Origin of the sequence: Streptomyces sp. NPDC007901, from assembly GCF_042959465.1 — a bacterium.
Classification (GTDB): domain Bacteria; phylum Actinomycetota; class Actinomycetes; order Streptomycetales; family Streptomycetaceae; genus Streptomyces.
This window is the reverse complement of the sequence record NZ_JBIBKW010000003.1, coordinates 641,840-697,069: the sequence shown is the minus strand read 5'-3', so window position 1 is coordinate 697,069 and position 55,230 is coordinate 641,840. Positions and strand designations below refer to the sequence as shown.

The 55,230-nt window shown below is 71.8% G+C and carries 53 protein-coding genes and 2 pseudogenes (1 of these 55 running past the window's edge); 27 read left to right on the top strand and 28 right to left on the bottom strand.

Features of this window, described 5'->3' with window-relative positions:
• Positions 1 to 298: the 5' end (the start) of a YncE family protein gene (locus ACFZDK_RS13430; RefSeq protein WP_390972142.1), read on the bottom strand. It extends 1,697 nt beyond the left edge of the window; the window shows 298 of its 1,995 coding nt (coding positions 1–298); it begins with the start codon at positions 296 to 298; its stop codon lies off the left edge, out of view.
• 149 nt (positions 299 to 447) lie between these two features.
• Positions 448 to 1,140, bottom strand: coding sequence for a GNAT family N-acetyltransferase (locus tag ACFZDK_RS13425; protein ID WP_390972141.1), 693 nt, complete (start codon positions 1,138 to 1,140; stop codon positions 448 to 450).
• Positions 1,141 to 1,279: 139 nt separating this feature from the next.
• Between ACFZDK_RS13425 and ACFZDK_RS13420 the strand changes: the two genes are divergently transcribed.
• From ACFZDK_RS13420 to ACFZDK_RS13410, 3 genes are all read left to right on the top strand, one after another.
• Complete coding sequence (locus ACFZDK_RS13420) at positions 1,280 to 2,101, top strand: methyltransferase domain-containing protein (protein WP_390972140.1); 822 nt, start codon at positions 1,280 to 1,282, stop codon at positions 2,099 to 2,101.
• 89 nt (positions 2,102 to 2,190) lie between these two features.
• Positions 2,191 to 3,882: an adenosine deaminase gene (locus ACFZDK_RS13415; RefSeq protein WP_390972139.1), complete on the top strand. Its 1,692-nt coding sequence runs from the start codon at positions 2,191 to 2,193 to the stop codon at positions 3,880 to 3,882.
• Between the two features lie 101 nt (positions 3,883 to 3,983).
• Positions 3,984 to 7,178, top strand: a complete 3,195-nt coding sequence (locus ACFZDK_RS13410) for a BTAD domain-containing putative transcriptional regulator (RefSeq protein WP_390972138.1) — start codon at positions 3,984 to 3,986, stop codon at positions 7,176 to 7,178.
• On the opposite strand, the gene ACFZDK_RS13405 is transcribed toward ACFZDK_RS13410, so the two are convergent.
• Both ACFZDK_RS13405 and ACFZDK_RS13400 read right to left on the bottom strand, forming a co-directional pair.
• Positions 7,156 to 7,950, bottom strand: coding sequence for an ABC transporter permease (locus ACFZDK_RS13405; protein ID WP_390972137.1), 795 nt, complete (start codon positions 7,948 to 7,950; stop codon positions 7,156 to 7,158). The genes ACFZDK_RS13410 and ACFZDK_RS13405 overlap by 23 nt on opposite strands.
• Positions 7,947 to 8,957, bottom strand: coding sequence for an ATP-binding cassette domain-containing protein (locus tag ACFZDK_RS13400; RefSeq protein WP_390972136.1), 1,011 nt, complete (start codon positions 8,955 to 8,957; stop codon positions 7,947 to 7,949). Before ACFZDK_RS13400 ends, ACFZDK_RS13405 begins: the two co-directional genes overlap by 4 nt.
• Before the next feature lie 162 nt (positions 8,958 to 9,119).
• On the opposite strand from ACFZDK_RS13400, the gene ACFZDK_RS13395 reads away from it, so the two are divergent.
• The 5 genes and pseudogenes from ACFZDK_RS13395 to ACFZDK_RS13375 all read left to right on the top strand — a co-directional run bounded on the left by ACFZDK_RS13395 (position 9,120) and on the right by ACFZDK_RS13375 (position 12,635).
• Entirely contained in the window at positions 9,120 to 10,061 is a 942-nt protein-coding gene (locus ACFZDK_RS13395) for a TSUP family transporter (protein ID WP_390972135.1), read from the top strand.
• Between the two features lie 43 nt (positions 10,062 to 10,104).
• Positions 10,105 to 10,278, top strand: a pseudogene (locus tag ACFZDK_RS13390) (alkaline phosphatase); the annotation flags it as partial.
• Positions 10,279 to 10,392: 114 nt separating this feature from the next.
• Positions 10,393 to 10,764: a peptidoglycan-binding protein gene (locus ACFZDK_RS13385; protein ID WP_390972134.1), complete on the top strand. Its 372-nt coding sequence runs from the start codon at positions 10,393 to 10,395 to the stop codon at positions 10,762 to 10,764.
• Between the two features lie 128 nt (positions 10,765 to 10,892).
• Positions 10,893 to 11,378 carry a TrkA C-terminal domain-containing protein gene (locus tag ACFZDK_RS13380; protein WP_365679661.1) on the top strand — a complete coding sequence of 162 codons (486 nt, stop codon included), beginning with the start codon at positions 10,893 to 10,895 and terminating at the stop codon, positions 11,376 to 11,378.
• A gap of 6 nt (positions 11,379 to 11,384) precedes the next feature.
• Entirely contained in the window at positions 11,385 to 12,635 is a 1,251-nt protein-coding gene (locus tag ACFZDK_RS13375; protein ID WP_390972133.1) for a cation:proton antiporter, read from the top strand.
• Positions 12,636 to 12,718: 83 nt separating this feature from the next.
• Here ACFZDK_RS13375 and ACFZDK_RS13370 read toward each other — a convergent pair whose 3' ends face one another.
• Both ACFZDK_RS13370 and ACFZDK_RS13365 read right to left on the bottom strand, forming a co-directional pair.
• On the bottom strand, positions 12,719 to 13,453 hold the full coding sequence (locus ACFZDK_RS13370; protein WP_390972132.1) for a TIGR03943 family putative permease subunit: 735 nt from the start codon (positions 13,451 to 13,453) through the stop codon (positions 12,719 to 12,721).
• On the bottom strand, positions 13,450 to 14,493 hold the full coding sequence (locus ACFZDK_RS13365) for a permease (RefSeq protein ID WP_355712616.1): 1,044 nt from the start codon (positions 14,491 to 14,493) through the stop codon (positions 13,450 to 13,452). The genes ACFZDK_RS13370 and ACFZDK_RS13365 overlap by 4 nt, the downstream gene beginning before the upstream one ends.
• 171 nt (positions 14,494 to 14,664) lie before the next feature.
• On the opposite strand from ACFZDK_RS13365, the gene ACFZDK_RS13360 reads away from it, so the two are divergent.
• Positions 14,665 to 16,551, top strand: a complete 1,887-nt coding sequence (locus tag ACFZDK_RS13360; RefSeq protein ID WP_390972131.1) for an NAD-binding protein — start codon at positions 14,665 to 14,667, stop codon at positions 16,549 to 16,551.
• 158 nt (positions 16,552 to 16,709) lie between these two features.
• Here the strand turns inward: ACFZDK_RS13360 and ACFZDK_RS13355 are convergent, their stop codons facing one another.
• Complete coding sequence (locus tag ACFZDK_RS13355) at positions 16,710 to 18,518, bottom strand: prolyl oligopeptidase family serine peptidase (RefSeq protein ID WP_390972130.1); 1,809 nt, start codon at positions 18,516 to 18,518, stop codon at positions 16,710 to 16,712.
• A 148-nt stretch (positions 18,519 to 18,666) separates the two neighbouring features.
• On the opposite strand from ACFZDK_RS13355, the gene ACFZDK_RS13350 reads away from it, so the two are divergent.
• The gene (locus ACFZDK_RS13350; protein ID WP_390972129.1) at positions 18,667 to 19,452 is read left to right on the top strand and encodes an SURF1 family cytochrome oxidase biogenesis protein; all 786 of its coding nucleotides are present in this window, start codon (positions 18,667 to 18,669) and stop codon (positions 19,450 to 19,452) included.
• Positions 19,453 to 19,546: 94 nt separating this feature from the next.
• Here the strand turns inward: ACFZDK_RS13350 and ACFZDK_RS13345 are convergent, their stop codons facing one another.
• The 4 genes from ACFZDK_RS13345 to ACFZDK_RS13330 form a co-directional block, all read right to left on the bottom strand.
• Positions 19,547 to 20,680, bottom strand: a complete 1,134-nt coding sequence (locus ACFZDK_RS13345) for a hypothetical protein (RefSeq protein WP_390972128.1) — start codon at positions 20,678 to 20,680, stop codon at positions 19,547 to 19,549.
• A 275-nt stretch (positions 20,681 to 20,955) separates the two neighbouring features.
• On the bottom strand, positions 20,956 to 21,630 hold the full coding sequence (locus ACFZDK_RS13340; protein ID WP_390972127.1) for a SigE family RNA polymerase sigma factor: 675 nt from the start codon (positions 21,628 to 21,630) through the stop codon (positions 20,956 to 20,958).
• A gap of 489 nt (positions 21,631 to 22,119) precedes the next feature.
• Positions 22,120 to 23,199 (bottom strand): aspartate-semialdehyde dehydrogenase, encoded by a 1,080-nt coding sequence (locus ACFZDK_RS13335; RefSeq protein WP_390972126.1) that lies wholly within the window; start codon positions 23,197 to 23,199, stop codon positions 22,120 to 22,122.
• Positions 23,196 to 24,467 (bottom strand): aspartate kinase, encoded by a 1,272-nt coding sequence (locus tag ACFZDK_RS13330; RefSeq protein WP_390972125.1) that lies wholly within the window; start codon positions 24,465 to 24,467, stop codon positions 23,196 to 23,198. The genes ACFZDK_RS13335 and ACFZDK_RS13330 overlap by 4 nt, the downstream gene beginning before the upstream one ends.
• Before the next feature lie 204 nt (positions 24,468 to 24,671).
• Between ACFZDK_RS13330 and ACFZDK_RS13325 the strand changes: the two genes are divergently transcribed.
• Together ACFZDK_RS13325 and ACFZDK_RS13320 are read left to right on the top strand one after the other, a co-directional pair.
• Positions 24,672 to 25,349 (top strand): response regulator, encoded by a 678-nt coding sequence (locus ACFZDK_RS13325; protein ID WP_390972124.1) that lies wholly within the window; start codon positions 24,672 to 24,674, stop codon positions 25,347 to 25,349.
• Positions 25,346 to 26,698, top strand: a complete 1,353-nt coding sequence (locus ACFZDK_RS13320; RefSeq protein WP_390972123.1) for an ATP-binding protein — start codon at positions 25,346 to 25,348, stop codon at positions 26,696 to 26,698. The genes ACFZDK_RS13325 and ACFZDK_RS13320 overlap by 4 nt, the downstream gene beginning before the upstream one ends.
• On the opposite strand, the gene ACFZDK_RS13315 is transcribed toward ACFZDK_RS13320, so the two are convergent.
• Together ACFZDK_RS13315 and ACFZDK_RS13310 are read right to left on the bottom strand one after the other, a co-directional pair.
• Entirely contained in the window at positions 26,664 to 27,173 is a 510-nt protein-coding gene (locus ACFZDK_RS13315) for an SgcJ/EcaC family oxidoreductase (RefSeq protein ID WP_390972122.1), read from the bottom strand. The genes ACFZDK_RS13320 and ACFZDK_RS13315 overlap by 35 nt on opposite strands.
• Positions 27,174 to 27,237: 64 nt before the next feature.
• Positions 27,238 to 27,423: a hypothetical protein gene (locus tag ACFZDK_RS13310; protein ID WP_390972121.1), complete on the bottom strand. Its 186-nt coding sequence runs from the start codon at positions 27,421 to 27,423 to the stop codon at positions 27,238 to 27,240.
• Positions 27,424 to 27,542: 119 nt separating this feature from the next.
• On the opposite strand from ACFZDK_RS13310, the pseudogene ACFZDK_RS13305 reads away from it, so the two are divergent.
• A pseudogene (locus tag ACFZDK_RS13305) lies at positions 27,543 to 28,288 on the top strand (TSUP family transporter).
• On the opposite strand, the gene ACFZDK_RS13300 reads toward ACFZDK_RS13305, so the two are convergent.
• The 4 genes from ACFZDK_RS13300 to ACFZDK_RS13285 form a co-directional block, all read right to left on the bottom strand.
• On the bottom strand, positions 28,289 to 28,822 hold the full coding sequence (locus ACFZDK_RS13300; RefSeq protein ID WP_390972120.1) for a VOC family protein: 534 nt from the start codon (positions 28,820 to 28,822) through the stop codon (positions 28,289 to 28,291).
• An 87-nt stretch (positions 28,823 to 28,909) separates the two neighbouring features.
• Entirely contained in the window at positions 28,910 to 29,572 is a 663-nt protein-coding gene (locus tag ACFZDK_RS13295; protein ID WP_390972119.1) for a DUF5063 domain-containing protein, read from the bottom strand.
• Positions 29,565 to 30,164: a recombination mediator RecR gene (gene recR, locus ACFZDK_RS13290; RefSeq protein WP_046732256.1), complete on the bottom strand. Its 600-nt coding sequence runs from the start codon at positions 30,162 to 30,164 to the stop codon at positions 29,565 to 29,567. Before recR ends, ACFZDK_RS13295 begins: the two co-directional genes overlap by 8 nt.
• Positions 30,165 to 30,291: 127 nt before the next feature.
• Entirely contained in the window at positions 30,292 to 30,636 is a 345-nt protein-coding gene (locus tag ACFZDK_RS13285; protein WP_390972118.1) for a YbaB/EbfC family nucleoid-associated protein, read from the bottom strand.
• Between the two features lie 282 nt (positions 30,637 to 30,918).
• Here ACFZDK_RS13285 and ACFZDK_RS13280 point away from each other — a divergent pair, with 282 nt between their 5' ends.
• Positions 30,919 to 31,674, top strand: coding sequence for an SLATT domain-containing protein (locus tag ACFZDK_RS13280; protein ID WP_390972117.1), 756 nt, complete (start codon positions 30,919 to 30,921; stop codon positions 31,672 to 31,674).
• Positions 31,675 to 31,770: 96 nt separating this feature from the next.
• Here ACFZDK_RS13280 and ACFZDK_RS13275 read toward each other — a convergent pair whose 3' ends face one another.
• Positions 31,771 to 32,775 (bottom strand): substrate-binding domain-containing protein, encoded by a 1,005-nt coding sequence (locus tag ACFZDK_RS13275; RefSeq protein ID WP_390972116.1) that lies wholly within the window; start codon positions 32,773 to 32,775, stop codon positions 31,771 to 31,773.
• Positions 32,776 to 32,896: 121 nt separating this feature from the next.
• Between ACFZDK_RS13275 and ACFZDK_RS13270 the strand changes: the two genes are divergently transcribed.
• The 3 genes from ACFZDK_RS13270 to ACFZDK_RS13260 are packed head-to-tail and all read left to right on the top strand — an operon-like array spanning position 32,897 to position 36,117.
• Positions 32,897 to 34,051, top strand: coding sequence for a Gfo/Idh/MocA family oxidoreductase (locus ACFZDK_RS13270; RefSeq protein ID WP_390972115.1), 1,155 nt, complete (start codon positions 32,897 to 32,899; stop codon positions 34,049 to 34,051).
• A complete protein-coding gene (locus ACFZDK_RS13265; protein ID WP_390972114.1) occupies positions 34,048 to 35,043 on the top strand; it encodes a Gfo/Idh/MocA family oxidoreductase in 996 nt (331 codons plus the stop codon). The genes ACFZDK_RS13270 and ACFZDK_RS13265 overlap by 4 nt, the downstream gene beginning before the upstream one ends.
• Positions 35,044 to 35,091: 48 nt before the next feature.
• Positions 35,092 to 36,117: a Gfo/Idh/MocA family oxidoreductase gene (locus ACFZDK_RS13260; protein ID WP_390972113.1), complete on the top strand. Its 1,026-nt coding sequence runs from the start codon at positions 35,092 to 35,094 to the stop codon at positions 36,115 to 36,117.
• A gap of 4 nt (positions 36,118 to 36,121) precedes the next feature.
• On the opposite strand, the gene ACFZDK_RS13255 is transcribed toward ACFZDK_RS13260, so the two are convergent.
• Positions 36,122 to 37,651, bottom strand: coding sequence for a substrate-binding domain-containing protein (locus ACFZDK_RS13255; RefSeq protein WP_390972112.1), 1,530 nt, complete (start codon positions 37,649 to 37,651; stop codon positions 36,122 to 36,124).
• Between the two features lie 134 nt (positions 37,652 to 37,785).
• The gene (locus ACFZDK_RS13250; protein ID WP_390972111.1) at positions 37,786 to 39,576 is read right to left on the bottom strand and encodes a protein kinase; all 1,791 of its coding nucleotides are present in this window, start codon (positions 39,574 to 39,576) and stop codon (positions 37,786 to 37,788) included.
• Positions 39,577 to 39,800: 224 nt separating this feature from the next.
• Between ACFZDK_RS13250 and ACFZDK_RS13245 the strand changes: the two genes are divergently transcribed.
• From ACFZDK_RS13245 to ACFZDK_RS13230, 4 genes are all read left to right on the top strand, one after another.
• Positions 39,801 to 41,156 (top strand): aminotransferase class III-fold pyridoxal phosphate-dependent enzyme, encoded by a 1,356-nt coding sequence (locus tag ACFZDK_RS13245; RefSeq protein WP_390972110.1) that lies wholly within the window; start codon positions 39,801 to 39,803, stop codon positions 41,154 to 41,156.
• Between the two features lie 165 nt (positions 41,157 to 41,321).
• Complete coding sequence (locus ACFZDK_RS13240; RefSeq protein ID WP_390972109.1) at positions 41,322 to 42,023, top strand: GntR family transcriptional regulator; 702 nt, start codon at positions 41,322 to 41,324, stop codon at positions 42,021 to 42,023.
• Entirely contained in the window at positions 42,020 to 44,488 is a 2,469-nt protein-coding gene (locus ACFZDK_RS13235) for a glycosyltransferase (protein ID WP_390972108.1), read from the top strand. The genes ACFZDK_RS13240 and ACFZDK_RS13235 overlap by 4 nt, the downstream gene beginning before the upstream one ends.
• A gap of 76 nt (positions 44,489 to 44,564) precedes the next feature.
• Complete coding sequence (locus ACFZDK_RS13230) at positions 44,565 to 45,215, top strand: hypothetical protein (RefSeq protein ID WP_390972107.1); 651 nt, start codon at positions 44,565 to 44,567, stop codon at positions 45,213 to 45,215.
• 9 nt (positions 45,216 to 45,224) lie between these two features.
• On the opposite strand, the gene ACFZDK_RS13225 is transcribed toward ACFZDK_RS13230, so the two are convergent.
• The 4 genes from ACFZDK_RS13225 to ACFZDK_RS13210 form a co-directional block, all read right to left on the bottom strand.
• Positions 45,225 to 45,677, bottom strand: coding sequence for a hypothetical protein (locus tag ACFZDK_RS13225; RefSeq protein WP_390972106.1), 453 nt, complete (start codon positions 45,675 to 45,677; stop codon positions 45,225 to 45,227).
• On the bottom strand, positions 45,674 to 45,940 hold the full coding sequence (locus tag ACFZDK_RS13220; RefSeq protein WP_351956492.1) for a hypothetical protein: 267 nt from the start codon (positions 45,938 to 45,940) through the stop codon (positions 45,674 to 45,676). The genes ACFZDK_RS13225 and ACFZDK_RS13220 overlap by 4 nt, the downstream gene beginning before the upstream one ends.
• A 75-nt stretch (positions 45,941 to 46,015) precedes the next feature.
• Positions 46,016 to 46,189, bottom strand: coding sequence for a hypothetical protein (locus tag ACFZDK_RS13215; protein WP_390972105.1), 174 nt, complete (start codon positions 46,187 to 46,189; stop codon positions 46,016 to 46,018).
• Between the two features lie 311 nt (positions 46,190 to 46,500).
• Entirely contained in the window at positions 46,501 to 46,908 is a 408-nt protein-coding gene (locus ACFZDK_RS13210; protein WP_390972104.1) for a hypothetical protein, read from the bottom strand.
• A gap of 115 nt (positions 46,909 to 47,023) precedes the next feature.
• On the opposite strand from ACFZDK_RS13210, the gene ACFZDK_RS13205 reads away from it, so the two are divergent.
• Together ACFZDK_RS13205 and ACFZDK_RS13200 are read left to right on the top strand one after the other, a co-directional pair.
• On the top strand, positions 47,024 to 47,869 hold the full coding sequence (locus ACFZDK_RS13205; RefSeq protein WP_390972103.1) for a Scr1 family TA system antitoxin-like transcriptional regulator: 846 nt from the start codon (positions 47,024 to 47,026) through the stop codon (positions 47,867 to 47,869).
• The gene (locus ACFZDK_RS13200; RefSeq protein ID WP_390972102.1) at positions 47,866 to 48,111 is read left to right on the top strand and encodes a DUF397 domain-containing protein; all 246 of its coding nucleotides are present in this window, start codon (positions 47,866 to 47,868) and stop codon (positions 48,109 to 48,111) included. The genes ACFZDK_RS13205 and ACFZDK_RS13200 overlap by 4 nt, the downstream gene beginning before the upstream one ends.
• Here the strand turns inward: ACFZDK_RS13200 and ACFZDK_RS13195 are convergent.
• Complete coding sequence (locus ACFZDK_RS13195) at positions 48,108 to 48,479, bottom strand: hypothetical protein (protein ID WP_390972101.1); 372 nt, start codon at positions 48,477 to 48,479, stop codon at positions 48,108 to 48,110. The two genes, ACFZDK_RS13200 and ACFZDK_RS13195, sit on opposite strands and share 4 nt — an antisense overlap.
• Before the next feature lie 207 nt (positions 48,480 to 48,686).
• Between ACFZDK_RS13195 and ACFZDK_RS13190 the strand changes: the two genes are divergently transcribed.
• From ACFZDK_RS13190 to ACFZDK_RS13180, 3 genes are all read left to right on the top strand, one after another.
• Entirely contained in the window at positions 48,687 to 48,893 is a 207-nt protein-coding gene (locus tag ACFZDK_RS13190; RefSeq protein WP_390972100.1) for a hypothetical protein, read from the top strand.
• 67 nt (positions 48,894 to 48,960) lie between these two features.
• Complete coding sequence (locus ACFZDK_RS13185; protein ID WP_390972099.1) at positions 48,961 to 49,626, top strand: helix-turn-helix domain-containing protein; 666 nt, start codon at positions 48,961 to 48,963, stop codon at positions 49,624 to 49,626.
• A gap of 31 nt (positions 49,627 to 49,657) precedes the next feature.
• A complete protein-coding gene (locus ACFZDK_RS13180) occupies positions 49,658 to 50,161 on the top strand; it encodes a DUF3291 domain-containing protein (protein ID WP_390972098.1) in 504 nt (167 codons plus the stop codon).
• Between the two features lies 1 nt (position 50,162).
• Here ACFZDK_RS13180 and ACFZDK_RS13175 read toward each other — a convergent pair whose 3' ends face one another.
• Positions 50,163 to 50,888 (bottom strand): SDR family NAD(P)-dependent oxidoreductase, encoded by a 726-nt coding sequence (locus ACFZDK_RS13175; RefSeq protein WP_390972097.1) that lies wholly within the window; start codon positions 50,886 to 50,888, stop codon positions 50,163 to 50,165.
• 104 nt (positions 50,889 to 50,992) lie between these two features.
• Here ACFZDK_RS13175 and ACFZDK_RS13170 point away from each other — a divergent pair, with 104 nt between their 5' ends.
• Positions 50,993 to 51,850 carry a LysR family transcriptional regulator gene (locus ACFZDK_RS13170; RefSeq protein WP_390972096.1) on the top strand — a complete coding sequence of 286 codons (858 nt, stop codon included), beginning with the start codon at positions 50,993 to 50,995 and terminating at the stop codon, positions 51,848 to 51,850.
• 481 nt (positions 51,851 to 52,331) lie between these two features.
• Here the strand turns inward: ACFZDK_RS13170 and ACFZDK_RS13165 are convergent, their stop codons facing one another.
• Together ACFZDK_RS13165 and ACFZDK_RS13160 are read right to left on the bottom strand one after the other, a co-directional pair.
• Positions 52,332 to 54,134: a 5'-nucleotidase C-terminal domain-containing protein gene (locus tag ACFZDK_RS13165; RefSeq protein ID WP_390972095.1), complete on the bottom strand. Its 1,803-nt coding sequence runs from the start codon at positions 54,132 to 54,134 to the stop codon at positions 52,332 to 52,334.
• A 159-nt stretch (positions 54,135 to 54,293) separates the two neighbouring features.
• Positions 54,294 to 55,230 (bottom strand): tetratricopeptide repeat protein (locus tag ACFZDK_RS13160; protein ID WP_390972094.1); only part of this gene is annotated, 937 nt, incomplete at its 5' end.

Below are 55,230 nucleotides of genomic sequence, written 5' to 3'. Positions count from 1 at the left end.
CGACGGCCGCGTACAGCGTGCCGGAGTCGGCGGACAGTTCCAGGCCGCGGACGCCGGGCAGCGAGTCGACGGTGCCGACGACCGTGCCGCTGTAGTCGGTCGCGACGACCTTTCCGCTGGTCGGGTCGCTGATGAAGACCCGCTGGTGGACGCCGTCCACGACGACGTCGCCGGTCGATGTGACCGGCAGGACGGTGCTGGAGTCGGCCAGTGCGGGCGCGGCCGAGGTGACGGCGAGCGCGGCCGAGCCGAAGAGGACCGCGAGTGCTGTCGCGGCCGGAAGAGTGCGTATGCGCACGGTGTTTTCGAACCCCCCGGAACGAAAAGAGCCCCTGTTGTTGCACTGGGGAAGCAGGCGGAGCCTAGGTCACGCCAGTGACAGCAGAGGCAAACGAGGGTCAACGATGATCAAAGAAGTGGGCGGGATCCGGCGCCCGGCACCGTGAGTCAGGGTTTCGGGGTGGCCGGGCCGTGGGTGGGTGGGGTGGGGGACGTGTGGGTCAGCCAGGTGGCGGCTATCTCGCGGCCGTCGGGGAGGGTGTGGTGGGGCGGGCCGGGAGTGAGGGTGGGGAGGAAGCCGGCGGCGGTGAGGGCTCGGGCGCTGGCGGTGTTGGTGGGTTCGTGGCCGGCGTTGACCGTCGGGAGGCCCAGGTGGGCGTGGCCGAGGTGGAGGGCGGCGCGGAAGAGTTCCGTGCCGAGGCCCTGGCCGCGGGAGTGGGGGGCCAGCCAGCCGCCTACCTGGCCGGTGTCGAGGTGGAGGGTCGTGGCTCCCGCGTATCTGCCGTCGTCGAGGCGTACGGCGACCAGCGCCTCGCCCTCGTCGGGGCGGGGGGTGAAGGGGCGGGACAGGAGGAGCTGGGCGACTCGGGAGGAGCTGAGGGCGTCGGGGTCGCCGGGGCGCAGGGCGAGGACGGCTTCGCGGACGCGGTCGTCGAGGACGGTGTCCTCGGTCCTGCCGAGCCAGTGCTGGGCCTCGGGGTCCGAGCCGGCGGCCATGGCCGCGATGACGTCCAGCTCGGTCTCGGGGGTGTAGAGCAGGAGGCGCTGCGTGCGCAGGGAGTGCCGCCGGGCCCAGCAGGGGCCGGGGAGGGGGAGCTTGGGCGTCCGCCGCTCGCGGCGCAGCAGCCGTGACCAGACCATGTGTTCTCCCCCTGGGTCCTTCTTCCCTGGCGGCGGCGCGCGTCGTCGGGCGGAGTCTAGTGCGGGTGGTGGGAGCAGGGGCGGGGGCGGGTAGGAGGGCGGTGTGGTGGTGGAGGGAGACGGGGAGTGCGGGGAACGTATGCGTGATGACGTGGTGCCGGCCGTGCGTGCGGTGTACGGGGCCCAGGATCTGAGTTCCGCACCGGCGTTCGGGGGCGGGTTCATCAACTTCGGGCACTGGGAGGGGATTTCGCTCGATCGGCCGCTGACCGCCGAGGATCGGGTGCGGAGTCAGCGGGATCTGTACCGGTGTGTGCTGGGGGCGCTCGACGGGGCGGGTGCGCGGGGTGTCGAGGTCGGGTGCGGGCTGGGGGTGGGGGCCGTGCTGGCGGTGGAGGAGTTCGGGTTCGCCTCGGTGACCGGGCTGGACATCCACCCCGAGCAGGTGGAGCGGGCCCGCCGGGCCAACGCCGGGCTGCTCGCCCGGGCGCCGGAGCGGCTCGGGTTCGCTTGTGGGGCGGCGGAGCGGATGCCGTTCGGGGACGGTGAGTTCGACCGGTTGTACTCGGTCGAGGCCGCGCAGCACTTCCGTGATCTGGCCGCGTTCGTCCGGGAGGCCGCGCGTGTGCTGCGGCCCGGCGGGCGGCTGGCCGTCACCAGCTTCTTCGTGCCGGTCGGCGCCGAGGACGCGGGCGGGGAACTGGCCGCGCGGCTGGACAGCTTCGCGTCGGGGCTCGATGTGGCGCACCCGGTGGCGTCACTGACGGGAGCTCTCGACGCCGTGGGCCTGAGCGACATACGGGCCGAGTCGATCGGCGAGCATGTCTGGCCGGGGCTGGATCACTTCCTCGCCGGTATCGACCAGCCCGTGCGGTGGCCGCGTAATTTCCTGCCGGCCTATCGCGACGGCCTGCTGGACTACTACGTCGTCACCGCGTGCCGTCCGGTGGACGGTGGGTGAGGTCCGCGCTGCGCCCGCTCGGGTGGCGTCGGCGGGTGTGCCGCGTGGCTGTGCGGTCGTAGCCGAATCGGACTGATGATCATCCTTGTGTGACGATCCACGACGCCACCCCGCGCACGCGTACCGGCAACCCCCCGCGTCGCGCAGCCCTCGCCGTCCTGGCGCTGATGTGCCTCGTGCTCCTGTCGACCGCCGCGCCCGTCGCGGGTGCGGCCACCGCGGGTGCGGCCGGTGCGGGTGCGGCCGGTGCAGGTGCGCGCGCCGGCGGAGAGCCTCGGCCGCCGGCGACGGCCGGTGAGGCCCGTACGGCCGCGTATCTCGACTCGATCCATGATGATCCGGAGCTGCTTCGGCGCTTCTTTTTGCGGCTGCCCAAAGGGGGTGACCTGCACAATCATCTCTTCGGTGCGGTGCGGACCGAGTATCTGATCGAGCTGGCCGGTGAGGACGGACTGTGTATCGACACGGCGACGCTGACCGCGGTCGTACCGCCGTGCGGGGGTAGTAGCCGTCCGGCGGCCGATGCCCGGACCGACCGGGACTTCCGGGAGGCGATCCTGCGTGCCTGGTCGATGCAGGACTTTCCGCCGGACCGGCTCGGGCACGACCACTTCTTCGCCACGTTCGACAAGTTCGGTCTCGTGGCCGCGCGGCATCCGGGCAAGGTGCTCGCCGAGGTCGCCGACTCGGTCGCGGCACAGCACCAGCTCTATCTGGAGACCATGGTCAATCCGGGCTCCGACGAGGCCGCGCGGCTGGCGGAGCAGGTCGGCTGGGATCCGGACCTTCCCGCGTTGCACGCCAGGCTGGTGGCGGACGGCGGGCTCGACCGGGTGGTCGCCGACGCGCGGGCACAGACCGACGCCAGCGACGCCGAGTTCCGGGCCGCCGCCCGCTGCGACACCGGCCGGCCCCGCCCCGGCTGCCGGCTGACCGTGCGCTTCGTCTACCAGGCCTTCCGCGGCGGTTCCCCCGAGAGCGTCTTCGCGCAACTGGCCCTCGGCATGCGGCTGGCCGAGCGCGACCCCCGGTTCGTCGCCGTCAACCTCGTCCAGCCGGAGGACGGGGACAGCGCGCTGCGGAACTACAGCCTGCAGATACGGATGGTGGACTATCTGCGCACCGTGTACCCGAAGGCCCATGTCACCCTGCATGCCGGTGAGTTGTGGCCGGGGCTGGTCAAGCCGGAGGACCTGAGGTTCCACATCCGGGAGGCCGTGGACGTCGCCGGTGCCGAGCGTGTCGGGCACGGCGTCGACCTCCGGTTCGAGGACGACTGGCAGCGGACGGCCAGCGTGATGGCCGACCGACAGGTGGCCGTCGAGGTGCCGTTCACCAGCAACGCGCAGATCCTCGGCGTGCGCGGGGCCGAGCATCCCTTCGACACCTACCGGGCCTTCGGCGTACCGGTCGTCCTCGCCACCGACGACCCGGGCGTCTCCCGCATCGACATCAGCCACGAGTACCGGTACGCCGCGGAGACGTACGGACTGACGTACCCGGAGCTGAAGGACCTGGCCCGCGCCTCCCTGCAGTACGCCTTCCTGCCGGGGCGGAGCCTGTGGTGGGGCAACCCGACCCGCGACGGCTACCGGCCGGTGTCCGTCTGCGCCGGACAGCTCCCCGACGGCGACGCCGACGGCGACGGCAGACCGCGACCGCCGGGTGCGGAGTGCCGGCGGCTCATCGCCGCCAGCCCGAAGGCCGCCGTCCAGTGGCGACAGGAGGCCGCCTTCGCGGGGTTCGAGGGTTCCGGCCACCCTGTTCACCCCGCTCTCTGAAGCCAGGAGGCTGCCGCCTCCGCACGCTTCGGAAACTCCGGTTGCTCCAGTGGGGCTCCGGCGCCGGCCCGTTCGCCCCGGTCCCTGGCTACGCTGCACGGGTGACCACCGAGCTGACCCTGCTGCCCCGAGTCGCCTGTCGTGGACGGGAGATCACCGCGCCCCGGCTGCGCGGGCTGCTGGCACTGCTCGCGGAGGACCTGCGGGCCGGCTGCAGCACGGGGCGGCTGGTGGAGGGGCTGTGGACGGAGGAGCTGCCGGAGCGGCCGGGCAAGGCCGTGCAGATCCTGGTGTCGCGGCTGCGGGCGCAGGTGGGGGCCGACCTGGTCGTGAGTACGCCGACGGGGTACCGGCTGGCCCTGGACGAGACGCGGGTCGACAGTTCCGCGCTGCTGCTGCACGAGGCGGCCGGCGCCGAGCGGGCGCGGGCGGGGGACCACGAGGGCGCGCTGGCGCGGGCCGAGGCGGGGCTGGCGCTGTGGGACGGGAGCGTGGGCGCCGGGGCGGGCGAGGATCTGCACGATCCGGTGGTGGCGCTGCGCGCCGACCGGGTGCGGGTCTTCCGTGCGCTGGTCCGGTCGCGGGCGCTGGCGCTCGCGCGGGTGGGGCGGCGGGAGGAGGCCGCCGCGCCCCTGGCCGAGCTGAGCCGGGCGCTGCCGCGGGACGAGGAGGTGCTGGCGGAGCTGCTGCGCTGCGAGGCCGCCACCGCAGGCCGGGCCGCGGCGCTGACCCGGTACGACGGCTACCGGCGGCGGCTCCGCGACGAGCTGGGAACCGATCCGGGGCCGCAGCTCAAGGCCGTCCACCGGGAGTTGCTGAGCGCGGACACGGCGCCGGTGCGCCACGGTGTGCCGCACGAGCCGAACCCGCTGCTGGGGCGGGACACCGATGTCGCCGCCGTGGCCGGGTTGCTGCGCGAGACCCGGGTGGTCACCGTGGTGGGGCCGGGCGGGCTGGGCAAGACCCGGCTGTCGCACGCGGTGAGCCGGGCGGCCGCACAGCCGGTGGTGCACTACGTCACCCTGGCCGGTGTCACCGCCGACGACGACGTGGCCGGCGAGGTGGCCTCGGCCGTCGGGGGCGGGGACGGACGCCAGCTGCCGGGCGCCGGCGCGGACGTGGCGAGCGGGATCGTCGCCGCGCTGGGGCCGGGTTCCGCGCTGCTGGTCCTGGACAACTGCGAGCATGTGGTCGCCGGCGCCTCCGCGCTCGTACAGGCGCTGGTGTCGCGGTCGAAGGAGCTGCGCGTCCTGGCCACCAGCCGGGCTCCGCTGGGGCTGACCTCGGAGTCCGTGTACGCGCTGCCGGAGCTGTCGCTGGCGACCTCGGTCGAGCTGTTCGAGCAGCGGGCGCGGGCCGCGCGGCCCGGGGTGGACCTGCCGGCCGACCGGGTCGCCGAGATCTGCCGGCATCTGGACGGGCTGCCGCTGGCCGTGGAACTGGCCGCGGCCCGGGTACGGGTGCTCTCCGTGGCCGACATCGCCCGCCGTCTGCAGGACCGTTTCGCGCTGCTGCGCGGCGGGGCCCGGGACGCCCCGGAGCGGCATCGCACGCTGCGGGCCGTGGTCGAGTGGAGCTGGAACCTGCTGGAGCCGGAGGGACGAGCGGCGCTCCGGGCGCTGTCCGTCTTCCCGGGGGGCTTCACCGAGGACGCGGCCGAGTGCCTCATCGGGGACGGCGGGGGCGGGGGCGCGCTGGATCTGCTGGAGCAGCTGGCCGATCAGTCCCTGGTCAAGGTCGGGGAAGGCCCTTCCGGGGTCCGGTTCCACATGCTGGAGACGCTGCGGGAGTTCGGTGCCGCGCGACGCGAGGAGGCCGGTGAGAGCGCGGCGGTGACGGACCGGTTCCTGTCCTGGGCGCGGGACTTCGGCCGGGCCCACCACGACGCGCTGTTCGGCGACGAGGCGGTGGCCTCCTTCGACCGGGTCCGCGCCGAGCAGGACAACCTCGTCCTCGCGCTGCGGTACGCCGTGGCCCGGGCCGACGGGCCGGCCATCGCCGCGCTCACCGCCGTACTGGCCTCCCTGTGGTCCGTCGGCAACAGCTACCTGCGGTTCGTCACGCTCGCCGCCGAGACCGGCGGGCCGCTGTCCCGGTTCCGCCCGGGACCGGAGCACCCGGAGGACGTGGAGACGCTGCGGAGCGCGGCGGCGATCTGCACGGCCGCGCTCTTCATGGGCTACGGCCCGCACGCCGTGCGCCAGTTGGTCACGCTGCGCCGGCTGCCGCCCGCGCCGCCGGACACCGTGCTGCGGGCGCTGGCCGTCGTACTGTCCGCCGTCCCGGACATGCACCCGCCGGACTGGGCCCGGCTGCAGGAGCTGTGCGACGCCGACGAACCGCTGCTGGCGGGCCTCGCCGCGGGCGTCGCCAGCTACCTGTGGGAGGCCGCGTACGAGACGGAGCGCGCGCTCGACCACGCCCGGCGGATGCTCGCCGCGGTGCGACCGCTCGGCAATCCGATCACCATGCTGCTCAGCCACGGACGGATCAGCGAGCTGTGCCTCAAGACGGAGCGCGGCGCGGAGGCGTACGACCATCTGCGCGCCGCGGACGCGATCGGCGAGGTCGGCGGCTGGTCGGACGCGATCGGCGTCCGCTACGGACTGGTCTCCGCCTGTCTGCAGCGGGGGGACGTCGAGGAGGCGGAGTACTGGCTGGGTCTGGCCGCCCCGGACCGGCAGCCGGAGTCCCCGCAGGCCTTCACGCCCGAACTGCTGCAGGCCCGGGCGGAGATCGCGCTGGCCCGGGGGCTGACCGAGGTCGGTCTCGGCCTGTGGCGGCAGGCGGCGGGCGGGATCCGGGAGGCCAGTCTGCTGGCCACGGACGATCCCTTCCTGGACTCGTGGTCGCTCCAGGTGCAGGCGGCCGCGCTCGCGGCGCACGCGCAGCACGGCCGGCTGGAGCCGGTCGCCCGGCTCGCCGAGGAGCTGCGGGTACGGCTGCTCGGGATGCTGTCCGGTTCCGGCCCGGGGACGCCCGGCACCGGCTCGGGTTCCGACGCGCCCGGTGCCGGGGATCTGCTGGAACTGCCGGTGTACGGCTCGGTGTTGCTGGCGCTCGGCTACGTCGGGGTGGCCCGTGGCGAGACGGCGGCCGTACGGCTGCTGGCGCTGGCGGAGCTGATGCCCGTGATGCGGGACCTGCCCACCATGTCCTCGGCCCGGTCGCGGGCGGCCGCCGAGAACGCGGATCGGGCCGCGTACGCCGACGCGAGGTCGGAGTACGCGGCCCTGGGGCGGGATCAGCTGCGGGTCGCGGCCCGGCACGAGCTCACTGCCGCGGCTCACGGCTGAACATCGCCTTGGACCACAGGTAGCCGACGACGATCAGCGCCAGGCACCAGCCGAGCGCCAGCACCGCGTTCCTGGTGCCGATCCCGCTGCCCAGCAGCAGTCCGCGCAGGGTCTCGATGAAGGGCGAGAAGGGCTGGTACTCGGCGAACCAGCGGAACCAGCCCGGCATGGCGTCCACCGGCACGAACGCGCTGGACAGGAAGGGCAGCATCACCAGCGGCGTCCCGATGTTGCTGGCGCCCTCGGCGTTGGGGCTGATCAGGCCGATGCCGACCGCGAGCCAGGTGACCGCGACGCTGACCAGGGCCATCAGGCCGGCCGCCGCGATCCACTCCACCGGCGAGGCGTCGGGCCGGAACCCGATGGCCAGTCCGATGCCCAGGACCAGCACCAGGGCCATCAGCGTCTGGATCACGCTGCCGACGACGTGGCCGATCAGCACGGAGGCGCGGGAGATCGCCATGGTGCGGAACCGGGCCATGATGCCCTCGGTCATGTCGGTGGCCACGGACACCGCGGTGCCGAGCGAGGTCATGGCCACGGTGAGGAAGAGGATGCCGGGGACGAGGTAGTTGACGTACTGGGAGCGGTCGGCGTGGCCGCCGGTGATGCCCGCGCTCATCACGTTGCCGAAGACGTAGACGAACAGCAGCAGCAGGATGACCGGGGTGAGCAGGAGGTTCAGGGTGAGGGAGGGGTAGCGGCGGGCGTGCAGGAGGTTGCGCCGCAGCATGGTCATGTTGTCGCGGAAGGCGTAGCCGGCGGTGCTCATCGGACGGTCTCCTTGGCAGTGGAAGTGGTGGGCTGAGCGGGTACGGAACCGCCGGTCAGGGCGAAGAACACGTCGTCCAGGTCGGGGGTGTGCACGGACAGTTCGTCGGCCTCGATGCCGGCCGCGTCCAGCCAGTCGAGGATGGCGCGCAGCTCGCGCTGGCTGCCGCCGCTGGGGATCTGCAGGGTGAGCGCCTCGTCGTCGCGGGTGGTCTCGCGCAGGGTGGTGGCCGCGCGTTCGTACGCCTCCGGGTCGGAGAACCGCAGCCGTACGTGGCCGCCCGGCACGAGTCGCTTGAGCTCCTCGGCGCTGCCCTCGGCGACGATCCGGCCGCCGTTGAGGACCGCGATACGGTCGGCGAGCTGGTCGGCCTCCTCCAGGTACTGGGTGGTGAGGAAGACCGTCGTGCCGCCGGAGACCAGCTCGCGGATGATCTGCCACATGGTGTGGCGGCTGCGCGGGTCGAGGCCGGTGGTGGGCTCGTCGAGGAAGATGATCCGCGGGCTGCCGACCAGGGTCATGGCGATGTCGAGGCGGCGCTTCATGCCGCCGGAGTAGGTGGCGGCGGGCTTCTTCGCGGCCTCGGTGAGGTCGAAGCGCTCCAGCAGCTCGGCGACCACCCGCCGGCCCTCCGCGCGGGGGAGGTGGTGCAGGTCGGCCATCAGGAGCATGTTCTCCTCGCCGGTGATCAGTCCGTCCACGGCGGAGAACTGGCCGGTGACGCCGATGGCGGCCCGTACCGCCTGAGCCTCGGCGCTGAGGTCGTGCCCGGCGGTGCGGGCGTCGCCGCCGTCGGCGGAGATCAGGGTGGACAGGATGTTCACCACCGTGGTCTTGCCCGCGCCGTTCGGCCCGAGGAGGGAGAAGATCGTGCCGGCCGGCACCCGGATGTCGATGCCGTCCAGGACGGTCTTGTCCCCGTAGGACTTGCGCAGCCCGGTGGCCGCGATCGCGAGTTCCTGCTCTGTCGATGTCGAGGTCGGTGTGGAGGTCGATGTCGAGGTCATGCCGCAGAGCGTGCCGCCGCAGCGGTTCAGAACGGCTTCAGCGCGGTTTCAGGCCGCCGGGGGCGGTTTCAGGTGGGGTGAAACCGCAGGTGGGCGGGGGGATGCAGGACCGCGGAGGTCGTTCCATACATTTCCCATAGGAAAGGTGGCTAAGGTCCCCGCATGGTTTCCACTGGCCCGATCATCATCGCGGGAGCCCTGGTCGGCTTCGCCGTAGGACTCACCGGCATGGGCGGCGGAGCCCTGATGACGCCGATCATGGTCATGGTGTTCGGGGTGAACCCGACGGCGGCGATCGGCAGCGACCTGGCCGCGTCCGTGTTCATGAAGCCGTTCGGCGCGCTGGTGCACCAGCGGGCGGGCACGGTGCGCTGGGACATCGTGCGCTGGCTGCTGCCCACCGCCGTCCCGGCCGCCTTCGGTGGCGTGTTCCTGCTCCGCGCCCTCGGCGACGGCGACGACCTGCAGCAACGCGTCAAGTACGTCGTCGGTACGGCGCTGATGCTCGCGGTCGTCGGCATGCTCACCCGCCTGTGGCTGGACCGCCGCCGCGCCGCGACGGCCGACGAGGACGCCCATGTCCCGGTACGGCCCGTGGCCACGCTGCTCATCGGGCTGGTGGGTGGGGTGATCGTCGGGATGACCTCGGTCGGCTCGGGTTCCCTGATCATCGTGATGCTGATGCTGGCCCACCCGCGCCTGAAGGCCAACCACCTCGTCGGTACGGACCTGGTGCAGGCCATCCCGATGGTGGCCGCCGCCGCCCTGGGGCACCTGCTCGTCGGCGACGCCGACCTGGGCCTCGCGGCGACGCTGCTGATCGGCGCCATCCCCGGCGTCCTGGCCGGCTCCGTCATCTCCAGCCGGGTCTCGGGGTCCGCGGTGCGCTGGGCCCTGGTCGTCCTGCTCACCGGGTCCGGGCTGTCGATGCTGAAGGCGTCGTCCACCGCCATCGTGCTGGGATGCCTGGGCATGGCGCTCCTCGGCACCGTGGTCAGCCTGCGTGACCGGCGCTTCGCCGCCCGCCACCCCGAGGGCTCCGCGCCGGTGTCGGAGGCGCCCGCGGGGGCCGAGACGGCGGGCGTCACGGGCGGCTCCGGCTGACCACCGGTGCCGCCGGGCCCCGGGTGGCCCGGACTCCACCTTCGAGGGCCGGCAGCTGAAGGTCAACTACTCGACCAACACCCCGGCCCTGTCCCAGGAGCACACCGGCACGGAGGTCCGGATCGCGGCCCAGGGCCCGCAGGCCTACCGCGTCCTCGGGGTCACCAACCAGACGGACCTGTTCACGACGATCCGCGAGGCCCTGCGCCTGCGCTGACCGGCGCACCCGAGTCGGACGGGCGGCCGCCACCGTCCGCCCGACTCGCGGGTCCCGCCTCCTGCGCGCGACCATGGGCGTACGTCGACCCCGGGCGCCCCAGAAGGAGCGGGCATGAGACGGAACCGACTGCTCACCTCGGCCGCGGCGCTGACCACGGCCGCCGCACTGGGCCTGGCGGTGCCCCGTACCGCCGTGGCCGCCGCCGATCACCAGGGCTGCGCGTACGTGTCCTCGGACTACCGGCCGACCCTCGGGTACGGCGCCACCGGGGCCGCGGTCAGCCAGGCCCAGTGCCTCAGCAACGCGTGGGGCGGACAGCCGCCCGAACTCGCCCCGGACGGGGTCTACGGCACGGCCCTGCAGAAGAAGATCGAGTGGATCCAGGTCTGCCACGGCCTGCCGGAGAGCGGCGTCATCGAGGGCCGCACCTGGCACGCGCTGTACCACCCGGCGCTGGACTGCTACGTGCCGTACCCGAGCTGAGAACCGCCGCTGTCCCGCCCCTGTCCCCCGCTTCTGTCCACAGGCTCGCAACCGCTTTCCGGCCGCGCCGGTTAGGGTGTGGTTAAAGAAATCGCAAAGGACGAGCCGGACGAGACAGGGAGACAGCCTTGGGGGCGCCACGCCTGAGCAGGACACCGTTGCCGGGAATCGGGGTCCGTTACGACCTCACGACACGGGAACAGCGCAAACTGTCCGTGGTGGCCCACCGGGACGGCTCACGGATTCTGAGCGCCTACCACCAGGACGATCCCGACGCCTGCGCGCTGTCGATGCGGCTGTCCTCGGGGGAGACGGCGGCGCTCATCGACGCGCTGATGCCGACGCACCACAGCCCGAACCTGCTGTCCACCACCGACCTGGGGCTGGTGGCCGAGCGGATCGAGCTCACCGCCACCTCGTACTGGAACGGCCGGCTCCTGGGCGAGACCCGGATGCGGACCGAGACGGGCGTCTCCATCGTGGCCGTGCTGCGCCGCGCCGACGCGGTCCCCTCCCCCACACCCGACTTCCGGCTCGCCGGCGGGGACACGCTCATCGTCATCGGCACCCGCGAGGGCGTCGACGCGGCCGCCGCGATACTCGGGCGGGAGTGAGCCGTCGTGCACGACTCCTCCGTGTTCCTGATCGAGTTCGGGGCGATCATCCTCGGCCTGGGCCTGCTCGGCCGGCTCGCCGGACGCTTCCGGTTCTCGCCCATACCCCTCTATCTGCTGGCCGGTCTCGCCTTCGGCAAGGGCGGGCTCTACCCGCTCGGCACCAGCGAGGAGTTCGTGGCGATCGGCGCCGAGATCGGCGTCGTCCTGCTGCTGCTCATGCTCGGCCTGGAGTACACCGCCAGCGATCTCGTCTCCAACCTCAAGACCCAGTACCCGGCGGGCCTGGTCGACGCCGCGCTCAACGCGGTGCCCGGCGCCGCCATGGCCCTCCTGCTGGGCTGGGGCCCGGTGGCGGCGGTGGTGCTGGCCGGTGTCACCTGGATCTCCTCCTCCGGCGTCATAGCCAAGGTCCTCGGCGACCTGGGACGGCTCGGCAACCGGGAGACCCCGGTGATCCTGAGCATCCTGGTCCTCGAGGACCTCTCCATGGCCGTCTACCTGCCGATCCTCACCGCCCTGCTGGCCGGCGCGGGCCTCGCGGCGGGCAGCCTCACCCTCGCCATCGCGCTCGGCGTCGCCGGGCTGGTCCTGGTGGTCGCCGTCCGCTACGGCCGGCACATCTCCCGCTTCGTCTCCAGCGACGACTCCGAGAAACTCCTCCTGGTGGTCCTCGGCCTGACCCTCCTCGTCGCGGGCATCGCGCAGAAACTCCAGGTCTCCGCCGCCGTGGGCGCGTTCCTCGTCGGCATAGCGCTCTCCGGCGAGGTGGCGGAGGGCGCCCACCATCTGCTCGCGCCCCTGCGTGACCTCTTCGCCGCCGTCTTCTTCGTCTTCTTCGGCCTGCACACCGACCCGGCGAGCATTCCGCCCGTCCTCGTGCCCGCGCTCGCCCTGGCGGTCGTCACCGCGCTGACGAAGATCGCGACCGGCTACTGGGCCGCGCAACGCGCCGGCATCTCGGCGAAGGGCCGCTGGCGGGCCGGCGGCACCCTCGTCGCCCGCGGCGAGTTCTCCATCGTCATCGCGGGCCTCGCCGTCACCGCCGGCATCGAACCCGACCTGGGCCCCCTGGCCACGGCCTACGTCCTCATCCTCGTCATCCTCGGCCCCCTCACCGCCCGCTACACCGAACCGCTGGCCCGCCGCCTCACCCGCCGCTCCGGCACAGCGGAGCCTCTCGCGGCCGGGGTCACGATCCCGCACCCGGCCACCGAGGCCACGGCGGAGGACCAGGACACGGTGGGCCGGACGTGATCAGGTGCGGAGCTGATCAGGACCGGCCCGCGACGGGGTGGTGGTAGGTCTTCGTCAGCCGGCCGGCCTCTCCCTGTGATCCGTCAGTTGTTCCAGGTCTCGTCGTACGGGTCGGCCGGGGTCGGGATCGGTGTGGCCTCGGTGACCTTGAGGAACGGGATCGGGCCGTTGTTGACCGGGTCGTGGGTCTCGCGGGCGATGTACGTGCCCGTCACCTGGAGCCAGGAGTCCGGCTGGAGGACCGGGGGGATCGTGCCGGTCAGGGCCACCTTCACCGGCTGGGCGTCCGCCGCACAGCAGTTGAGGGCCATGCGGACCAGGTAGGGGGTGCCCTTCGAGTCGAGGGCCACGAAGCCCGTGATGCGGACGCTGCGGCCGTCGAGCGAGCGGCCGTGGTCGTACACCGCGCGGCCCGCGTAGTCGACCAGGTTGAGGGGGATCGGGTCGCTCTTCGGCAACTTCATGTAGCCGTACGGGTGTTGCAGGGCCGTGCCGGTGCGCATCGCGCTGTAGGAGCCGAGCGCGGGCGGCGCGACGAGGATCAGGGCGAGGAGGGGGAGGACCAGGAGCCAGGAGATACGGGGTTCGGGGTGGGTATGGGCGGGGGCCTCGGCGCGCGAGGCCTTGTCACGGCTACGGCTGCGCCGCCACTCATACCACGCCGTCGCCAGCGCCGAGATGATCAGGACCACGCCCGCCGCCAGGACCAGCGGGCGCAGGCCCGCCTTGACGTACCGCAGGTAGAGGTCGGTGCCGCCCGCGTGCAGCAGGGCCGCGCCCACCAGGAACATCACCGCCGCCTGGGCCTGCCGGTTCACAGCAGCACCGCCCCGGTCAGGACCGCGCCCGCGATCGCCGCCGCGAAGGTGGCCGGGGCGAAGCGCAGCGCGAAGCCGCGGCCGAAGGTGCCCGCCTGCATCGCGAAGAGCTTGAGGTCGATCATCGGGCCCACGATCAGGAACGCCAGCTTCGCGGTGAGCGAGAACTGGGTCAGGGAGGCCGCCACGAACGCGTCCGCCTCCGAGCAGATGGACAGCAGGACGGCCAGGATCGACAGGGCCAGGATCGCGACCACCGGGTTGCCGGCGGCCGTGCGCAGCCACTCCGCGGGGGCCACCGCCTTCAGGGTCGCCGCCGCCATCGCGCCGAGGACCAGGAAGCCGCCCGCCTGCATGGTGTCGTGCCGGACCGAGGACCAGAACGCCTCCCCCTTGGTCTCGCCCTCGTGGTGCGCGTGCGTCGGCAGCCGCAGCCAGTCGGTGCGGCCGAGCCGCTGCCACAGCCAGCCCATCGCGCACGCCACCAGCAGACTGCCGGCGAACCGGCCCACCACCATCTCCGGGTTGCGGGGGAACGCCACCGCCGTCGCCGTCAGCACGATCGGGTTGATCGCGGGGGCGGAGAGCAGGAAGGCGATCGCCGCGGCCGGGGTGACACCCCGGCGGACCAGGGCGCCGGCCACCGGGACCGACGCGCACTCGCAGCCCGGGAGCACCACACCGGCGAGGCCCGCGACCGGTACGGCCAGGGCCGGGCGGCTGGGCAGGGCGCGGGCGAAGAAGGCCGGGGGCACGAAGACCGCGATCGCCGCGGAGAGCAGGACGCCGAGGACCAGGAAGGGCAGCGCCTGGACGACCACCGCCACGAACACCGTCATCCAGCTCTGCATCACCGGCTTGGACAGCGCGCCGCGCACCGGGCCCTGGAAGACCACGAACACGAGGAGGAGCAGGGTCAGGGCCAGCGGGGAGTTGAGATGCCAGCCCTCCTGGTCCGGACGGTCGGGGCGGTCGCCACGGCTCGGCGGCTCGTCGTGGGGGGCCTGCCCGGGCGGGGCGGCCTTCTCGGTGATGGCCACGGGTGGGATACCTCCGGCACTTCGGTCAGATCCGGGATTATGCTCCCTCCCCCTCCCTACGGGCGGTCGGGGGCGGTTGTTCACTTCGTTGCTGGAACCATGCGTCCCGTTGAGGCAGTCTTTTCCCTCGTGGCGAGCGTTCCGTATCAGGGTGGTGGAGGCCGGGCGCCCATGGTGGTGTGCGGGGACGACGGACTCGCGCACCGGCTGGCGGCCGAGTTGCGCACGGTCTACGGCGAACAGGTCACCCTTGTCGTACCGCCGAACGTGCGGACCGCCCGGCCGCCGGTCGTCGGACGGGCCCGGGCGGCATCGGCCGCGCTGCTCGACCGGGTGGTCAGCGCCACCGTGGGGCGGGGCAACGGCAACGGCGGGAACGGGGCCAACGGCGGGAACGGGGGCACCGGGCCGGTCGCCGGTGAAGGGCCGCGCGGGGAACGGGTGTTGGAGGCCGTCGAGGCCACCGAGGCCGTGCTCGCCGAGGCGGGCGTGGAGCGGGCCGCCGCGCTCGCGCTCGTGTACGACGACGACGAGACCAACATCCGGGCCGCCCTCACCGCCCGCCGGCTGAACCCGCGTCTTCGGCTCGTACTGCGGCTGTACAACCGGCGGTTGGGCCAGCACATCGAGGAACTCCTGGACCAGGCGGCCACGTTGGCCATCGGGGATGCGGACGGCGGCGGGGGCGACGCCTCCACCACCGTGCTCTCCGACGCCGACACCGCCGCGCCCGCGCTCGCCGCCACCGCACTCGCCGGGCACGGCAAGCTCATCCAGACGGACGGGCTGGTGCTGCGGGCCGTGGAGCTGCCGCCGGGGGCCGGCGCCCGGCAGGACGACGGACAGGAGCTGTTCCCGCTGGCGTTGCTCTCGCCGAACAACACCGGGCCCGATCCCGCCGACGGCGCTGGGGAGCAGGGGCCGCGGCTGCTGCCCGACGACGCGGCGGTACGGGCCGCGGGCGAGCGGGGTGTGCTGGCGCTGGAACAGGTGTCGTCGTCGGCGGGTCCGGCTGCGCCGGGGGGCCGCGGGGTCGGGGTCGTGCCGCCGCTCGCCTCGCTGTTCTCGCGGCGGCTGCGGTGGACGCTGGCCGGGCTGGTGGCGTGCGTGGTCGCGCTCGCGGTCGCGTTGTCGGTGGTGACGGGCATTCATCCGGTACGGGCCTTCTACTACACGCTCCTCGACCTGCTCGCCATCGACGATCCCGCACTCAAGGCCTCGCTCGGCCGGCAGTTGCTGCAGTTGCTGTCGGCGCTGGTGGGGTTGCTGTTGCTGCCGGTGCTGCTGGCGGCGGTGCTGGAGGCGCTGGGTACCTTCCGGACCGCGTCCGCCTTGCGGAAGCCGCCGCGGGGGCTGGGCGGGCATGTCGTGCTCCTCGGGCTGGGGAAGATCGGGACGCGGGTGCTGACGCGGCTGCGGGAGCTGCATGTTCCGGTGGTGTGCGTCGAGTCCGACCCCGAGGCGCGCGGGCTGGCGGTGGCGCGGCGGCTGCGGGTGCCGGTGGTGCTGGGCGATGTGACCCAGGAGGGGGTCCTGGAGGCCGCCAAGATCCATCGGGCGCAGGCGCTGCTCGCGGTGACCAGCGCGGACACGACGAATCTGGAGGCCGTGCTGTACGCGCGGTCCGTGCGGCCCGATCTGAAGGCGGTGCTGCGGCTGTACGACGACGACTTCGCGACCGCCGTGTACCGGACGTTGCGGGCGGCGCATCCGCAGGCCATCACCCGGAGCCGGAGTGTGTCCTATCTGGCGGCGCCGTCCTTCGCGGGGGCGATGCTGGGGCGGCAGATCCTCGGGGCGATTCCGGTGGAGCGGAAGGTGTTGCTGGTGGCGGTGGTGGAGGTGGGCGGGCATCCGCAGTTGGAGGGGCGGACGGTGGAGGGGGCGTTTCGGGCGGGGGCTTGGCGGGTGCTGGCGCTGGAGGGCCGACAGGGGGTTGTCGATGGGGGGTATGTGTTGCGGGGTGGGGATCGGGTGGTGGTTGCCGCTACTCGGAGGGGGCTGGCGGAGTTGTCCGGACGGGTGCCGCCCACCCACCCACCCGACTCGCTCAGTTGAGAGGTGAGGGTGGAGGGTGGGGGGTTGCTGCGGTGGTGTGGATGTGTGCGGGTGGGTGGGGGCTGGTCGCGCAGTTCCCCGCGCCCCTAAAGGGGCGCTTAGCCCCCCGGCACTGAAAAGTGCGCCCAGCCCCAGCCCAGCCCGGCCCGGCCCGGCCCCTAGACCGACGCCTCCGCCGTCGCGCCGTTCAAGTGGCGTTCCGCGAACTCCATTTCCAGTCTGAGTTGCTTGATGCGTTCGTCGACGACGAGGGAGCCGTGGCCGGCGTCGTAGCGGTAGACCTCGTGGGGGGCCGAGCGGGCGGCGAGGCGGTGGACGTAGTTGTCGATCTGGCGGATGGGGCAGCGGGGGTCGTTGAGGCCGGCGGAGATGTAGACGGGGGCCTTGACGTCGTCGACGTACGTCAGGGGCGAGGAGGCCGCGAAGCGCTCGGGGACCTCTTCCGGGGTGCCGCCGAGCAGGGTGCGGTCCATCGCCTTCAGTGACTCCATCTCGTCGTGGTACGCGGTGACGTAGTCCGCGACGGGGACGACGGCGATGCCCACCGCCCAGGAGCCGGGCTGGGTGCCGAGGCCCAGCAGGGTCAGGTAGCCGCCCCAGGAGCCGCCGGTGAGGACCAGCCGGTCGGGGTCGGCCAGGCCGGACTCCACCGCCCAGTCCCGTACCGCCGCCACGTCCTCCAGCTCGATCAGGCCCACCCGGTGCTTCAGCGCGTCCGTCCAGGCGCGGCCGTAGCCCGTGGAGCCCCGGTAGTTGACGCGGACCACCGCGTAGCCGTGGTCGACCCAGGCCGCCGGGCCCGCCGCGAAGCCGTCGCTGTCGTGCCAGGTCGGGCCGCCGTGCAGGTCGAAGACGGTGGGGAGGGGGCCGGTGGCGCCCACCGGCTTCTGGATCAGGGCGTGGATGGCGCCGCCGGGGCCCTCCACCCACGCGTCCTCGACCGGCACCGACGGGGGGCACTTCATGCCGGGCGGGTCGAGGACGATCTCGCCCGTCGTGGAGCGCACCACCGGCGGCTCGGCGGCGGAGGACCAGAGGTACTCGACGGTGCCGTCGGGGCGGGCCGTGGCGCCGGAGACCGAGCCCGGCGGGGTCGGGATGCGGGTCAGCGCGCGCGTGGCCAGCTCGTAGCGGAACAGCTCGCTGCGGGCCTTGTGGCTGTGGGCGACGAGCAGGGCGCTGCCGTCCGGGTACCACTCCGCGCTCACGTCGCCCGGCAGGTCCAGGATCAGGTCCGTCTGCTCGCCGGTCGCGACGTCCCAGACCAGCGGCTCCCAACGGCCGCGCCGCTGGTGGCCGATGAGCAGCCTGGGGTCGCCCTCGACCGGGGCGAAGCCGAGCACCTCCAGGCCGAGTTCCTCGGTGCCGCCCTCCGTGTCGTCCAGCTCCGCGACGGTCGTGCCGTCCGGGCGGACCACGCGCAGCGCCGAGTGCATCGCGTCGCCGTGCTCGGTGTGCTCGATCGCGATCAGCGCACCGTCGTGGGAGAGGTCGCCGACCCCCGCCGACTCGTGGTGGCGGTAGATCTCCAGGGGCTCCTGCCCCGTTCCGACCAGGTAGATCGACGTACCCTCGTCGTCCGTCGAGCGGCCCACGACCGCCGTACGGCCGTCCCGGCCCAGCGCCAGACCGGAGGGGTAGGACGGCTCCAGGCCCGGCGCCGCCGCCTCGTCCGGGCCGCCCTCGAAGGGCTGCCGGCGCCAGACACCGAACTCGTCGCCGTCCTTGTCGTCGAACCACCAGATCCACGCGCCGTCCGGGGAGAGCAGCCCGTCCGTCGTGCCGTTCGGCCGGTTCGTCGCCTGGCGCTGCTCCCCGCTGGCGCGGTCCCAGGCGTACAGCTCGTACGTCCCCGTCGCGTTCGACACGAACAGGGAACGGTCGGGGGCGTCCTCCGCCCAGTCCGGCAGGGAGACCCGAGGGGCGCGGAAGCGCTTCTCCCAGTCCGGCATGTCGCTCTCACTCATGGCCGCAGTCATGGCCCCAATAGTGCCTGTCCGCGCCCCCAATGTGCCGAGGAGCGTCCGCAGCCTGTGGATAACTTTGCGTGCGGTGAGCCGCACGGCGCCCACCCCGCGCGAAATCGCCCCTTCATCGCCCCGTACCGTGGACGGTGTGTACCGCTTTCTGCTGACACCCCGCTGGTGGGGCATCAACGTTTTCGTGCTGCTCGCCATCCCGTTCTGCATCTTCATGGGGTCGTGGCAGCTGAGCCGCTTCGAGGCGCGGGTGGAAGCCCACCGCAGCGCCGACGAGCAGGTCGAGACGGCCCGCACGGAGGCGGCCCGGCCACTGGCCGACCTCCTCCCCGTCGACCAGTCGACCTCCGGCAAGCGGGCCACCGTGAGCGGCCGGTACGCCAAGCAGCTGCTGGTGCCCGACCGTCAGCTCGACGGCAAGGACGGCTTCTACGTCCTGACCCTGCTGCGCACCGACTCCGGCCAGGCCCTGCCCGTCGTGCGCGGCTGGCTGCCCGGCAAGGCGGACACGGCCGAGGCGCCCGCCCCGCCCGCCGGCGAGGTCACCGTCACCGGCGCGCTGCAGGCCTCCGAGACGCCCGGGGACAACGGCGTCAGCAACCAGGGCGGGCTGCCGTCGGGGCAGACGGCGGCGATCAGCTCGGCCTCGCTGGTGAACCTGGTGCCGTACAAGGTGTACGACGCCTGGATCACCCTCGACAAGGCCGACTCGGGGATGACGGCCGTGCCGGCGACCGCGCCGGACAACTCGGGGCTCGATCTGAAGGCGTTCCAGAACCTCGGCTACACGGGTGAGTGGTTCGTGTTCGCGGGGTTCGTGGTGTTCATGTGGTTCCGGCTGCTGCGCCGCGAGGTGGAGTTCGCACGCGACGCGGCGCTGGGGATCGTGCCGGAGGAAGAGCCCGTCGAGATCAGTGCCTGAACCGAAGGCCTGAACCGAGGGCCGAGTCGGGCCCGGAGCTGAACGTCGAACCAGGTTCCGAGCCGGAGCCCGAGCCGTTGCCCGGGCCCGGGTGTCACGCCTGTGCCGCCAGCACCCCGGTCCAGTAGACCGTCCCGGCGCAGGCGTTCGGCACCGTCGCGGAGCCGGTCGGGGACCCGGCTTCGGGGGTGTACGAGACCGCGATGCTGCCGTCGGCCGTGCCGTCCTCGGTGAGCAGCTGGGTGGTGGTGCCGTCCGTCCCGGAGGTGGTCGTACCGGTGCTGCTGCCGGTGTCCCCGGAGGGGCTCGGGGAGGCTGTCGTACCACCGGTGTCGGTGGAGCCGGTGGAGCCGCTGCTGGAGCCGGCGGTCGGGCAGGTCTCCAGCGGGACGAAGCCGAACTTCTCCTCGTAGGCGGCGCCGGGCGCCAGGACCAGGCCGGTGAGCTCGGTGGACGGGTCGGGCAGCCCGGCCGCCGCGTCGCCCGAGGCGTGCCGGGCGGCGTAGATCTTGGTGCTGTCGGCCGCGCCCTGGGCGAGCAGGGCCACGCTGCCGGGGCCGCCGACGGTACAGCTGGTGGTCGAGACGTTCAGGACCCGGAAGGTGCCGTAGACCACGCCCGTCGAGTCGGGGGCGGCGACGGTGGAGGTCGGGGTGGAGAGCTGGGCGGAGGTGCAGACCGGGGCGCTGCTGGCGGCGCTGGCCGTGGGGACGACCTTGGTGCCGCCGGCGGTCCCGGTGCTCTCGCTCTTGCCGGGGTCCTTGGGGCCGCCGGGGCTCTGGTCGGTGGTCTGGCCGCTGGAGCCGCCCACGGTGCCGGCGCCGCCGTCGGGGTTCTTGCCGCCGGTGGCGCCGCCCTGGGCCTCGGAGGCCTGGCCGGCCATGGAGGTGTTGGGGTCGGCGCCGCCGGAGTTGGAGACGTGCACCAGGGCGGGGATCGCGGTGCCGATGAACAGGGCGGCGGCGGCCATGCCCACGGCGGCCTGGCGCTTGCGGGCGCGGCGGGCGGGTACCGCGCGGCGCAGGTGGTCGAGGGCGCCGTCGCGCGGTGTGAGGTCGTCGACCGCGGTGTGCAGCAGCCGGCGCAGGGCCAGCTCGTCCCGGTCGAGCCCGTCCGGGGTGTCGGGGCCGTCGGCGGCGGGCCCGAAGCCGGGGCCGAGCCCGCTCCGGGTCCCCTCAGGACCCTGTCCGAGGCCCTCCGGGCCCTTTTCGTCGGGGCCGTGGTTCACAGTTCCGTTCCCAGCGTGCGATTGCGTGTGCTCTTGCTCGTGGTCTCGCGCCGGCTCGCGCCGGCCGGCAGGTCTGTCGCCAGGCCCGTCGTCCCGCGCCGGCTCCCCCGAACCGTGCGACTCGTCCGAACCAGGTGACTCGTCCGAACCGGGCGATCCGTGACCGGCGACACCGTGTGGCCCGCGCTCGGCGCGCGCCGCACCGTCCCCTGTCGGCTCGTGCCAAGCGTAGGGCTCGTGGCGATCATGCGAGTCGCCTCCCTCCGGGCTGTCCGTCATGCCGACGCCTCCATGGCCACCCGCAGGGCCGCGATGCCGCGTGAGCCGTACGCCTTCACCGAGCCCAGCGAGATGCCGAGCGTCTCGGCGACCTGGGCCTCGGTCATGTCGGCGAAGTAGCGCAGCACGAGGACCTCGCGCTGGCGGCGCTGCAGCCCCTTCATCGCCTTGATCAGGTCGCGCCGCTCCAGCTGGTCGTAGGCGCCCTCCTCGGCGCTCGCCATGTCGGGCATCGGCTTGGAGAGGAGCTTGAGGCCGAGGATGCGGCGGCGCAGCGCGGAGCGGGAGAGGTTGACGACCGTCTGGCGCAGGTAGGCCAGGGTCTTCTCCGGGTCACGGACGCGTTTGCGGGCGGAGTGGACGCGGATGAACGCCTCCTGGACGACGTCCTCGCAGGAGGCCGTGTCGTCGAGGAGGAGGGCGGCGAGGCCGAGGAGGGAGCGGTAGTGCGCCCGGTAGGTCTCGGTGAGGTGGTCGACGGAGGTACCGGCGACCACGGTCTCCTCGGCGCCGTCGCGCTGGCTGGGTATGCGGGTGGGCCGCGCTGCGGGCATGGGCGCGATCACCGGCATGCCGCCGGACGCGCCGGGCCTGCGGGGACGCAGGCCGGCGAGGGGCGGCCGCAGGGCCGTCGCGCCACGGGGCGCACTGAGTTCGAGTACCTCTGCCACGCAAGTTGGACACGTCTACCCCCGTCGGGGTTGTACGTGCCGGGCATCACTTTTGCGACAGGTGCGCTGGACGGGTTCGCGCCGGGTACGCCGGGATGGCCGGCCGGCCCGGTCGTCACCGTTCTTCGCGCGTCCGGCAGTACACCCGACGGTGCCTCAAATGCCGCCATGCGTCCCGCTCTTCCCCTATGTTCCATTATGAACGGGCGTCCCCACGCCCCGATCACGGCGTCCCCACGCCAGGATCATGCGTCCTCACGGCCCGAGGACCCGGAGGTCCGGGGCCGGCCGCGTAAGCGCCCCGTAAGAGGGCGATCGCAAAGACGCTCCCCGCCGTCCGCGTGGTTGCGGAGGACGGGGAGGAAAATCTTCGAACGGCGAGGGGTCGGTGTTCAAGAGGTCCGGACCATGCTCCCGGCCACATTTTTTATGCAGGTCCTACGCGTGGGCCCGCTCCCACCGGTGACGTGTCCCGTGGTCACCGACTGTTCACGCAAACTCCGCCATACCTGAACGGCCAGTCAGTTCGGCAGCCACCAGCTCGGCGATCTGCGCGGTGTTGAGAGCTGCGCCTTTGCGAAGATTGTCCCCGCACACGAAGAGTTCGAGCGCGGTCGGGTCGTCGAGGGCCCGCCGGACCCGCCCGACCCAGGTCGGATCCGTGCCGACCACGTCGGCGGGGGTCGGGAACTCCCCGGCGGCCGGGTTGTCGAAGAGGACCACACCCGGGGCCGTGTCGAGGATCTCCCGGGCCTTGTCGACCGTGACCTCGCCCTGGAACCTGGCGTGGACCGTCAGCGAGTGGGTGGTGACGACCGGGACCCGGACGCAGGTCACCGCGACCGGCAGCTTCGGCAGTCCGAGGATCTTGCGGGACTCGTCCCGCACCTTCATCTCCTCCGAGGACCAGCCGTCCTCGCGCAGCGACCCGGCCCACGGTACGACGTTCAGCGCGACCGGCTCCGGGAACGGCCCGGTGAGGTCCCCGACCGCCCGCCGTACGTCACCGGGCTTGGTGCCCAGCTCCGTACCGGCGACCATGGACAGCTGGGCCCGCAGTGTCTCCACCCCGGACCGCCCGGCGCCGCTCACCGCCTGGTACGACGACACCACCAGCTCGCGCAGCCCGAACTCGGCGTGCAGCGCGCCCAGGGCGACGATCATCGACAGGGTGGTGCAGTTGGGGTTGGCGATGATCCCGCGCCGCCGGGTGCGGGCGCAGTGCGGGTTGACCTCGGGGACGACCAGCGGCACCTCGGGGTCCATCCGGAAGGCCCCGGAGTTGTCCACCACGACCACACCGCGCGCGGCGGCGACCGGCGCCCAGCGCGCGGACACCTCGTCGGGCACGTCGAACATCGCGACGTCGATGCCGTCGAAGGCCTCCTCCGACAGCGCGACGACCTCGATCTCCTCCCCGCGCACGGCCAGCTTGCGGCCGGCCGAGCGCGCGGAGGCGATCAGGCGGATCTCGCCCCAGACGTCCGCCCGCTGGGACAGGATCTGGAGCATCACCGTGCCGACCGCCCCGGTCGCACCCACGACCGCGAGCGCCGGCTTGCCGGTCATCGGCCGGTGCCTCCGTAGACGACCGCCTCGTCGGAGTCGGAGTCCAGCCCGAAGGCGGTGTGCACGGCGCGGACGGCCTCCGGCACGTCGTCGGCGCGGGTGACGACCGAGATACGGATCTCGGAGGTCGAGATCAGCTCGATGTTCACGCCCGCGTCGGACAGCGCCTCGAAGAACGAGGCCGTGACGCCCGGGTTGGTCTTCATCCCCGCGCCGACCAGCGAGATCTTCCCGATCTGGTCGTCGTAGCGCAGCGAGTCGAAGCCGATGCCCGCGCGGTTGCGCTCCAGCGCGTCGATGGCCTTGCGGCCCTCGGTCTTGGGGAGCGTGAACGAGATGTCCGTCAGACCGGTGGCCGCGGCGGACACGTTCTGCACGACCATGTCGATGTTGATCGCGGCATCGGCGATGGTCCGGAAGATGGCGGCGGCCTCACCCGGCTTGTCGGGCACACCGACGACCGTGATCTTGGCCTCGGAGGTGTCGTGCGCGACACCGGAGATGATGGCCTGCTCCACCTTCTTGTCCCCAATCGGCTTGCTGCTGACCCACGTGCCCTGCAGTCCGCTGAAGCTGGACCGGACGTGGATCGGGATGTTGTAACGGCGCGCGTACTCCACACAACGGTGGAGCAGCACCTTGGAACCGGAGGCGGCGAGCTCCAGCATGTCCTCGAAGGAGATCCAGTCGATCTTCCGCGCCTTCTTCACCACGCGCGGGTCGGCGGTGAACACACCGTCGACGTCGGTGTAGATCTCGCAGACCTCGGCGTCGAGGGCCGCGGCGAGCGCCACGGCGGTCGTGTCGGACCCGCCGCGCCCCAGCGTGGTGATGTCCTTCTTGTCCGCGCTGACGCCCTGGAACCCCGCCACGATGGCGATGTTGCCCTCATCCAGCGCCGTCCGGATCCGTCCCGGCGTGACGTCGATGATCCGGGCTTTGTTGTGGACCGAGTCGGTGATGACGCCTGCCTGGCTGCCGGTGAACGACTGGGCCTCGTGGCCCAGGTTTTTGATCGCCATGGCCAGCAGGGCCATGGAGATACGCTCTCCGGCGGTCAGCAGCATGTCGAACTCACGCCCGGCAGGCATCGGGGATACCTGCTCGGCGAGATCGATCAGCTCGTCCGTCGTGTCGCCCATCGCGGAAACGACGACAACCACCTGGTTGCCGTTCTTCTTCGCTTCCACGATTCGCTTGGCGACGCGCTTGATGCCCTCGGCATCGGCAACGGAGGAGCCTCCGTACTTCTGCACGACAAGGCCCACGTGCGCTCCTCGCTCGGTTCGTTTGTGTCGGCTCAGTTTAACGAGCGTCCGAATTCCACCGGCGTGCTCCCGCATGGTGAGACATCGGCCGCGTCCCGAACCTGCCCAGGGAACGGCAGGCCACGCGGAAAGTGCCCTGGCTCACAGTGGCGGCCGTGAGCCGGGGCGACCGTGAATTAAGTTTCAAGAATTAAGGTACGGGGCGTGCGCGTACTTCTGGTGGAAGACGACGAGCCGGTGGCGGAATCCCTCCGGCGCGGCCTGAAGCGGTACGGCTTCGAGGTCGAGTGGGTCACCACGGGCGCCGCCGCGCTCGCCCACCCCGGCCCCTACGACGTCGTACTCCTCGATCTCGGCCTGCCCGACGGCGACGGCCTCGACATCTGCAAGGCGCTCCGGCAGCGCGGCGACGTGCCGATCATCGTGATCAGCGCGCGCAGCGACGAGACGGACCGGGTGGTCGGCCTGGAGCTGGGCGCGGACGACTACGTCTCCAAGCCGTTCGGGGTGCGCGAGGTCATCGCCCGGATAAGGGCGGTGCTGCGCCGCACCCGGTCGCCCGGCCAGGCGGGCGGCGGCCCGGACCGCTACGGCGCCCGTCTCACCGTCGACCGCAAGGCCGCCCGCGTCCACCTGGACGGCGCGGAGGTGGCCCTGGCCCCCAAGGAGTACGACCTGCTGGCCTTCCTCACCGAGGAGCCGGGCGCGCTGATGTCGCGCGAGCAGATCATGGAGGCCGTCTGGGACGCGAACTGGTTCGGCCCGACCAAGACCCTGGACGTGCATGTGGCGGCCCTGCGCCGCAAGCTGGCCGGGGCGATCACCATCGAGGCCGTCCGGGGTGTCGGCTTCCGCCTGGAGGTAGCCGGGGACACCCCGTGAACCGCCAGCTCATCCGCAGCTACATCCTGCTGGTCGCGGTCGCGATCCTGCTCTTCACCGTCCCGGTCGCCTTCACCCTCACCAAGCAGCTGCGCGACGACACGGAGCTCTCCGTCCTGCGCGAGGCCAAGACCATGGCACTGCTGCTGGGCGGTGACGACACCATCTCCTGCGAGGCGCTGACCGAGGTGGCGAAGGCGTACGACCGCGAGTCCCCCGGCACGGTCCAGGTGGCCCCCGGCGGCAGCTGCGCCCCGGACCTGCCGAGGCCCGCCGCCGACCCGGCGCTGACCCGCGCGGTGAGCGGCAACACGCCGACCACCGACTGGGGTTCGGACTTCATCTGGGGCAGGCACCTGACGGTCACCGTCCCCGCCCGGGGCGACGCGGCCGTACGGATCGTCTACTCGACGTCCGACATGACGACCCGGCTGTGGCAGATCTGGGGCTTCCGGGCCGGCCTTGCGGTGCTCGTGCTGGCGGCGGCCGCGGCGATCGGCGCGGTGGCCGCCCGCCGGATCACCCGCCCGCTGCGCGCACTCAACTCCATGGCGAGCAAGTTCAGCGACGGCGACCTCACCGCCCGCTCCCCCGTGACCGGCCCGGCGGAGACCCGGACCCTCGCCCACACCCTCAACCAGGGCGCGGAACGCCTGGACACCCTGGTCGCCTCGCAGCGCATCTTCGTGGCGGACGCCTCCCACCAACTGCGCACCCCGCTCACCGCGTTGCGCCTGTCCCTGGACAACATCGCGGACGGGGTCGACGACGAGTTCGTCCGCGAGGACGTGGAGCAGGCGACGGCGGAGGTGGTCCGGATGAGCCGCCTGGTGAACGGGCTGCTGGTGCTGGCACGGGCGGAGGCGAAGGTGACGGCGCCCGAGCCGCTGCAGCTGCTGGACATCGTCGAGGAGCGCCTCGGCGTGTGGAGACCGGCCGCCGACGAGCGCGGAGTCCACATCGCGCTCAGGGGGAGTGCCGACGGCCGGCCGACCGTGCTGGCCAGCCCCGGTCATCTGGACCAGGTGCTGGACAACGTGCTCTCGAACGCCCTGGAGGTGTCACCGGACGGCGGCACGATCACCGTCCGGGTCGACGCCGGCCCGGACGAGGTGACGCTCTCCGTCCTCGACGAGGGCCCGGGTATGACGGACGCGGAGAAGTCCCGCGCCTTCGACCGCTTCTGGCGCGGCCAGGGCCTGACCGGCCGCTCCGGCTCGGGCCTCGGCCTGTCCGTCGTACGGCAGTTGCTGACGGACGACGGCGGCACGGTGACCCTGCGGGACGCGCCCGGCGGCGGGCTGTGGGTGCTGATCACCCTTCGGGCATCGCCGAGGAGTGGTGGTTGACGATCAGCCACTTCCCGCCGCGCTTCTCGTACTCGTAGGTGTACCGGGCCTCGACCACCCGCTTGGCGCCGGTCTTCGGGTCGGTGAGCGTGAACGCGTAGATCCCGGTGTCGATGGCCGAGTTGCCGTCGAGCACGTTGATGATGGTCCGCTTCTTCTCGCCCACCGGCTTGTTCTGCAGGAAGTGCTCGAAGTAGTCGACGATCTGGGCGTGGTCGGTACGGATCTTGTTGCTGACGGTCGGCAGCAGCACCGCGTCCTTGGCGTAGAGGTCGGCGACCTTCTCCGGATCGCCGGTCCGCAGGGCCGCGTTCCACCGGTCGAAGAGGCCGGCGATCTGCTTCTTGCTGGGCTGCTGCGGGGACCGGGAGCCGCCGGCCTGGCTGACCCCCGCGCTCACCGTGGCGGCGGTGACGAGGGCGGTGGCGGTGACGACGGCGGCGCGTATACGGGTCTTACGGGTCGTGTGGGTCATGACCAAAGACTCTCTTTCCGCTGGTTAGCGCCCGTGCAACGGACGTACAGCGGACGTGCAGGACTCATCCAATCCCCGTCGCCCGGCCGCGCAGCAGGCTGACGCCGGCACCGAGCGACACGACCCCCATCCCGACGGCGGTCAGCACGCCCTGCGCCCCGTCGACGACGAAGGGGGCGACGGCGGCGACGACGAGATTGAAGAGGAAGAGGAACCACAGGACGGGGCGGGAGGAGAGCAGCGACTTCATGGGAAGGTCCTCGTTGTCTGGTGAACTGATGGGCCGGCCTGGCGAGATCAACGATTCCGTGTCCCGGGGACGGCAACGAGGGAGCGCACTGCCGGACCGCTGGTGTAGGCAGGTACACCATGACGGCGCTGATCCTTCTCACCGGCATCGTGCTGCTGGGCGCGAGCGTGCAGTGGCTGACCGGCATGGGCTTCGCGCTGGTCGCCGTACCGGCCCTGATCCTCCTGCTCGGACCCGCCGAGGGGGTGTCGCTCGCCAACTGCGCGGCGGGCGCGATCAGCGTGGTGGGCCTGGCGGGCGGCTGGCGCCGGGTGCGTCCGGCGGCGATGGTCCCTCCCCCAGCCTCCGGCCGGGCGGTGCCCCCAGCGCGGCGGCGGCCTGCACGGTCCCTGCCGGCACCTGGCTGACCCGCCGACTCCCGCCCCCGGCACTCCTGCTGACGATGGGGGCGCTGGTGACGGCGGCGGTGCTGCTGGTCATGCGGGGCGCCCGGGTCCCGGCCCTGCGCGGCCGGGGCGGCGCGCTCACGGCCGGCGCCCTGGGCGGCTTCATGAACTCGGCGGCGGGCGTGGGCGGCCCGCCGATCTCCCTCTACGCCCTCAACGCGGGCTGGACGGTACGGGAGTTCGTCCCCAACGCCCAGTTCTACGGCGTCGTCGTCAACGCGTTCTCGGTGACCGCGAACGGGGTCCCGGACCTGACCACGGCGGAGTGGACGGCGGTGGGCGGGGCGATGCTCGCCGGTGGGCTGATCGGCAGGACCGTCGGCGACCGCCTGCCTGAACACCACGCCCGCCGCCTGGTCCTCCTGCTGGCCCTGACGGGCGGGGTCACCGCGGTGGCCAAGGGGGTCTGGACGTGGTGATCAGCCGTCACCCCGCACCGGCGCACTGCCGCGCCCCCGGCTCCGACCGCTGAGCTCGGCGTCGAAGGTCTCCTGGGCGACACGCATGGCCTCGGCGTACGCCGGCTCCCCCAGCCGTTTCCACATCTCCTCCCCGGAGACGTCCTCGACCTGGGCGACCACCCACCAGATAGTGCCGAAGGGGTCCTTGATCCGCCCGCCGCGTTGTCCGAAGGCGTGGTCGGCGAGGGCAGTGACGACCTGGCCACCGGCCTCGACGGCACGCGCGAACGTGTCGTCCGCGTCGGCGACGAACACGCGCAGCAGGCTGGGCATGACGGGCCAGTCCGCGCTCCGGTCGAAGGCCAGGACGACGGTGTCGCCGATCCGGATCTCGGCGTGCCCGATCGCACCGGCCTCGGTGCGGACCCGCCCCAACTCCTCACCCCCGAACGCCCGGGTGACGAAGTCCAGGAACGCCCCGGTGTCATCGGTGACGACCCAGGGCGCGACCGTGGTGTAGCCCTCGGGTGTGCTGCCGGGCTGCGCGGGCATGGCGTTCCTCTCGCCGACGTCGGTGTCGTCGGCGACGGTAGGCCGCGATGAGGCCCGCCTGCGTCCTGGTCAGTCGGCCCGGTCGGTCTAGTTGGACGACTTGATGCCCAGCTGTCCGCCGATCTCCTGCTCCATGACCTGGCCCGCCTCGAACTCCAGGGTCTCGTCACCCATGGTGTCCTGGTCGGTGTCCAGGCCGTCCAGCTCGTCCAGGGGCTGGTTGAGGCGGACGTGGATGAGGATGGACTGGAGGGCGCGCAGGACCGCGGAGGCAGTGGGGCCCCAGTTGGAGAAGTAGGAGAACTGCCACCACCACAGGGCCTCCGTGGTGCGGCCCGCGCGGTAGTGGGCCATGCCGTGGCGGAGGTCGGTGATGATGTCGGCGAGGTCGTCCGAGAGACGGGCCGGGACAGGCGCCTTGCGGGGCTCGTACGGGTCGAAGACCTCGGAGTAGACGTCGATGGGCTCCAGGAGGCGCGCGAAGTTCTCACGGAGCTGGTCGACGTCCGGCTCCGGGCCCAGGTCCGGCTCGTAGCGCTCGTCGGGGACGATGTCCTCGTGGGCGCCGAGACGGCCGCCGGCCAGCAGGAGCTGGGAGACCTCCAGGAGGAGGAAGGGGACCGCCGAGTCCGGCTCGTCGCCTTTCGACACCTCCGTGACGGCCACCAGGAAACTCTCCACCTGGTCGGCGATCTGGACCGCGAAGTCGTCGGGGTTCTGCGCGGTCGCGTGCAGCGTGGCGTCAGACATCTAGGAGTCGTCTCCCCTCGAAGGCGCGGCCGAGGGTGACCTCGTCCGCGTATTCCAGGTCGCCACCCACCGGGAGGCCGCTGGCCAGGCGGGTGACCTTCAGGCCCATGGGTTTGATCATGCGGGCGAGGTAGGTGGCCGTCGCCTCGCCCTCCAGGTTCGGGTCCGTGGCCAGGATCAGTTCGGTGACCGTGCCGTCCGCCAGGCGGGCGAGCAGCTCCCTTATGCGGAGGTCGTCGGGGCCCACCCCCTCGATCGGGCTGATCGCCCCGCCGAGGACGTGGTAGCGGCCGCGGAACTCCCGGGTGCGCTCGATCGCGACGACGTCCTTCGGCTCCTCCACCACACAGATGACCGTCGGGTCGCGGCGGGCGTCACGGCAGATGTTGCACAGCTCCTCCTGCGCCACGTTGCCGCAGGTCGCGCAGAAGCGGACCTTCGCCTTCACTTCCAGAAGGGCCTGGGCGAGACGCCGTACGTCCGTCGGTTCGGCCTGCAGGATGTGGAAGGCGATCCGCTGCGCGCTCTTGGGACCGACGCCGGGCAGCCGACCCAGCTCGTCGATGAGGTCCTGGACCACGCCTTCGTACAACGGACTGCCCTTCCTGGAGTCTTTCGGTACGTACCGTAGTTGGCTGCCGCCTGTCCTAGGAAGGCGGTGCGGGTGTCGCGCGGGCGACGAACATCAGAACGGCGGGATCAGCCGAGGTCCGACGGGGTCAGAACGGCAGACCGGGGATGCCCGAGCCGCCGCCCAGACCCTGCGCCAGGGGACCCAGCTTCTGCTGCTGGAGCATCTGGGCGTTCTGGTTGGCCGCCTGCACGGCCGCGACGACCAGGTCGGCGAGGGTCTCGGTGTCTTCCGGGTCCACCGCCTTCGGGTCGATCTTCAGTGCGCGCAGCTCGCCGGAACCGGTCACGGTGGCCCGTACCAGGCCGCCGCCCGCCTGCCCGTCGACCTCCGTGTTCGCCAGCTCCTCCTGGGCCCGTGCCAGGTCCTGCTGCATCTTCTGGGCCTGCTGGAGCAGCTGCTGCATATTGGGCTGGCCACCACCGGGGATCACGATCAGCTCCTGGGTGTCGATTCTCGGTTGTCCCGTTGTGCATGAGCCTACGTGGTCGACGCAGCCATCGCCCCGCCACTCTTTCGAGTGAGAATCCCGGGGGCCCTATACCTGATCAAGGCCCACTTCTGGGCGGAAAAGAGACGAAAGCCGAGCCTTCGCCACCCATTGGGCGGTAGGAAGGGTTCCCGTCGTCAGCAGCCATGGTCGCGCCGAAACCATGCCCGAATCCATGTCCGAGGTCACGGAAAGTGACCGGTTGTGATCAGTAGGGAGTGCCGGGTGGGTCAGCCGGAGATGCAGCCCGAGGGACCGCGTCAGGACGGGCGGGGCGAGGGCGCGGCCGGACTGCGGCCGGGTGATCTGACCGGGCGGGCGTTCCCGCTCGGGGACTGGGGCGAGCCGGCCGAGCGGCTCGACGAGCTGTACCGGTGGGTGGAGCGCGGGGCGCTGGAGACCGCCGCGTGGTACCTGGCGGACCGGGTGTGGAAGCGGCGGGGCGCGCGGGCGCTGCGGTCCGGGGCGGCGGTGGGCGCGACGCTCGGGGCGGCGCTGCCGCTCCTCGATCTCACCGGGGTGGTCGGCGGGGTGGCGCCCTGGGGGTATCTGGCGCTGCTGACGGCGGTGGCCTGCATCGGCGTCGACCGGTTCTTCGGGGTGACGTCCGGCTGGATAAGGGACATGGCGACCGCGCAGGCCGTGCAGCGGCGGCTCCAGGTGCTCCAGTTCGACTGGGCCTCGGAGAGCGTCCGGGAGGTGCTGGGTCCCGCCGAGGGGACGGCGAGCGAGGCCGCGGAGCGGTGCCTGGCGGTGCTGCGGCGGTTCTCGGAGGACGTGACCGAACTGGTCCGCACCGAGACGGCCGACTGGATGGTGGAGTTCCGCACGGGGTCGGCTCCGCTGGGCATCCAGGCGACGGTGGCGGCCGGCTCGCGCGCGGACGCGGGACATCTGACCGGACGCTTCCCGCCGCCGCCGGGCAACACCAACGGGGCACGGCCGAACATGCCTAGGCAGCGGCCACCGGAGCCCAGGTGAGGGGGGCCGAGGTGAGGGGGGTGCGCGTTGTCGGGTGGCTGCGGGTGCGCTGTGGTTGCTCGCAGCCACATCCGGCCTGCGGACGACACACGGCGCTCACCCGCCCGACGGCGGTCCCGTCGTCCCCCGTACCTCCAGGAACGGCGTCACCAGATCCACCTCGGCCGCCCGCAACGGCTCCGCGATCCGCTCCAGGAGCCGTTGGGCCGCCCGCCGCCCCACCTCCTCGCTCCCGTTGTCCACGGTCGTCAGCCACAGGTGCCGCAGCCGGGACAGATACGTGTTGTCGTAGCCGACCAGGGACAGGTCCCGGGGAACGGTGAGCCCGGTCTCCTCGGCCGCCGAGAGCGCGCCGACGCAGGTCACGTCGTTGACCGCGAAGACCGCCGTCGGGCGGCGGGGACGGCTCAGCAGGCGGACCGTCGCCCGGTAGCCGCCCTCCTCCGTCAGGTCGCCCTGTTCCACCACCGCCGAACCGGCCAGCCCGTGCGCCCGCATCGTCGCCTCGAAGCTGCGCCGGCGCAGTTCGCCGACCGCGCCCTGCCCGGCGATGTGCGCGATGTCCCGGTGGCCGAGTGCGATGAGGTGCTCGGTGGCGAGACGGGCGCCCAGCTCGTCGTCGTTCGCGACGATGTCCACGGCGGGCAGGACGGGCTCCCTGGTGCCCGCCACGACCGTGGGGATCCGGCCGGCCGCCGTGCTCAGCATCCCGGGGTCCGGCAGCGTGCCGACCGCGATCAGGCCGTCCACGCGCAGCTCCGTGAACGTGTGGGTGAGGTCCGCGCCGAGGCGCCGGTTCAGGTGGCCGTCGGCCAGCAGCATCCGCAGCCCGCTGTCGGACAGCCGCCGGTTCAGGCCGTCGAGGAGCTCCACGAACCAGGGGTTGCGCAGGTCGTTCAGGAGGACGCCGACCGTGCGGGTGCGGCGCTCGCTGAGGCTGCGGGCGGCCGCGTTGGGCCGGTAGCCGAGTTCCTCGACGGCGGCCAGGACCGCCCGGCGCTTGTCCTCGCGGACCCCGTCCGCACCCCGCAGCACCAGGGAGACCAGCGACTTCGACACCCCGGCGCGCGCGGCGACGTCACGGATGGTCGGAGCGTTCATGCCCTGGACCGTTCCATACCCCCTCCGGCTTTGTAAAGACGGCCGAATGTCTTGACACCTGCACAAGCCGCCCCGCATCGTGAGCGGGCAGTCTCTGGAACGGTCCAAAGAAGGGCAGCCCATGGTGAGCACGCTCGGCGTCGCCGTCGTCGGATTCGGCTGGATGGGGCGGGTGCACACCCAGGCCTACCAGCGGATTCCGCACCACTTCCCGCAGCTGTCCGTACGGCCGGAGCTGGTGGCCGTCGCCGAGGAGGTGCCGGGGCGGGCCGAGGAGGCCGCCGCCCAGTTCGGGTTCGCGTCCACCGCCCGGGACTGGCGCGAGGTCGTCAAGGACCCCCGGGTCCAGGCCGTCAGCATCACCGCGCCGAACTTCCTGCACCGCGAGATCGGCGTGGCGATGGCCGAGGCCGGCAAGCACATCTGGATCGAGAAGCCGGTCGGGCTGACGGCCGAGGACGCCCGGGCCGTCGCGGACGCCGTGGCCGCGGCCGGTGTGCGGAGCACCGTCGGGTTCAACTACCGCAACGCGCCCGCCGTCGTCCACGCCCGCGAGCTGATCGCCTCCGGCGAGCTCGGCACGGTCACCCATGTCCGCGTCCGCCTCTTCAGCGACTACGCGGCCCACCCGGACGGCGCCCTGACCTGGCGCTACGAGCGTGCCCGCGGCGGGGGCGGGGTGCTGGGCGACCTCGCCTCGCACGGCGTCGACCTGGCCCGCTTCCTGCTCGGCGACATCGCCGCGCTCGCCGCCGACACCGCCGTCTTCATCCCGCAGCGCGCCCGCCCCACCGGCGCCACCGCCGGCCACACCCTGGCCACCGGCGGCGAGCTGGGCCCGGTCGAGAACGAGGACTACGTCAGCTGCCTGCTGCGCTTCGCCTCCGGCGCGCGCGGTGTGCTGGAGGCCTGCCGGGTCTCGGTCGGCGAGCAGAACAACTACGGCTTCGAGGTGCACGGCACCAGGGGCGCGGTCTTCTGGGACTACCGGCGGATGGGCGAGCTCGGTGTCAGCCGCGGCACCTCCTACCAGGACCAGCCCGTCAGCACCGTCTTCGTCGGCCCCGGCCACGGCGAGTACGGCGCCTTCCAGCCCGGCGCGGCCAACGCCATGGGCTACGACGACCTCAAGGTGATCGAGGCCCACGCCTTCCTCCGGTCGATCGCCGAGGGCACCGCGTACGGCGCGACCCTCGACGACGCCGTGCACAGCGCCACCGCCCTCGACGCGATGAGCCGCTCCGCCGCGCAGGGGACATGGGTGAGCCTCGGATGAGTGCCGTGCGGGTCGGGGTCGTCGGCGCCGGGAACATGGGCGCCGACCACGTGAACACGCTGCACCGCTGGGTCTCGGGCGCCGAGGTCGCGCATGTCGCCGACCTCGACGCGGGGCGGGCGGCGGAGGTGGCCGCCGGGGTGCCGGGCGCGCGGTCCGGCGCCGATCCGTACGCGCTCATCGCCGACCCCGCCGTCGACGCCGTCGTCATCGCCTCCCACGACAGCACGCACGCGGACCTCGCGATCGCCGCCGTCCGCGCGGGCAAGCCGGTGATGTGCGAGAAGCCGCTGGCGCCGACGACCGCGGAGTGCGTACGGGTCCTCCGGGAGGACCGCGCCGCGGACCTGGTCTCGCTCGGCTTCATGCGCCGCTTCGACCCGGGGTACGCCGACCTCAGGGCCGCCCTCGCCGCCGGTACGGCCGGGGTCCCCCTCCTCGTGCACTGTGTGAGCCGGGGGGTGACCTCCGCGCCCGGCGCCACCGACGAGTTCAGTGTCACCGGGTCGGCGATCCACGAGTTCGACACCGTGCCCTGGCTGCTGGACTCCCCGGTGGTGGAGGTGAGCTGGCACGCGGCCCGCCCCACCCCGGCGGCGACGACCCTCCGCGACCCCCAGCTGATGCTGCTGCGCACCGCCGACGGCGCGCTGACCACCGTCGAGACCTTCCTCAACGCCGGCTACGGCTACGACGTCCGCTGCGAGGTCGTCGGCGAGCACGGCACGCTGGCGCTGACCGACCCGGCCCGGCTGGTCTCCGACACCGCCCGGACCCGCGCCACCGGTTATCCGGCCGACTGGCGGCCCCGGTTCGCCGACGCCTACCGCCTGGAGCTGCAGGCCTGGACCGACGCCGTAGCCGAGGGCCGGCCGACGCCGCTGGCCACCGCCCACGACGGGCTGGTGGCCTCCGCGGTGGCCGAGGCGGTCATCGCGTCCATGCACGCAGACGGCCGCACGACCCCGGTCCGAGTCCCGGAGGTGGGCTGAGTGACGACATCCAGGACACCGTCGACATCCACGACATCCGCGGCCTCCATGCCATCCGCCCTGCCCGCGCCCCGCACCCCCGACCCCATGGCGGCGCCCGCCCTGCGCTGGGGCGTGCTCGGGACCGGGTGGATCGCGGAGCGGTTCGTCGGCTCGGTGCGGCGCCACACCCGCCAGCGGTTCACCGCCGTCGCCTCCCGGGACGCGGGCCGTGCCCGCGACTTCGCCGGGCGGCACGGCATCCCGGGTTCCTACGGCTCGTACGAGGAACTGGTCGCCGCGCCGGACGTCGACGTCGTCTACGTGGCGACCGAACACACCGCCCATCTCGCCTGCGCCCGGCTGGCGCTGGAGGCCGGCAAGCACACCCTCGTCGAGAAGCCGCTGGCCCTGGACGCGGCCCAGGCCGCCGAACTCGCCCAACTGGCCACCGCACGGGGCCTGTTCTGCGCCGAGGCGCTCTGGAGCTTCTTCCTGCCCCGGTTCGACGTGGTCCGGCAGATCCTCGACTCCGGTGCCCTCGGCGACATCCACACCGTGCTGGCCGACCACGGTGAGCACTTCGCCCCCGGCCACCGCATCCTGCGCGCCGACCTCGCCGGCGGCCCGCTCCTGGACCTCGGCACCTACCCCGTCTCCCTCGCCACCTGGGTGCTCGGCGAGCCGGCCGAGATCCTCGCCACCGGGCAGCCGCACCCGGCCGCCGGGGTCAACGGCCAGCTCTCCGCCGTCCTCCGCGACGGCGACGGCAACCAGGCCGTCGTCCACACCACCGTCCTCAGCGACACCCCGACCACCGCGACCCTCGCCGGCAGCCGCGCCACCCTCACCCTGCCGGGCCCCTTCTACCAGCCCGGCGACGTCGTCCTCACCCCCTCGGGCGGCGGTACGACCCTGACGTACACGGAGCCGCGCAGCGCGCACGACGGCCTGCACTTCGAGGCGGCGGAGGTGGCACGGTGCGTGGCGGAGGGCCTGCGGGAGTCCCCGCTCCGGCCGCTGGAGGCGTCGGTCGGCACGCTCCGCACGATGGACAAAATCCGCCGGGCGTGCGGTATCGAGTTCCCCCCGTAGGGGATCAGCCGCAGAGTCTGTTCCCCACGGAGGTGACGCAGGGCACGTGCCCGTGACTGCGGATCACGTCCTGGCCGCTCCCCCTCTCGACGTACGCCAGGAAGCTGGACGCCAGGGTGTCGGCGGCGGGCTGGCCGTAGGTGTACGCGTACTCGACCTCGCGGTAGGGGTACGCGCTGACACCGCGCTCGATCGCCTCCACGGACGGGGCCTCGTGGTCCAGGGAGAGAACGTGCAGGCCCTTCGCCCCGGCCGCCACGTTCAGCTCGGCGTAGCCGACGGCGCCCTTCAGCTGGGCCACCTCCGACAGCACCTGGTCGGTGGAGTCCAGCTCGCAGCGGATCACCTTGGCCGTCGGGTCGTCCTTGTGCACGCAGTCGACGGAGGAGTTGGCGATCTCGCCGCGCTTCAGCACCCGGCGCTGGAAGACCTGCCGGGTACCGGAGTTGGCGTCCCGGCTGACCAGCAGCACCGGCAGGTCCGGGCCGCCCAGCTGCTTCCAGTCGGTGATCTCGCCCCGGTACAGCCGTCGTACGTCGGCGGTGGAGAGGTCCGTCAGCTTCACGTCGTCGTTCACGACGAGCGCGAAGACCACCAACGCGACCCGGTTCTCGTGGAGTTCGGGCATGTCGGTGGGCTTGGGGCCGTCGGACATGGCCAGCGCCGACGGGGAGCCCGCCTTCTTCCAGGCCGCCCCGGCGTTCTGCAGGTCCCTGATCCCGGCCGTGGAGCCGTGCGCGTCGACGGTGATCGAGGAACCCTCGCACTGCTTCTCGTACTTCTTCGCCGCGTCCGCCATCACCGGGGCGAAGGCGGTCGAGCCGATGACCCGCAGCGAACCCTTGGCACAGCCGATCGGCGGCGGGTTGTCGTCGCGGGCCACGACGATCGTGGCGAGGGTGAGGACACTGACCGTCAGCATGATGGTGATCAGCCGGGAGGCCCGGCTGAACAGCGGGGTGGCGTCGTCCGGGGTGGCGCTGCGGTTGGGGTGCACCTCGCCGTCGTGCAGGCCGCCGATGAGTCTGATCTCCCGGCCCACGTCGCCGCCGGACAGCAGCACGAGCAGTTTGAAGTGCTCGCCGTGGTTGAGCGGGACGCGCGGGATGCGCAGGGTGTTGCCCGCGTAGCCGAAGCCGCGCTCCGGGGTGAAGTGCGGCATGAGGTGGTCGCTGTCGGTCGGCTGGGTGACCGAGACGCCCCGGATGATGCGGTCGGTGAACACCGCGGTGAGACCGTGCAGTTCGGGGCTGGTGTAGTCGTCGCGGCCGATGCCCTGGGAGCCGTCGTTCTCGATCCGGATCAGGACGAGGGTGGCGTCGGCCATGTCCGGGGCCTCGTCGAACAGGCCCAGACGTCTGCCGAAGCGTCCCGAACGGATGTCGTCGCCGATCGGGTTGTCCATCTGCACGCGGTAGCCGATGCGTTTGCGGCGCGGGACCCGGCGCTCGTACCAGAAGATGCCCGCCGACGCGACGATGCCGAGCACCGCGGTGCCGACGGCCACGATGTTCTCCGTGCTCAGCCACTCCATGTGGGCGCCCCCGCCACTCCCCGGAGTCGAATGGTGGGGCCACCGTAAGGGCCGGGGAAGTGACGCGAAGGGACATATCGGTCGCGCGAACCGTTGTTCGCCGAACGTTCAACTACCCGGCCCGGCCCGGGAGTTCACTCCTTGCTGTACGTCAGGCTCTCGCCGCCGTCCTTCTTCACCCGCTTCAGCCTGCCGTCCGCGAGCAGGCTCACCTCGGTGGCCTCGCCGGCGGAGCAGGAGGAGCGGGGTTCGCCGGTCGTGACCTTGGACGGCCCTATCTCCAACGGCCCGCCGGAGCCGGGCTTCTCGGCGAGCTTCGCGGTGAACTCGCAGTGGTAGCCGGGCCCGTCGGCGACGAGCGAGAGCACCGTGTCGCCCACCGCGCCCTGCCGGATGGTCAGTTCGCGGGTGTTGTGGCCGGTGGAGTTGTCTATCGCGGTGGCCCAGGTACCGAGGAAGGCGGCGGGGACGGTGCCGGTGCCCTTCGGGGAGGCCGACGGGGAGGACGACCGGGTCGGCGTCGATTCCGCGGAGGACGTCGGGTCGGTGACCGACCGGGAAGGGGCGGGCTTGTCGGCGGCCTTCGCGTCACCGCCGTTGTTCATGAGCGCGTACACGGTGCCGCCGGCCGCCAGCATCACGATCAGGGCGACGGCGACGAGGAGAGCGGTGGAGCGGGGGGTGCGGCCCGATCCGCCGGCGGGGGTGGGGTCGTACGGGGGCGGGGGCGGCGGGGTGTAGATCCGGGTGGAGTGCGGGGGGACGGTCGGGTCGGTGTAGGGGTTGTACTCCTGCTGGGGCTGCGGATGCTGGTGGGGCTGGTTCGGGTAGCCGTAGGCCGGGTGGGCGGGGGCGTGTTCGGGGGACGGGGGCTTGAGGGTCGGGTGCGGGTGGTTCGTGGCTGGTCGCGCCCCCGCAGCGGCAGCCGCAGATCCAGCACTGCCCCGCGCCCCTGGGTCGGCTGCCCCTGGCGCCCATGGATCGGTCGCCTTGGCTCCGTGAAAGGTCGGATCCTCCACCTCAAGGAGTTCGACCGCGTGGCGGCCCAGTTGGGCCACCAGCGCCCCCGGCAGCCAGGGATCCTTCGACCGGCCCTCCCACACGGTTTCTCCCGCTCCCGTGCGGGCCAGGATGGCGTCGAGGGACGGGCGGGTGGCGGGGTCCTTGCGAAGGCAGTCGCGGACCACGTCGGCGATGCCCTCGGGGAGGCCGGAGAGGTCGGGGTCCTCCTGGACGATGCGGAACATCTGGGCGTGTTCACCGGCCTCGGTGGTGCCGAAGGGGAGCCGGCCGGTGGCCGCGTAGGCGAGCACGGAGCCGAGGCAGAAGACGTCGCAGGCCGGGGTGATCCGGTCGCCGCGCACCTGCTCGGGGGCCATGAAGCCCGGCGAGCCGACGAGCGAGCCGGTGCGGGTGAGCCCCTCGCCGGGCAGGGTCTCCAGCGCCCGGGCGATCCCGAAGTCGATGACCCGGGGGCCCTCTATCGTCAGCATCACGTTGGACGGCTTGAGGTCGCGGTGGACGATGCCGGCCGCGTGGATGTTGGAGAGCGCGTGCGCCAGCCCGGCGGCGAGGATGTGCACCGACCGCTCGGGCAGCGGGCCGTGATCATGCTCGACGACGCGCTGGAGGCTCGGTCCGGCGACATAGCCGGTGGCCACCCAGGGCACGGCGGCCTCGGTGTCGGCGTCGAGGACGGGCGCGGTCCAGAACCCGCCGACCCGCTGGGCGTTGCGGACCTCCTGCCGGAAGCGTTCCCGGAACTCCTCGTGCGCGGCGATCTCCGCCCGCACCAGCTTCACGGCGACCGTACGACCGCGCTCCGACCGGGCGAGATACACCCGCCCCATCCCACCCGCACCCAGCCGCGCGAGCAGCCGGTACCCCCCGATGTGCTGCGGATCCCCCGGCCCCAGCTTCTCCATGGCAGATCCGCCCCTCACTCACACTTGTGATCGAGCCGAGAATAATGCGGCGGTTCCGCGAGCCGGGCGACGCGGTGTCTACGGTTGCGTAACAGGTGTCCGGCAGCAGGAGGCGGGCGCTCCGGCGTATCCACGGGCTGTGGACAACCTGTCGTGGAATCCCCCCGACCACGGAACATGTCGCCGATATCGCGCGGGTGCCGGACGCTCCTACGCTCCCCGCCATGACCCCTCAGCCCCACCCCCAGGCCGGAGCCGTCGTCAAGGCGGACGATCGTGCGCATGTGTTTCATTCGTGGTCCGCGCAGGACCTGATCGACCCGCCGGCGGTGGCCGGTGCCGAAGGGTCGTATTTCTGGGACTACGACGGCAGGCGGTACCTGGACTTCACCAGTGGGCTCGTGTTCACGAACATCGGGTACCAGCATCCGAAGGTGGTCGCCGCGATCCAGGAGCAGGCGGGGCGGATGACGACGTTCGCGCCCGCGTTCGCGGTGGAGGCGCGGTCGCAGGCGGCGCGGCTGATCGCGGAGCGGACGCCCGGTGATCTGGACAAGATCTTCTTCACCAACGGGGGCGCGGACGCCGTCGAGCATGCGGTGCGGATGGCGCGGCTGCACACGGGGCGGGCGAAGGTGCTGTCGGCGTACCGGTCGTACCACGGCGGTACCCAGCAGGCGATCAACCTCACCGGCGACCCCCGCCGCTGGGCCTCCGACAGTGCCGCCGCCGGTGTGGTGCACTTCTGGGCACCCTTCCTCTACCGCTCCCGCTTCTACGCGGAGACGGAGGAGCAGGAGGCGGCGCGGGCGCTGGAGCACCTGGAGACCACGATCGCGTTCGAGGGGCCGGCGACGGTCGCGGCGATCGTGCTGGAGAGCATCCCCGGGACCGCCGGGATCATGGTGCCGCCGGCCGGATACCTGGCCGGCGTGCGGGAGATCTGCGACAAGTACGGGATCGTCTTCGTCCTCGACGAGGTCATGGCCGGGTTCGGGCGGACCGGCGAGTGGTTCGCGGCCGACCTGTTCGGGGTCGTACCCGACCTGATGACCTTCGCCAAGGGCGTGAACAGCGGGTATGTGCCGCTCGGCGGGGTCGCCATCAGCCAGGAGATCGCCGCGACCTTCGGCAGGCGGCCCTACCCGGGCGGGCTGACCTACTCCGGGCATCCGCTGGCCTGCGCCGCCGCCGTCGCGACGATCAACGTGATGGAGGAGGAAGGGGTCGTCGAGAACGCCCGGCGACTGGGCGCGGACGTCGTCGGACCCGCGCTCGCGGCGCTCGCCGAGCGGCACCCCAGCGTCGGCGAGGTGCGCGGCACCGGCATGTTCTGGGCGCTCGACCTGGTGAGGAACCGGGAGACCCGGGAGCCGCTGGTGCCGTACAACGCGGCCGGCGAGGCCAACGCGCCGATGGCCGCGTTCGGCGCCGCCGCGAAGCAGCACGGTCTGTGGCCGTTCGTGAACATGAACCGCACGCATGTCGTGCCGCCGTGCAACGTCAGCGAGGCGGAGCTCAAGGAGGGGTTCGCGGCGCTGGACGCGGCACTGAGCGTGGCCGACGAGTACACGGTGTAGGGCCGGGGCGCTCAGCCGCCGCACAGCGGACCCACGGCCGGCTCTTGACGGGTACGGAACGTACGGAAGGAGTACACCCGGAACCCGAACGCGTAAGGTGGCGTGCTCGTAGATGTACATGTAAGCGAGCACGTCACCCGTACGCGTGAGGAGAGGCACCCGACGATGCCCGGCAACGGCGCTGTGACCCGCAGTACCCTGCGCCAGCAGATCGCGGACGCGCTCCGTGACGAGGTGCTCGCCGGGCGGCTGCAGCCGGGCCGGGAGTTCACGGTCAAGGAGATCGCCGAGCAGTACGGGGTCTCCGCCACCCCGGTCCGCGAGGCCCTGGTCGACCTGTCCGCGCAGGGCATCCTCGACGCCGACCAGCACCGCGGCTTCCGCGTCCCGGAGTACACGCTCAGCGACTACCGGGGCATGATCGAGGCCCGCAGCCTGGTCACCGACGGCATGTTCCAGGCCCTCGCCGACGGCCTGCACCCCGCCTTCAAGGACCCCGAGGAGCCGCGGGCCGCGGCCGCCCTGGCGGGGGTCCGCCGGCGCGGCGAGGAGGCGCAGCGCGCCGCGACCGCCGGCGACCTCACCATCCTCATCGGCTACGACCTCCGCTTCTGGCGCGAGCTGTCGGCCCTGTTCGGCAACCCCTACCTCGCCGACTTCCTGCACCGGCTGCGCGTGCAGTCCTGGGTGTGCGCGGTGCAGCATCTGCGCCGGCTGCCCGATCTACGCGGGTATCTGTGGTCCCGGCACACCGAGTTGGTCGACGCGCTGTCCCGCCGGGACACCGAGGCCGCCCGGGGGATCGTCGCCGCGTACAACACGCACTCCCTCGCCCTGATCGAGCGACTGGCGGAGAAGAACGGATGACCGCGCCCACCGGGTCCACGGAAAACAGGGAGAACGGGGAGAACGGGGAGAACAGGGAGCCCGTCGATCTCTCCGTCGTCATCCCGGCGTACAACGAGGAGAAGCGGCTCGGGCCCACGCTCGACGCCGTCACCCGCTATCTCACGGACAACGAGAGCCGGTTCGGGTCGTGGGAGGTCATCGTCTCCGACGACGGCTCGACCGACGGGACGCGCGAGGTGGCCGCCTTAGGGCACCCGCGCGTCCGGCTGGTCGCCGCCGACCGCAACCGGGGCAAGGGCAACGCCCTGCGGCTCGGGGTCGCCGCGACCGGCGGCAGCCGCGTGCTGGTCACCGACGCCGATCTCGCGGCGCCCATAGAGGAACTGGAGCGGCTCGACAAGGCGCTCAGCGAGGGCAACGCGGCGGCGATCGGTTCGCGCGCGGTGCCGGGCTCGGAGATAGCCCACCACCAGCACCGGCTGCGCGAGTTGCTGGGCCGCGCCGGGAACCTGCTGATACGCGCGACCGCCGTGCCCGGGCTGCGGGACACCCAGTGCGGTTTCAAGCTCTTCGACGGCGAGAAGGCCCGCGAGGCCTTCGCCGACTCCCGGCTGGACGGCTGGGGCATCGATGTCGAGGTCCTCCAGCACCTGCATCGAGGCGGCCTCCCGATCGCCGAGGTCCCGGTCCGCTGGAGCCACCAGCCCGGCTCGAAGGTCGGCCCGCTGGCCTATCCGAGGGTCCTCGCCGACCTGGCCCTGCTCCGGCTGCTCCGGCTGCGCCCGGCCGACCTCCTGGTCGCCGTCCTCTTCCTGGCCCTCTCCGTCGCCCTCTACTCGGGCCGCTTCTTCGACCCCGGCCACCGCTATCTCGTCGACTCCCTCCAGGACCAGAACCAGTGGGAGTGGTTCTTCGCGGTGACCGCGGACAACCTCGCGCACTTCCGCAACCCGCTCTTCTCCGACCTCCAGGGCTTCCCCGACGGCGTCAACCTGATGGCCAACACGGTCATGCTGGGCGTCTCCGTCCCCTTCGCGCCGCTGACGCTCCTGGCGGGTCCCGCGGTCTCGCTGAGCGTCTGCATGGCGCTGGGGCTCGCCGCGACCGCCGTCGCCTGGTACTGGCTGATCGTGAAGCGGGTGGTACGGCACCGGGGCGCGGCCTTCGTCGGCGCGGCCCTCGCGGCCTTCGCGCCGCCGATGGTCAGCCACGCCAACGCGCACCCCAACTTCGTGATCCTGTTCATGATCCCGCTGATCATCGACCGCGCCCTGCGCCTCGCGACCGGCGAGCGGGTCCGGCGGGACGGGATCGTGCTCGGGGTGATGGCGGCGTACCAGGTGTTCCTCGGCGAGGAGCCGTTCCTGCTGGCCGCGCTGGGGATGGTGCTGTTCGCCGTCGCCTACGCGGCCGTACGACCGCAGGTGGCGAAGGAGGCCTGGCGTCCGCTCGGCAAGGGACTGCTGCTGGCCGGCGCGGTCTGCCTCCCGCTCGTCGCCTTCCCCCTCTACTGGCAGTTCAGCGGCCCGCAGAGCTACCACGGCGTCCTGCACGGCGACAACGCCGGAAACAGCCCGCTCTCCCTGCTCGCCTTCTCCGAACGCTCGATGCTCTTCGGGGACGCGGGCCGCGCCAACGAACTCTCCCTCAACCCCACCGAGCAGAACGCCTTCTACGGCTGGCCGCTGGTCCTGCTGGCCTTCGCGATCGTCGTACGACTGTGGCAGCGGCCGCTGGTCAAGGCGCTGGCGTTCACCTCGGTGGCCGCCGCGGTGCTGTCGATGGGCCCGGAGATCCGCATCCCGCTGACGGACACGGTGTACCCCGGGCCCTGGGCGGCCGTCCGCAAGTTCCCGCTCTTCGAGTCGGTGATCGAGGGCCGGGTGGCGATGATCTGCGCGCCCGCGCTGGGCCTGCTGCTCGCGCTCGCCCTGGAGAAGGTGCTGGCCGTCCGTCGTATCGGCACCCTGTACTTCGGTCTGCTCGCCGTCGCGCTCGCGCTGCTGCCGATCCTGCCCGCCCCGCTGAAGTCCGCGCCCCGGGCGCCGGTCCCGGAGTTCATCAGCAGCGGGATGTGGAAGTCGTACGTGGGCAGGGGCGAGTCCCTCGTCCCGGTCCCGCTCCCCGACCCCGGCGCCGCCGAGGCCCTGCACTGGCAGACAGCGGCCGGTCTCGGCTTCAAGCTCCCCGGCGGATACTTCAACGGCCCCTACGGCGAGGATCGCGCCGGGATCTACGGTGCCGTCCCGCGCTTCACCTCCGACATGCTGCGGGACGTCCGCTACTCCGGGAAGATCCCGGTGATCGGCAAGAACTGGCGGGCCCAGGCGAAGAAGGACTTCGCCTACTGGAAGGCAGGCGTCCTGGTGGTCGCCCCGCAACCCAACGACGACAAACTCCGGCAGGCCGTCGAGGCACTGACCGGAAAACCCGGTAAGTGGACCGGTGGGGTCTGGGTATGGGACCTGCACGAGGGGAGCTGACCGGCTCCGCACCGATTACTCTTCCCTGACCACCTAGCCGCACCGACCGTGAACGCGCTGATACGAGGAGCCCTCTTTGGCCTGTGACCTCTGGCTGGTACCGCTGGTCGACGTGTTGTGCCACACCCCCGACAATCCGTTCGCCGAGGAACTCGCGCAATACAACAAGGTGCTCGCCGAGGCCGGGCTGCCGCCGGTGCCGGTGTACCAGTACATGCCGGGCCTGTCCGGCGAGGTCGCCCCCGTGGCCGGCTTCGACTACGACGCGCTCCACTTCCTCCGCCGCGCCTACCTGCTCCAGGTCTGCGGCCTGCCCGTCTCCCCCGTGGACGACCTCGGCGGCGACTACGAGCAGCTCCTGGAGATGTTCGAGTCGACGGCCCAGCAGTCGCACCTGGTCTGGCACTACGACCACGCGGGCGCCTACGTCCCCGTCGACTTCCCGCACCCGCTCTCCAGCGACGAACTCCTCGCCAGCGGTGGCCCCCTGGGCTCCTCCCACGCCCTGCTGCGCGAGCTGGAGTACGTCGCCCCCTCCATCGGCATCGACCCGGCCAACCCCCCGGCCCCGCCGCAGCCCCCCGCCGCCCCCACCGACCTCGAGGAACCGGCCGTCCCGGCCCCCTACGACCCGAGCCCCTTCGCCCGCGAACGCCACGTCTGGCTGGGCCTGCACGCGGCCGCGACGCGGAGCCTGGCACAGGGGTCGATGATCGTCTTCAGCTGACGGGCGGGGTCAGTTCTGCTCGACGACGCGGATGGTGCGGATGCCCGTGCCCCGGTACCGCATCGGGGTCCTGGTCAGCACGGGCCGGCCGCGCGGCCACTCGACGGTCGGCAGGGCGAGGTGCAGCACATGGGCGCCGCTCCAGTCGGCCTCGTCCTTGCCGGACTCGTCCGACTCGCCCTTCGCGGCCCGCAGTCGCTTGCCCACCGCGGTGGCCGCCGCGAAGTCCAGCCCTTCGATGTTGACGGAGGGCAAGGCGCCGACGTGCTCGGCGACACCTGCCCGCTCCCGCTCGGCGGCGGCAAGGCTCACCGCCGGGATGTAGACGCGCAGCGCGGGGTCCTTCTCGGCCTCGACGACGAGCCGGGAGGCCATGCTGTTCCCGGCACCGAGCGCCAGGGCCGCCGTGTCGTCGAAGATCACGGCACGCGGCAGCGGATACCGCTGCTCCTCCCCCGTCACTGGACCTCCCCGATCCGTCCGGACTCGATGTCGGCCCACAGCTTTTCGCCGGCCTTCTCGTCCTCCTCCGTGTAGGGCCTGCCGAGGAAGTGCTCCTCGACGTACGCCCTGGTCTCCTCGTACCGCTTGCGCAGCTCTTCCTTGGTGGGCGTGGCCCCGGCCAGCTCCGCCACGAAGTCCCGCATGCTCATGCCGCGTTCCCGGGCGAGCTCCTGAAGGCGGTCGCGGACGGCGGGGTCGACCTTGATCGTGGTGTCAGCCATGAGCACAGTATACTCGCGGTATACCACCTCAGGGCGTACGAGTGTGACAGTCATCGACGTTCCTTTCTCTGGTTTCTAGGCCGCCACCTGGTGAACTTTTTGCAATTCACCCGAAGGCGCCTGGAATTCGTACGGCCTCTCGAACACCTCGCAGACCGTCGAGTACTGCCGAGTCACCGGATCCCGCCGGACCACCCGCCGCAGATACCGGCGTTCCTCCAGCTCACGCAGGGAGGCGACGACCGACATGCACCCTTCCCGGCGCCGCTCGGCGATGACCCGTTCCGTGACCCAGCAGCCGTTCGGAAGACACAAGAGGTACGCCAGTACGCCTACCGCACCCCAGGACAGACGTCGGTCCCGGGAAAGGGAGTTGGCGAGGGCTGCGAAGGCGCGCAGGGGCGCCGTACGATGAACGCGCACTGGAGGTCTTGCTCCTCGTGTCGAGCCCCCGGATGTTGGCGCATCGCGGGGGCAATCTGTTGATCGCGACTTTAGGGCCACGCAAAGCGCCACGCGCAAGCCGGAATCCCTTTTTCCTGTCCGCTTGTTGACGCTTTTCACTCCGGCGAGTGAAGCGCGGTCCGCAGCAGCCGCGTGTGTACGAAACGGTCGGGACAGGTCGGCCGGTAGCGCCACGACAGCGGCCAGGTCATGTCGTCCAGCGCGGGGATCGGGATGTACGACACCCGGGCCGGGACGGCGGTCAGCCTGGTCACCTCCGCAGGCCAGGGCAGGTGGTCCGTGCTCCCGGCCGGGACGAGGAAGTACACGCACCGCCGCCCGCTGGCGACCTCGATCACCGGTCCCGGGTCACCCCCGGTCATCTCCGCGAGCCGGTCGGCGAGCCGCCGCCCCCATTCCCCGTCGTCCACACGAACGGCATCGAACTGGACGCCCGCTTTGCGGAGTTGAACACCGGCGGCCGGGAGCCAGCCGAGGTTTGAAGGGTCATTTCGCGTGTTCATGGAATCAGTGTCGGCACCTGCGGCTACGGTCGCCATAACTCGGAGTCAAGAGCCACAAACTCTGGGAATTCGGGGCCCGGTGGTTGTGACCGGTTGAGTTCGGTTGAGTTCGGGGGTGACCGCAATGGCACGGACTGAGAACAAGGCGGAGGCGGGCGGTACGGCACAGATGGTGGCCGCCCTGGCGAAGGCACTGCGTGAGCAACAGGAGCTGACTCAGGAGGAGTTGGGGAGGCGGACCGGCTACACGGCGTCCGCGATCAGCGCGATGGAGACATGCGCGCAGCCCGCCAGCGACAAGATGCTGGTGGCGCTGGAGGAGGCCATCGGCAACGGGATGGGGGTCTTCGAGAAGGCCCGCAAGTGGATGCTGCTGGAGAAGTACCCCGCCCGGTTCCGGGGCTTCTCGGAGCTGGAGGCCGGGGCGGTGACGATCTCGTCGTACGAGACGCACGTGGTCGACGGCCTGTTCCAGACCGAGGACTACGCACGGGCGCTGATCGGCGGCGGATTTCCCCCGGTCTCCGAGCAGAAGCGGGAGGAGCTGGTCGAGGCACGGCTGGCCCGTCGGGCGCTGTTCAAGCGGGAACCGGCGCCGATGATCGAGCTGATCCTGGAAGAGAGCGTGCTGCGGCGGCCGTTCGGCTCCTGGGAGGTACTGCGCGGACAACTGCTCTCGCTCGTCGAGGACGCGGGGCGGGACAATGTGTGTCTGCAAGTGCTGCCGATGGAGCGGGGGTTGCGGGGCTCGTACGCCGGTGCTCGCGGCCCCATGAAGATGGTGGTGACCGCGGACCACGAGCACGTCGTCTACATGGAGATCGAGGACCAGGGCATCCTGGTCAGCGAGCCGGAGGAAGTGTCCCAACTCGCCCACCGCTATGCGAAGATCCGCGCACAGGCCCTGAGTACCGACGACTCGGTGAGCCTCATCGAACGGTTGGCAGGAGAGAAGCGATGACCGGCACCGGCACCCTTCGGTGGTTCAAGTCCAGCTACAGCGACGACGGGGGCGGCAACTGCGTCGAGACCGCCTACACCTGGCGCAAGTCCTCCTACAGCGACAGCGGCGGCGGCGACTGCCTCGAAATATCCCCCTGCCCCCAAGCCATCCACATCCGCGACTCCAAGACAGGCCCCGGCGGCCCCCACCTCACCGTCTCCCCCACCTCCTGGGCCGCCTTCCTGGGAGCGGCGCGCTAACCGAAGACGGTGAACAGGGCGAGCGCCGGGCCGGCCGCGTAGGCGAGCACGCCCAGGGCCAGGGCGGTCCACGGCCGCCGGTCCCGCACCGTCCCGAGCACGACCGTGATCACCGCGGCGGCCAGCGCGGCCGTCGGTCCGGACATCGCCACGAGCATCCACCCGCCGGAGTCGTCGCAGAACCACGCTGTTCCGGCCGAGGTGCCGCAGCTGTCACCGGCGAAGGCCATGCCGAAAAACAGCAGCCCGTTGACGGCGACGGCGACCGCGAGCAGCAGTCCGGCCACGACGGCGAAGACCACCGGGCGCGGCGGCGGGAACCCGGGACCGTACGACGGCGGGTACGGGGGCGGCGGCGGAACGTTCATGTCGCTAATATCGGCGCCGCCCGCTCGTCCCCGCCCGAGTACGGCTGCTCGACCGGGGTGAGCAGGGCTCCGCCCCGGCGGCAACTGGGGATCCGGTCAGGGGAGATGAGTACGGGGGCTCAGGCGCGGCCGGCGGCCGGACGGCATGGTGGAGGTCACACGGCGAGCAACGCCTGCGCCGATCCGCCGTCCGAGAGGAACCACGCCATGACCGTGCTCGCCGCCCTCGTCCTTCTCCTCCTCGCCGTCATCGGCGGCTGCGTGTGCGTCTTCTGGGCCGCGCGGGGCGGCCCCCGCTGGGTGCGGGGGGTGGCGACGGTGACGCTGCTGGCCGGTGCGGTCGCCCCCGGGCTGCTGAAGAGCGGGAAGCGCTCGGGCCAGGACACCACCATCCTGGGCGACGGCGGCTCCTGACCCCGAGCGGGGTGTGGCGCCCTGGGCGAGCTGTTTCGAGTACCTCCGTTGGTTATAGAATGTGCGCATGACCGCTGAAGATGCCGCAAACTCCGCCGATTCCGCCGATTCCGCGTTCGCGGTGCTGGGCGTGCTGGGTGATCCCGTGCGCCGTCGGCTCTATCGGCATGTCGCCGCCGACCCCGGCGAGGTGGGGCGGGACGCGGCCGCGGAGGCGGCCGGGGTCTCGCGGTCGCTGGCCGCCTTCCACCTGGACAAGCTCGTGGAGGCGGGGCTGCTGGCCGTGTCCTTCCGGCGGCTGTCCGGGCGTACCGGTCCGGGGGCGGGGCGGCCCGCGAAGGTGTACCGGCGGGCCGAGGGCGAGCACACCGTGTCCGTCCCGCCCCGGTCCTACGACGCGGCGGGCAGGCTGCTCGCCGAGGTGGTGGAGAGCGCCGGCCTGGACCGGGAACTGCAGGCCGCGGCGAGGGCCGCGGGGGCGGCGGATCCGGGCGCGGGCGCCGACGACCTGGTCGAGGTGTTGCGCGACCGCGGCTACCAGCCCTTCTGGGAGGGCGGGACGCTGCGGCTGCGCAACTGCCCCTTCCACATGCTCGCCGAGGAGTTCCCCGCCCTGGTCTGCGGGATGAACCTGGCGCTGATCGAGGGCCTGGCGTCCGGGCAGTGGGCCCCGGCGATGGATCCGTGTCCCGGCGGGTGCTGTGTGGCACTCTCTAAAAGCAAGAGTCATTGACTATAGAGATGGGCCGGGCCATGCTGGGCCCATGACTGGCTTTCATCTCGCACAGGTCAACGTCGGGCGCCTGATCGCCCCACTGGACGCCCCCGAGTCGGCCGACTTCGTCGCGCTGCAGCCCGAGATCAACACGCTCGCCGACCGCAGCCCCGGGTTCGTGTGGCGCATGGTCGACGACGGGGGCGAGGACGCGACCGGCGTCCGCCCCGACGAGGAAGACGACCTGCTCCTGATCAACTGCTCGGTCTGGGAGTCGGTCGAGGCCCTGCGGAACTTCACCTACCGCTCCGACCATCTGCGCGTACTGAGCCGCCGCCGCGAGTGGTTCCGGCGCAAGACCGAGCTGCACCAGGCCCTGTGGTGGATCCCGGCCGGCCATCTCCCGAGCCTGGAGGAGGCGTTGGAGCGGGTCGCGATGGTGCGCGCACACGGCCCCGGACCGCTCGCGTTCACCTTCCGTGAGATCCACCCGCCGCAGGACGCCGGATCCCCCACCCCCTGGGCCGCCTCCCTCGGTCACGCCGGCGCGTGAGTCACCAGGGCACCTCCCCGTCGTCGTCGAAGAAGCGGCCGGTCGGGCCGTCGTCGGGCAGGGTGGCGAGGCGGATCGCGGTCGCCGCGCCCTGTTCGGGGGTGCGGTGGCCTCGGAAGCCGTTGAGGTCGGTCGCGCAGTAGCCGGGGCAGGCGAGGTTGATCAGGATGTTCGTGTCCTGGAGTTCCCTGGCGTACTGGACGGTGACGCCGTTGAGGAAGGTCTTGGACGGTGAGTAGGCGACGGCGATCGGGCCCACTTCGGCGCCGGGCGTGCTCTGGCGGGTGAGGGAGCCGACGCTGCTGGAGACGTTGACGATCCGGGGGGACGCGGCGCGGCGCAGCAGCGGCAGCATCGCGTTGGTGACGCGGATGACGCCGATGACGTTGGTCTCGACGGCGGCCCGTACCGTGTCGAGGTCGGCGGTGGTCGGCGTCTGTGCCGCGCTGCCGGTGATCCCGGCGTTGTTGACGAGGGCGTCGAGGCGTCCCGCGTGGTCCTCGATCAGCCGGGCCGCGGCCGTCACGCTCGCGTCGTCGGTGACGTCGAGGGGGACGCCGAACGCGTCGGCGCCGCCCGCCCGCAGTTTCGCCACGGCGGCCTCGCGGCGCTCCGCGTCCCGGGCCCCGATGCCGACGCTCCAGCCGAGCGCGCCGAGGCCGGCCGCGATCTCGTATCCGATGCCCTTGTTCGCGCCGGTGACCAGCGCGGTCTTCTGTTCGCTCATGTCACCGATCCTGTCCGGGGCCGGGCCGCAGGGGCCAACACCGATCGGGTGGGAATCGATACCGCACGGGTATCGATCCCGGTCAGGTCGGTAGCATGGGAGGCGTGGAGACGCGGGAACTGCGGTACTTCGTGGCCGTCGCCGAGGAGCTGCACTTCGGGAAGGCGGCTGAGCGGCTCGGGATGGCGCAGCCGCCGCTGTCGCGGGCGATCAGACTGCTGGAGCGGCGGCTGGGGGCGACGCTGCTGGAACGCACCAGCCGGGCGGTCGTCCTGACGGAGGCCGGTTCGGTGCTGCTGCGGGAGGCGCGGGCGGCGCTGGACGCGGTGGCCGCCGCCGAGCAGCGCACCCGGCGGGCGGCGCTCGCGGCGAGCGGCCAGGCGGGCGTGGTGCTCGCCACGAAGGCGGGCGCGTCCAGCGAGCTGCTGGCGAAGCTGCTCGACGCCTATGCCGCCGAACCCGACTCGGTCGCCGTCGATCTGCTGCTGTGCGGGATCGGCGAGCAGGAACGCATGCTGCGCGACGGCCGGGCCGACGTGGCGCTGCTGCATCTGCCGTTCGACAGCACGGCCGGCTTCGACACCGAGGAACTCCTGGCGGAGAGGCAGGTGTTGGTGCTGCCGGCCGGGCATCCGCTCACCGCCGGCGGGCCGGTGCGGACGGCCGAGGCCGCCGAACTGGCCGGTCTCCCCCTGGCGCGCTGGCGGCGCCGGGACGGCACGTACCCGGACGGGCCCGGTCCCGAGGTCCGGGATCAGGCCCAGCTGTACCAGCTGATCGCGCTGGGCCGCGCCTGCTGTGTGGTGCCGGAGTCCGCCCGGACCCAGCTGCGCGAGGATGTCACCACCGTGCCGGTGCTGGACGCGCCGGCGGTCACGACCGTCATCGCGTGGCCGCCGCACAGCCGCTCCCGCGCGGTCGCCGGGCTGGTCCAGGCCGCCACGCGGCTCTGCCCGTCCTGAACATCCCACACCGGACGGAGAACGGACGCGACACCCTTGGCGTCCTTGTGGACCGGACGCTGGACGCCTACGCCCGTTTTCTGCGCCGATTCGGTCGACGCATTGGCGACGGCGAATCTGCAGCCGACCAGCACAATAGCGGTGGCAGCCCCGGCCACACCCCGCCAAGTACGTCGGTTGCATACCTGGCGAGTTCTGTCTCTGCTCACGAGCACTCCTTATTACGGCATGGTGGAGGCACGGCATGGAAATGACGCATCTGCCATACGGGAGGCACCCGTTGGCCTGCTGTGACGCCCGGGACAGTACCAACAAAATTGCGGTTTCGGATTACATCTGAAATTCTTCAGGATTCACAGTTTTCAGGTTTCACAGATCGCGCTTAATTCGCTGGGTGAATTGATGGGTTCCACTTGTCGCGCAACAAAAAATGGCGGCCCCACACGAGGTGGGACCGCCACGAAACGGCAGCAAGCGACCGTCAGAACACCGGCGTACCGTCCTGCGTCAGCTTCCAGTTGACGGCCGCGAAGGCCGCCGGGTCGATCGTGCCCTTCGCCGTGGCGTAGGCGATCATCAGGTCGCGGACCTGGTTGGTGGAGCTGTAGGCGGTCTCGGCCGCGGCGATGTGCGGGTAGCCGCTGCCGCCGTTGGCGCGGTAGTTGTTGACGGCGACGACGAAGACCTGGTCGTCGGCGACCGCGGTGCCGTTGTAGCTGAGGTTCTTGATGCGCGAGCCCTCGGCGGCCGCGATGTCGATCTCGTAGTCGACGCCGGCCGCCATGTCGTACATGTAGTCCCAGAAGCTGTTGGCGTTGGTGAGGGTGGCGGTGTCCACCGCCGTGCCGGACGGGACCTGGTGGTAGTACTTGGCCGCGTACTCCAGGTAGTCCTTGAGCTGGGCGCCGGTGAGCTTCTTGCCGTAGAGGGTGTTCTCGTAGACGTAGAGGCCCGCGACGTCGCGGATCGTCACGTCACCGGCCGGGATGGTGGCGGTGCGGCTGAAGCACGCGGCCACCGAGATCAGCGGGAGCGCGGCGTCCGCCGCCGACAGGCCCGCCTTCACCGCGTCCATCTGGACCTGCTGGATGAAGTCGATGGCGGGGACGTCCTTCCAGCAGGCCTCCGCCGTCGACATCGCCTGGGTGCTGGTGCCGATCGCGGTGTTGACGTACGTGACGACCGCCTGGTGGTCGGCGGTGAGGAGTTCGGTGATCCGCGGGTCCTCGTCGACCGTGTTGCTGTTCAGGGTGGTGGCGGTCTTGCCGGTGACCTTCCAGCAGCCGTGCTCCAGCTCCAGCTCGAAGTCGAAGACGGAGAGGCGGTAGCCGTAGCAGTACGGCTCGGACAGCAGGACGTCCTCGCCGGTCTCCTCGTTCTTCACGGTGTAGGTGGGGACGTCGACGTGGGTGTGGCCGACGAGGATCGCGTCGATGCCGGGGACCTGCTCGGCGACCAGGTTGGAGGCGTTCTCGACGTACGGGAGTTCGTCGCCCCACGACGTCGAGCCGTCCAGACCGGAGTGGTCGGTGAGGAAGACGACGTCACAGCCGAGGGCGCGCAGGCGGGGCACGTACTTCTTCGCCTGCTCGACCAGGCCCGGGAAGACCAGCTTGCCGGAGACGTTGTCCTTGTCCCACAGGGCGATGCCCGGGTTGGTGAGGCCGAGGATGCCGACCTTGATGTCCGGGGCGCCGGGCACCTTGATCCGCTTGACGGTGTAGGGCGGGAACGCGGGCTTCAGCGTCTTCGCGTCCAGGGCGTTGGCGCCGAGCAGCGGGAAGTGACACTGCTTCTCGAAGGTGCGCAGCAGTTCCACGCCGTAGTTGAACTCGTGGTTGCCGAGGGCGGCGGCGTCGTAGCGCATCTCGTTCATGGCGATCGCCATGGGGTGCTTGACGCCCTTGGTGATGGGGTCGACGTTCGCGTAGTAGGCCGCGAGGGACGTGCCCTGGATGATGTCGCCGGCGTCGACGAGCAGGACCCGGTCCTCGCCCTTCTCCTTGCGGATGTTCTTCACCAGGGTGGCGATCCGGGCGACGCCGTACGTGTTGCCCTTGGAGTCCTTGGGCGCGGCGTTGGTGTAGTAGTCCCAGTTGAAGACGTGGCTGTGCAGGTCGGTGGTGCCCAGGACGGAGAACGACCAGGTACGCGGCTTGCAGTCGGGCTTCCTGGTGGCGGCCTCGGCGGGAGCCGCGGCCACGGTACCTGCGGCGGCGACAGCCGCGCCTGTGACGGCGGACTTCTTCACGAACTCGCGTCTGTTCATGGGACTGACGGGCATACGAGGCTCCTGGGAGGCTGACATGACGCGTGTAGACATGGGTACCGTGCGGGACTACTCGCGTAGATCGTGGTCGCCTCCCGGCCTCGACGGAAACCAGGAAATAGCCATGTCCAAGTCAAGGATGGGCATGGTCGATGCCTGTTCACCAATTCGTGATCAGCCCGTCGAGGTCAGCTCCTCGTGCACGGCTTCCAGACGACGGCAGAGCGGCTGAAGCAGACTCGGCTCCACGGCCCGTGCCTCCTGGAGGTCCGACAGGTCGTTCAGCGCCTCCCGGATGCGCGGTGCGTCGGGGCCGTCCGCAAGGAAACGCTCCAACTCCCACGCCACCTCCTGCGTGTCGCCCATCGCGCAGCGGACCACGAGGAGATTCCCCCGAGGGTACGTCGTCCTGAGCCCGTCGTCGGTCGCGTCGCGGGAAAGGATCTCCACGGCCCGTGACCACCGCGCGTCCTCTCCCGGCCTGCCCAGAAGCCGCAGAGCGACCGCGCATCCGAAGTGGTACCAGGCTTCGTTCGGATGGAGTTCGAGGGCACGGGAGTAGCCGATGAGGGCCTCGTCGTAACGACGCAGCGTGAGACACGTCATCGCGCGTCCCGCGATGGCCCAGGTGTAGGTGTCGTCCAGCTCGATGGCACGGTCGAAGTCGGCCAGAGCTTCACTGCGGCGCCCCCGGCGGTGGTGATGCCTTCCACGGCAGGTGAGAGTCCAGGGATCCCTCGGGATGAGTTCGACTGCGCGGTCGAAGTCGGCGAGTGCTTCAGCGTAGTGCTGCAGTCCGTCGTGGACCTGCCCACGGCTGACGACGGCCCATGGCATTTCGGGGGCTAGTACCAGTGCGCGGTCGAAGTCCGCGACAGCCTCGTCGAGATGCCCGAGAGCCTGGTGGGTCTGGCCACGACTGGCGAGGGACCACGCGTCGCTGTCGTCGAGGTCGATCGAGCGGTCGAAGTCGGCCAGAGCTTCGGTGTGGCGGCCCGTGAGGCGATGGGTTTCGGCACGCTCGGCAAAGGCCCAGGCATAGGTGCCATCCAACTCGATGGCACGATCGAAGTCCGGCAGGGCCTCCTCATAACGCCCCATGAGTCGGTAC

Excerpts from the sequence above, each read along its gene's own strand:
- ACFZDK_RS13425 (WP_390972141.1), bottom strand. The coding sequence starts at position 1,140 with ATGGTCTGGTCACGGCTGCTGCGCCGCGAGCGGCGGACGCCCAAGCTC.
- ACFZDK_RS13420 (WP_390972140.1), top strand. The coding sequence starts at position 1,280 with ATGCGTGATGACGTGGTGCCGGCCGTGCGTGCGGTGTACGGGGCCCAG.
- ACFZDK_RS13405 (WP_390972137.1), bottom strand. The coding sequence starts at position 7,950 with ATGAGCACCGCCGGCTACGCCTTCCGCGACAACATGACCATGCTGCGG.
- ACFZDK_RS13400 (WP_390972136.1), bottom strand. The coding sequence starts at position 8,957 with ATGACCTCGACATCGACCTCCACACCGACCTCGACATCGACAGAGCAG.
- ACFZDK_RS13395 (WP_390972135.1), top strand. The coding sequence starts at position 9,120 with ATGGTTTCCACTGGCCCGATCATCATCGCGGGAGCCCTGGTCGGCTTC.
- ACFZDK_RS13385 (WP_390972134.1), top strand. The coding sequence starts at position 10,393 with ATGAGACGGAACCGACTGCTCACCTCGGCCGCGGCGCTGACCACGGCC.
- ACFZDK_RS13360 (WP_390972131.1), top strand. The coding sequence starts at position 14,665 with ATGGTGGTGTGCGGGGACGACGGACTCGCGCACCGGCTGGCGGCCGAG.
- ACFZDK_RS13355 (WP_390972130.1), bottom strand. The coding sequence starts at position 18,518 with ATGAGTGAGAGCGACATGCCGGACTGGGAGAAGCGCTTCCGCGCCCCT.
- ACFZDK_RS13335 (WP_390972126.1), bottom strand. The coding sequence starts at position 23,199 with ATGACCGGCAAGCCGGCGCTCGCGGTCGTGGGTGCGACCGGGGCGGTC.
- ACFZDK_RS13315 (WP_390972122.1), bottom strand. The coding sequence starts at position 27,173 with ATGACCCACACGACCCGTAAGACCCGTATACGCGCCGCCGTCGTCACC.
- ACFZDK_RS13310 (WP_390972121.1), bottom strand. The coding sequence starts at position 27,423 with ATGAAGTCGCTGCTCTCCTCCCGCCCCGTCCTGTGGTTCCTCTTCCTC.
- ACFZDK_RS13300 (WP_390972120.1), bottom strand. The coding sequence starts at position 28,822 with ATGCCCGCGCAGCCCGGCAGCACACCCGAGGGCTACACCACGGTCGCG.
- ACFZDK_RS13295 (WP_390972119.1), bottom strand. The coding sequence starts at position 29,572 with ATGTCTGACGCCACGCTGCACGCGACCGCGCAGAACCCCGACGACTTC.
- ACFZDK_RS13275 (WP_390972116.1), bottom strand. The coding sequence starts at position 32,775 with ATGAACGCTCCGACCATCCGTGACGTCGCCGCGCGCGCCGGGGTGTCG.
- ACFZDK_RS13270 (WP_390972115.1), top strand. The coding sequence starts at position 32,897 with ATGGTGAGCACGCTCGGCGTCGCCGTCGTCGGATTCGGCTGGATGGGG.
- ACFZDK_RS13265 (WP_390972114.1), top strand. The coding sequence starts at position 34,048 with ATGAGTGCCGTGCGGGTCGGGGTCGTCGGCGCCGGGAACATGGGCGCC.
- ACFZDK_RS13260 (WP_390972113.1), top strand. The coding sequence starts at position 35,092 with ATGCCATCCGCCCTGCCCGCGCCCCGCACCCCCGACCCCATGGCGGCG.
- ACFZDK_RS13255 (WP_390972112.1), bottom strand. The coding sequence starts at position 37,651 with ATGGAGTGGCTGAGCACGGAGAACATCGTGGCCGTCGGCACCGCGGTG.
- ACFZDK_RS13250 (WP_390972111.1), bottom strand. The coding sequence starts at position 39,576 with ATGGAGAAGCTGGGGCCGGGGGATCCGCAGCACATCGGGGGGTACCGG.
- ACFZDK_RS13245 (WP_390972110.1), top strand. The coding sequence starts at position 39,801 with ATGACCCCTCAGCCCCACCCCCAGGCCGGAGCCGTCGTCAAGGCGGAC.
- ACFZDK_RS13240 (WP_390972109.1), top strand. The coding sequence starts at position 41,322 with ATGCCCGGCAACGGCGCTGTGACCCGCAGTACCCTGCGCCAGCAGATC.
- ACFZDK_RS13235 (WP_390972108.1), top strand. The coding sequence starts at position 42,020 with ATGACCGCGCCCACCGGGTCCACGGAAAACAGGGAGAACGGGGAGAAC.
- ACFZDK_RS13220 (WP_351956492.1), bottom strand. The coding sequence starts at position 45,940 with ATGGCTGACACCACGATCAAGGTCGACCCCGCCGTCCGCGACCGCCTT.
- ACFZDK_RS13215 (WP_390972105.1), bottom strand. The coding sequence starts at position 46,189 with ATGTCGGTCGTCGCCTCCCTGCGTGAGCTGGAGGAACGCCGGTATCTG.
- ACFZDK_RS13210 (WP_390972104.1), bottom strand. The coding sequence starts at position 46,908 with ATGAACACGCGAAATGACCCTTCAAACCTCGGCTGGCTCCCGGCCGCC.
- ACFZDK_RS13200 (WP_390972102.1), top strand. The coding sequence starts at position 47,866 with ATGACCGGCACCGGCACCCTTCGGTGGTTCAAGTCCAGCTACAGCGAC.
- ACFZDK_RS13195 (WP_390972101.1), bottom strand. The coding sequence starts at position 48,479 with ATGAACGTTCCGCCGCCGCCCCCGTACCCGCCGTCGTACGGTCCCGGG.
- ACFZDK_RS13190 (WP_390972100.1), top strand. The coding sequence starts at position 48,687 with ATGACCGTGCTCGCCGCCCTCGTCCTTCTCCTCCTCGCCGTCATCGGC.
- ACFZDK_RS13185 (WP_390972099.1), top strand. The coding sequence starts at position 48,961 with ATGACCGCTGAAGATGCCGCAAACTCCGCCGATTCCGCCGATTCCGCG.
- ACFZDK_RS13180 (WP_390972098.1), top strand. The coding sequence starts at position 49,658 with ATGACTGGCTTTCATCTCGCACAGGTCAACGTCGGGCGCCTGATCGCC.
- ACFZDK_RS13175 (WP_390972097.1), bottom strand. The coding sequence starts at position 50,888 with ATGAGCGAACAGAAGACCGCGCTGGTCACCGGCGCGAACAAGGGCATC.
- ACFZDK_RS13165 (WP_390972095.1), bottom strand. The coding sequence starts at position 54,134 with ATGCCCGTCAGTCCCATGAACAGACGCGAGTTCGTGAAGAAGTCCGCC.